This is a genomic window from uncultured Helcococcus sp., from assembly GCF_946998255.1.
Classification (GTDB): domain Bacteria; phylum Bacillota; class Clostridia; order Tissierellales; family Peptoniphilaceae; genus Helcococcus.
This window is the reverse complement of sequence record NZ_CAMPYN010000002.1, coordinates 1-43,367: the sequence shown is the minus strand read 5'-3', so window position 1 is coordinate 43,367 and position 43,367 is coordinate 1. Positions and strand designations below refer to the sequence as shown.

General features: G+C 31.9%; 56 protein-coding genes, 2 tRNA genes and 1 riboswitch. Of the genes, 55 read left to right on the top strand and 3 right to left on the bottom strand.

The annotated features are described in order from the left end of the window. Positions 1-385 precede the first annotated feature (385 nt). From Q0U66_RS00580 to Q0U66_RS00555, 6 genes are all read left to right on the top strand, one after another. The gene (locus Q0U66_RS00580) at positions 386-1,501 is read left to right on the top strand and encodes a BMP family ABC transporter substrate-binding protein (protein WP_297376369.1); all 1,116 of its coding nucleotides are present in this window, start codon (positions 386-388) and stop codon (positions 1,499-1,501) included. 62 nt (positions 1,502-1,563) lie between these two features. After that, positions 1,564-3,159 (top strand): ABC transporter ATP-binding protein, encoded by a 1,596-nt coding sequence (locus tag Q0U66_RS00575; RefSeq protein WP_297376367.1) that lies wholly within the window; start codon positions 1,564-1,566, stop codon positions 3,157-3,159. Beyond that, positions 3,152-4,246, top strand: a complete 1,095-nt coding sequence (locus tag Q0U66_RS00570) for an ABC transporter permease (RefSeq protein WP_297376365.1) — start codon at positions 3,152-3,154, stop codon at positions 4,244-4,246. The genes Q0U66_RS00575 and Q0U66_RS00570 overlap by 8 nt, the downstream gene beginning before the upstream one ends. A gap of 2 nt (positions 4,247-4,248) precedes the next feature. After that, the gene (locus Q0U66_RS00565) at positions 4,249-5,172 is read left to right on the top strand and encodes an ABC transporter permease (protein ID WP_297376363.1); all 924 of its coding nucleotides are present in this window, start codon (positions 4,249-4,251) and stop codon (positions 5,170-5,172) included. 3 nt (positions 5,173-5,175) lie between these two features. Further along, a complete protein-coding gene (locus Q0U66_RS00560) occupies positions 5,176-5,952 on the top strand; it encodes a nucleoside phosphorylase (RefSeq protein ID WP_297376361.1) in 777 nt (258 codons plus the stop codon). A gap of 10 nt (positions 5,953-5,962) precedes the next feature. After that, a complete protein-coding gene (locus Q0U66_RS00555) occupies positions 5,963-6,703 on the top strand; it encodes an IclR family transcriptional regulator (protein ID WP_297376359.1) in 741 nt (246 codons plus the stop codon). Positions 6,704-6,798: 95 nt separating this feature from the next. Here the strand turns inward: Q0U66_RS00555 and murJ are convergent, their stop codons facing one another. Further along, positions 6,799-8,316, bottom strand: coding sequence for a murein biosynthesis integral membrane protein MurJ (gene murJ / locus Q0U66_RS00550; RefSeq protein ID WP_297376357.1), 1,518 nt, complete (start codon positions 8,314-8,316; stop codon positions 6,799-6,801). Between the two features lie 98 nt (positions 8,317-8,414). Next, positions 8,415-8,526, top strand: a riboswitch (FMN riboswitch). Between the two features lie 101 nt (positions 8,527-8,627). Between murJ and Q0U66_RS00545 the strand changes: the two genes are divergently transcribed. The 6 genes from Q0U66_RS00545 (at position 8,628) to Q0U66_RS00520 (ending at position 11,915) form a co-directional block, all read left to right on the top strand. Then, complete coding sequence (locus tag Q0U66_RS00545; protein ID WP_297376355.1) at positions 8,628-9,236, top strand: ECF transporter S component; 609 nt, start codon at positions 8,628-8,630, stop codon at positions 9,234-9,236. 1 nt (position 9,237) lies between these two features. Continuing rightward, entirely contained in the window at positions 9,238-9,939 is a 702-nt protein-coding gene (locus tag Q0U66_RS00540) for a pseudouridine synthase (RefSeq protein ID WP_297376353.1), read from the top strand. Between the two features lie 8 nt (positions 9,940-9,947). After that, positions 9,948-10,580 carry a uridine kinase gene (gene udk / locus Q0U66_RS00535; protein ID WP_297376351.1) on the top strand — a complete coding sequence of 211 codons (633 nt, stop codon included), beginning with the start codon at positions 9,948-9,950 and terminating at the stop codon, positions 10,578-10,580. Between the two features lie 141 nt (positions 10,581-10,721). Continuing rightward, positions 10,722-11,588 carry a hypothetical protein gene (locus Q0U66_RS00530; RefSeq protein ID WP_297376349.1) on the top strand — a complete coding sequence of 289 codons (867 nt, stop codon included), beginning with the start codon at positions 10,722-10,724 and terminating at the stop codon, positions 11,586-11,588. Between the two features lie 166 nt (positions 11,589-11,754). After that, positions 11,755-11,829 (top strand) — tRNA-His (locus Q0U66_RS00525). 1 nt (position 11,830) lies between these two features. After that, a tRNA-Leu gene (locus Q0U66_RS00520) sits at positions 11,831-11,915 on the top strand. 340 nt (positions 11,916-12,255) lie between these two features. Here Q0U66_RS00520 and Q0U66_RS00515 read toward each other — a convergent pair. Then, the gene (locus Q0U66_RS00515) at positions 12,256-13,047 is read right to left on the bottom strand and encodes a hypothetical protein (RefSeq protein ID WP_297376347.1); all 792 of its coding nucleotides are present in this window, start codon (positions 13,045-13,047) and stop codon (positions 12,256-12,258) included. 824 nt (positions 13,048-13,871) lie between these two features. On the opposite strand from Q0U66_RS00515, the gene rpsJ reads away from it, so the two are divergent. The 38 genes from rpsJ (at position 13,872) to rpsI (ending at position 34,101) form a co-directional block, all read left to right on the top strand. Then, on the top strand, positions 13,872-14,183 hold the full coding sequence (gene rpsJ, locus Q0U66_RS00510; RefSeq protein ID WP_103981214.1) for a 30S ribosomal protein S10: 312 nt from the start codon (positions 13,872-13,874) through the stop codon (positions 14,181-14,183). A gap of 108 nt (positions 14,184-14,291) precedes the next feature. Next, on the top strand, positions 14,292-14,924 hold the full coding sequence (gene rplC, locus Q0U66_RS00505; RefSeq protein ID WP_297376344.1) for a 50S ribosomal protein L3: 633 nt from the start codon (positions 14,292-14,294) through the stop codon (positions 14,922-14,924). Between the two features lie 14 nt (positions 14,925-14,938). Next, positions 14,939-15,562 carry a 50S ribosomal protein L4 gene (rplD, locus tag Q0U66_RS00500; protein ID WP_297376342.1) on the top strand — a complete coding sequence of 208 codons (624 nt, stop codon included), beginning with the start codon at positions 14,939-14,941 and terminating at the stop codon, positions 15,560-15,562. Continuing rightward, complete coding sequence (rplW, locus tag Q0U66_RS00495) at positions 15,562-15,855, top strand: 50S ribosomal protein L23 (RefSeq protein ID WP_103981211.1); 294 nt, start codon at positions 15,562-15,564, stop codon at positions 15,853-15,855. Before rplD ends, rplW begins: the two co-directional genes overlap by 1 nt. 16 nt (positions 15,856-15,871) lie before the next feature. Continuing rightward, entirely contained in the window at positions 15,872-16,705 is an 834-nt protein-coding gene (gene rplB, locus Q0U66_RS00490) for a 50S ribosomal protein L2 (protein ID WP_103981210.1), read from the top strand. 16 nt (positions 16,706-16,721) lie between these two features. Further along, positions 16,722-17,009, top strand: coding sequence for a 30S ribosomal protein S19 (gene rpsS / locus Q0U66_RS00485; RefSeq protein ID WP_297376339.1), 288 nt, complete (start codon positions 16,722-16,724; stop codon positions 17,007-17,009). A gap of 12 nt (positions 17,010-17,021) precedes the next feature. Continuing rightward, positions 17,022-17,357, top strand: coding sequence for a 50S ribosomal protein L22 (rplV, locus tag Q0U66_RS00480; protein WP_297376337.1), 336 nt, complete (start codon positions 17,022-17,024; stop codon positions 17,355-17,357). A gap of 8 nt (positions 17,358-17,365) precedes the next feature. Beyond that, positions 17,366-18,091 carry a 30S ribosomal protein S3 gene (gene rpsC, locus Q0U66_RS00475; RefSeq protein ID WP_297376335.1) on the top strand — a complete coding sequence of 242 codons (726 nt, stop codon included), beginning with the start codon at positions 17,366-17,368 and terminating at the stop codon, positions 18,089-18,091. 46 nt (positions 18,092-18,137) lie between these two features. Further along, complete coding sequence (gene rplP / locus Q0U66_RS00470; protein ID WP_297376333.1) at positions 18,138-18,569, top strand: 50S ribosomal protein L16; 432 nt, start codon at positions 18,138-18,140, stop codon at positions 18,567-18,569. Beyond that, a complete protein-coding gene (rpmC, locus tag Q0U66_RS00465; protein WP_103981205.1) occupies positions 18,569-18,775 on the top strand; it encodes a 50S ribosomal protein L29 in 207 nt (68 codons plus the stop codon). The genes rplP and rpmC overlap by 1 nt, the downstream gene beginning before the upstream one ends. Positions 18,776-18,778: 3 nt before the next feature. After that, positions 18,779-19,033 (top strand): 30S ribosomal protein S17, encoded by a 255-nt coding sequence (gene rpsQ, locus Q0U66_RS00460; RefSeq protein ID WP_103981204.1) that lies wholly within the window; start codon positions 18,779-18,781, stop codon positions 19,031-19,033. A gap of 31 nt (positions 19,034-19,064) precedes the next feature. Further along, entirely contained in the window at positions 19,065-19,433 is a 369-nt protein-coding gene (rplN, locus tag Q0U66_RS00455) for a 50S ribosomal protein L14 (protein WP_103981203.1), read from the top strand. Between the two features lie 9 nt (positions 19,434-19,442). Then, on the top strand, positions 19,443-19,757 hold the full coding sequence (gene rplX / locus Q0U66_RS00450; protein ID WP_297376328.1) for a 50S ribosomal protein L24: 315 nt from the start codon (positions 19,443-19,445) through the stop codon (positions 19,755-19,757). A gap of 12 nt (positions 19,758-19,769) precedes the next feature. Beyond that, the gene (gene rplE, locus Q0U66_RS00445) at positions 19,770-20,312 is read left to right on the top strand and encodes a 50S ribosomal protein L5 (RefSeq protein ID WP_103981201.1); all 543 of its coding nucleotides are present in this window, start codon (positions 19,770-19,772) and stop codon (positions 20,310-20,312) included. A gap of 13 nt (positions 20,313-20,325) precedes the next feature. After that, complete coding sequence (locus Q0U66_RS00440) at positions 20,326-20,511, top strand: type Z 30S ribosomal protein S14 (protein ID WP_297376326.1); 186 nt, start codon at positions 20,326-20,328, stop codon at positions 20,509-20,511. A gap of 16 nt (positions 20,512-20,527) precedes the next feature. Further along, positions 20,528-20,920 carry a 30S ribosomal protein S8 gene (gene rpsH / locus Q0U66_RS00435; protein ID WP_103981199.1) on the top strand — a complete coding sequence of 131 codons (393 nt, stop codon included), beginning with the start codon at positions 20,528-20,530 and terminating at the stop codon, positions 20,918-20,920. A 21-nt stretch (positions 20,921-20,941) separates the two neighbouring features. Beyond that, entirely contained in the window at positions 20,942-21,478 is a 537-nt protein-coding gene (gene rplF / locus Q0U66_RS00430) for a 50S ribosomal protein L6 (RefSeq protein WP_297376322.1), read from the top strand. 14 nt (positions 21,479-21,492) lie between these two features. Continuing rightward, complete coding sequence (gene rplR, locus Q0U66_RS00425; RefSeq protein WP_297376320.1) at positions 21,493-21,855, top strand: 50S ribosomal protein L18; 363 nt, start codon at positions 21,493-21,495, stop codon at positions 21,853-21,855. Between the two features lie 12 nt (positions 21,856-21,867). After that, the gene (gene rpsE, locus Q0U66_RS00420) at positions 21,868-22,368 is read left to right on the top strand and encodes a 30S ribosomal protein S5 (protein ID WP_297376318.1); all 501 of its coding nucleotides are present in this window, start codon (positions 21,868-21,870) and stop codon (positions 22,366-22,368) included. A 9-nt stretch (positions 22,369-22,377) separates the two neighbouring features. After that, positions 22,378-22,560 (top strand): 50S ribosomal protein L30, encoded by a 183-nt coding sequence (gene rpmD / locus Q0U66_RS00415; protein ID WP_297376314.1) that lies wholly within the window; start codon positions 22,378-22,380, stop codon positions 22,558-22,560. 10 nt (positions 22,561-22,570) lie between these two features. Further along, positions 22,571-23,020, top strand: a complete 450-nt coding sequence (rplO, locus tag Q0U66_RS00410; RefSeq protein ID WP_297376311.1) for a 50S ribosomal protein L15 — start codon at positions 22,571-22,573, stop codon at positions 23,018-23,020. Continuing rightward, entirely contained in the window at positions 23,020-24,312 is a 1,293-nt protein-coding gene (secY, locus tag Q0U66_RS00405; protein ID WP_297376308.1) for a preprotein translocase subunit SecY, read from the top strand. Before rplO ends, secY begins: the two co-directional genes overlap by 1 nt. 12 nt (positions 24,313-24,324) lie before the next feature. Continuing rightward, on the top strand, positions 24,325-24,966 hold the full coding sequence (locus Q0U66_RS00400) for an adenylate kinase (protein WP_297376306.1): 642 nt from the start codon (positions 24,325-24,327) through the stop codon (positions 24,964-24,966). A 5-nt stretch (positions 24,967-24,971) separates the two neighbouring features. Continuing rightward, positions 24,972-25,283, top strand: coding sequence for a KOW domain-containing RNA-binding protein (locus Q0U66_RS00395; RefSeq protein ID WP_234994016.1), 312 nt, complete (start codon positions 24,972-24,974; stop codon positions 25,281-25,283). After that, a complete protein-coding gene (gene infA / locus Q0U66_RS00390) occupies positions 25,264-25,479 on the top strand; it encodes a translation initiation factor IF-1 (RefSeq protein ID WP_103981191.1) in 216 nt (71 codons plus the stop codon). Before Q0U66_RS00395 ends, infA begins: the two co-directional genes overlap by 20 nt. A gap of 9 nt (positions 25,480-25,488) precedes the next feature. Beyond that, positions 25,489-25,602, top strand: coding sequence for a 50S ribosomal protein L36 (gene rpmJ / locus Q0U66_RS00385; protein WP_071028065.1), 114 nt, complete (start codon positions 25,489-25,491; stop codon positions 25,600-25,602). 10 nt (positions 25,603-25,612) lie between these two features. After that, positions 25,613-25,957, top strand: coding sequence for a 30S ribosomal protein S13 (rpsM, locus tag Q0U66_RS00380; RefSeq protein ID WP_103981190.1), 345 nt, complete (start codon positions 25,613-25,615; stop codon positions 25,955-25,957). A 10-nt stretch (positions 25,958-25,967) separates the two neighbouring features. Next, positions 25,968-26,375 carry a 30S ribosomal protein S11 gene (rpsK, locus tag Q0U66_RS00375; protein WP_297376293.1) on the top strand — a complete coding sequence of 136 codons (408 nt, stop codon included), beginning with the start codon at positions 25,968-25,970 and terminating at the stop codon, positions 26,373-26,375. 14 nt (positions 26,376-26,389) lie between these two features. Further along, a complete protein-coding gene (rpsD, locus tag Q0U66_RS00370; RefSeq protein WP_297376290.1) occupies positions 26,390-26,977 on the top strand; it encodes a 30S ribosomal protein S4 in 588 nt (195 codons plus the stop codon). Between the two features lie 34 nt (positions 26,978-27,011). Then, the gene (locus Q0U66_RS00365) at positions 27,012-27,965 is read left to right on the top strand and encodes a DNA-directed RNA polymerase subunit alpha (protein ID WP_297376287.1); all 954 of its coding nucleotides are present in this window, start codon (positions 27,012-27,014) and stop codon (positions 27,963-27,965) included. A gap of 22 nt (positions 27,966-27,987) precedes the next feature. Beyond that, positions 27,988-28,329, top strand: coding sequence for a 50S ribosomal protein L17 (gene rplQ / locus Q0U66_RS00360; RefSeq protein ID WP_103981186.1), 342 nt, complete (start codon positions 27,988-27,990; stop codon positions 28,327-28,329). Between the two features lie 129 nt (positions 28,330-28,458). Further along, a complete protein-coding gene (locus tag Q0U66_RS00355; protein WP_297376282.1) occupies positions 28,459-29,886 on the top strand; it encodes a L,D-transpeptidase family protein in 1,428 nt (475 codons plus the stop codon). Beyond that, positions 29,886-30,692 carry an energy-coupling factor transporter ATPase gene (locus Q0U66_RS00350; RefSeq protein ID WP_297376277.1) on the top strand — a complete coding sequence of 269 codons (807 nt, stop codon included), beginning with the start codon at positions 29,886-29,888 and terminating at the stop codon, positions 30,690-30,692. Before Q0U66_RS00355 ends, Q0U66_RS00350 begins: the two co-directional genes overlap by 1 nt. Next, a complete protein-coding gene (locus Q0U66_RS00345; protein ID WP_297376274.1) occupies positions 30,689-31,549 on the top strand; it encodes an energy-coupling factor transporter ATPase in 861 nt (286 codons plus the stop codon). Before Q0U66_RS00350 ends, Q0U66_RS00345 begins: the two co-directional genes overlap by 4 nt. Further along, positions 31,542-32,339, top strand: coding sequence for an energy-coupling factor transporter transmembrane protein EcfT (locus Q0U66_RS00340; RefSeq protein ID WP_297376271.1), 798 nt, complete (start codon positions 31,542-31,544; stop codon positions 32,337-32,339). Before Q0U66_RS00345 ends, Q0U66_RS00340 begins: the two co-directional genes overlap by 8 nt. Beyond that, positions 32,336-33,070, top strand: coding sequence for a tRNA pseudouridine(38-40) synthase TruA (gene truA / locus Q0U66_RS00335; RefSeq protein WP_297376268.1), 735 nt, complete (start codon positions 32,336-32,338; stop codon positions 33,068-33,070). Before Q0U66_RS00340 ends, truA begins: the two co-directional genes overlap by 4 nt. 197 nt (positions 33,071-33,267) lie before the next feature. Further along, positions 33,268-33,696, top strand: coding sequence for a 50S ribosomal protein L13 (gene rplM / locus Q0U66_RS00330; RefSeq protein ID WP_297376265.1), 429 nt, complete (start codon positions 33,268-33,270; stop codon positions 33,694-33,696). Between the two features lie 15 nt (positions 33,697-33,711). Continuing rightward, positions 33,712-34,101 (top strand): 30S ribosomal protein S9, encoded by a 390-nt coding sequence (rpsI, locus tag Q0U66_RS00325; protein ID WP_103981179.1) that lies wholly within the window; start codon positions 33,712-33,714, stop codon positions 34,099-34,101. Between the two features lie 627 nt (positions 34,102-34,728). Here rpsI and Q0U66_RS00320 read toward each other — a convergent pair. Then, a complete protein-coding gene (locus tag Q0U66_RS00320; protein WP_297376259.1) occupies positions 34,729-35,169 on the bottom strand; it encodes a hypothetical protein in 441 nt (146 codons plus the stop codon). Positions 35,170-35,478: 309 nt separating this feature from the next. On the opposite strand from Q0U66_RS00320, the gene Q0U66_RS00315 reads away from it, so the two are divergent. From Q0U66_RS00315 to Q0U66_RS00295, 5 genes are all read left to right on the top strand, one after another. Continuing rightward, complete coding sequence (locus Q0U66_RS00315) at positions 35,479-37,314, top strand: heavy metal translocating P-type ATPase (RefSeq protein WP_297376256.1); 1,836 nt, start codon at positions 35,479-35,481, stop codon at positions 37,312-37,314. A 79-nt stretch (positions 37,315-37,393) separates the two neighbouring features. Further along, positions 37,394-38,725: a CoA-disulfide reductase gene (locus Q0U66_RS00310; RefSeq protein ID WP_297376253.1), complete on the top strand. Its 1,332-nt coding sequence runs from the start codon at positions 37,394-37,396 to the stop codon at positions 38,723-38,725. Positions 38,726-38,733: 8 nt separating this feature from the next. Then, a complete protein-coding gene (locus Q0U66_RS00305; protein ID WP_297376250.1) occupies positions 38,734-40,047 on the top strand; it encodes a M18 family aminopeptidase in 1,314 nt (437 codons plus the stop codon). A 134-nt stretch (positions 40,048-40,181) separates the two neighbouring features. Next, on the top strand, positions 40,182-40,895 hold the full coding sequence (deoD, locus tag Q0U66_RS00300; protein ID WP_297376248.1) for a purine-nucleoside phosphorylase: 714 nt from the start codon (positions 40,182-40,184) through the stop codon (positions 40,893-40,895). Positions 40,896-41,017: 122 nt separating this feature from the next. Then, positions 41,018-43,243: a 5'-nucleotidase C-terminal domain-containing protein gene (locus tag Q0U66_RS00295; protein WP_297376245.1), complete on the top strand. Its 2,226-nt coding sequence runs from the start codon at positions 41,018-41,020 to the stop codon at positions 43,241-43,243. Positions 43,244-43,367: the final 124 nt, after the last annotated feature.

Sequence of the window (43,367 nt, the reverse complement as noted above, 5' to 3'; positions counted from 1 at the left end):
ATCCTGATATGAAGGATATGGATTATATAGAAATGTATGATAATTTGTAAAAAAATATAATAATGGTGTATGAATAATAATAGACCTTATCAAAGTTTAGTTTAACAGCTACTTTGATAAGGTTTTTTTGTAAATAAATACTTATGTGTTTAGTTTGTAAGTTTTAAATTTTAAAACTTATTGCAATTATTAAAATTAGCTTCTCCATAAGTAAAGTGGCAAAAATTGTTAATAACGGAAATATACAGGCAATAAACTTGTTATAAAAATAACATGAAAACATTTGACTAATTATATTTAGTGTGTTACGATTACATCGTAATCCGTAGAGCAGAACGTTTTACCGCTGTACGGAAAATATAAAAAAAGAGGATGGAGGAGTCTCATGAAAACGAAATACAAAATTTCAGCATTGTTACTGGCTTTAACTATGTTTTTAGTTGGCTGTAGTGGAGGATCTGTTGATAAAAGCAATACTGATTCAAATGCTAAAGGATTTAAAAACATAATGTTTGTTGTTACAGGTAGTTTAGGTGGTGGTACCAACAATGATGATGTTTATGAAACATTAACAGAATATGCTAAAACTGTTGATGGTAAAGTAGATACCTTTGAAGCAAATATGGATACATCTTTATTTGAGTCAACATTAATGAAAGCTTCAGAATCAGGTCAATATGACTTAATTGTTACAGGGTTTGGTACTATGATCGAAGCTTTATCAAATACTGCTAAAGCATATCCTGATCAAAAATATTTTATTTTTGATACTGAAATGGATTATAAAGATGGAAAAAATGCAAATGTAATATCTGCACAAGCGTTACAAAATCAAGGTGGATTTTTAGCTGGGGTTATGGCAGCTTTAGTAACTACTAGTGATGCTGAGTTTGCGAATGATCAAAAGAAAGTTGGATTTGTTGGAGCTATAGAATCAACATCTATTCAAGATTTCTTAGTATCATATATTGAAGGCGTTAAATACATAGATCCTTCAGTAGAGGTAATATACTCTTTTGTAGGAAATCATAAAGATACAGCATTAGCTAAAGAAATAGCTTTAACGCAATACCAACAAGGTGCTGACGTTGTTTTTGCTGTAGGTGGAAATGGATTAGGTGTTGCTGAAGCTTCAAAAGATGCTAATAGATATGTAATTGGTGTTGATTTTGATTATTCGGAAAGAGTAGACGAAGATACAAAAAATCATGTTTTAACATCTGTTATAAAAGATTATAAAAAAATGGTAAATCCTATATTAGAAGGAATTAATAATGATACTATTAAATGGGGAACCCATGAATATATTTCTTATGATAAAGGTGGAGTGTATTTAGTTAATAATGAGTATACAAAGAAAGCGTTAAGTAAAGAAGTTTTAGATAAATATTCAGAAGTTGAAGAAAAAATTAAAAACAATGAAATAGAGGTAAGTACAGCATTTGGAGCAACTAAAGAAGAAATAGATGCAATATTAAATAAATCCAAAGCAACTAACTAGTAGAGTATGAAAAAGCTTCATTTTTTATGAAGCTTTTTCATAATATAATTTTGAGGGGCAGAATGGAAAAATATTTAGAATTAATAGAGAAAGCTGATAAAGGACAAGAAATATTATCGTTAAAAAATATTACTAAAATTTATTCTAATGGTTTTGTAGCTAACAATGATGTTAATTTTAGTTTAAGAAAATCTGAAATACATGGATTAGTTGGTGAAAATGGAGCAGGTAAAACAACTTTAATGAAGGTTTTATTTGGTATAGAGACTCCAGAAGAAGGAACAATTGAAATTGCTGGAAATTCAGTTAAAATAAATAACCCAATTGAAGCCTTAGATTATGGTATTGGGATGGTTCACCAGCATTTCATGTTAGTTGATTCGTTAACAGTTGCTGAAAATATGGCGTTAGGAAAAGAGCCTATAAAAAATAAAATAGTTTTTGATAGAAAAAAAGCTAAAGAAAATGTATCATACATTAGTCAAAAATTTGGACTTCCAGTTGATCCTGAAGAAAAGATTAGAGATTTATCAGTAGGATATAAGCAAAGGGTAGAGATCTTGAAGATGTTGTTAAACGGAGCGAAAATTTTACTGTTGGATGAACCTACCGCTTTACTAACACCTCAAGAAACAGAAGAGCTTTTTGAACAATTAATTATGCTTAAAAATGAAGGTTATTCTATTGTATTTATATCTCATAAGTTAAATGAAGTAAAACAAATATGTGATAGGATAACTGTTTTAAGAGATGGGAAATCTATTGCCACTAGAAATATAGACGAAGTATCTGAACAAGATATTTCTAGTTTAATGGTTGGTAGAGATGTTAGCATAAATATTGATAAAACAAAAGCTAAACCAAATAATACAGTTTTAAGAGTGAGAGAATTGACTGATTATAATGTTTTTGGACAAAAAGTATTAAATAATATTTCATTTGATGTAAGAAGTGGAGAAATTGTAGGGGTTGCAGCTATAGAAGGAAATGGCCAATCTCAATTAGCAGATAAAATCTCAGGAATAAGTAAAATAAACCACGGTGAAATAGAGATACTAGGTAAAAAAATAAATGATTTAAGTATTAAGGAAATTAGAGATTTAAATGTTTCAATCATTCATGAGGATAGAATGTCAACAAGTGCATCTTTGTATCAAAGTGTAGAAGAGAATTTAGTTTCTGATAGATTTGATTCTAAAGAATTCTCTAAAAAAGGATTTCTTAATACTAAAAAGATAACAAAAGAATCTAATGAACTTATTAGAGATTTTGGAATAAAAACTAATAATTCTAAATCCTTAATAAAAACTTTGTCTGGCGGAAACATACAAAAAGTTGTAGCTGCAAGAGAGTTTAGCTCAAATCCGGATTTGTTGATAGTTGAGCAACCTACAAGAGGGATTGATATAGGAGCTGCGGACTTAATTCGAAGAAAAATAGTTTCATTGAGAGATGAATTAGATTCTGCAATACTACTATTTTCAGCGGATTTAACAGAATTGATTTCTATAAGTGATAGTATCATGGTTATGTATGAAGGAGAAATTGTAGCATACTTTAAAGATACCAGCGATATTACTGAGATAGAATTAGGGGAATTCATGCTAGGAATAAAAAGACAAAGTGAAGAACAAATTAGAGAGGTGATTCATGATTAAAAAATCTAAGAGGATAAATACTGCTGAAAAAATAGAATCAAAATTTAATATAATTAGAACTGTACTTTCTATTTTTATTGCGTTAGTATTGGCTTTTTTATTAATACTCATAGTGAGTGATAAACCGATGGATGATTTTTCTACTCTTTTATTTGGGCCTATACGTAATTCAAGAAGTATAATTACAGTTCTTTCTAAAATGGCCCCTCTATTATTTACTGCTGTGGCTATAAGTTTAGTCTATCAAACAGGGCAAATGAACATTGGTGCTGAAGGTGCTTTCTTTGCGGGAAGCGTTGCAGCTACTGCTGTAGCTATTATACCAGGAATACCTAAAGGGTTACATGCTATCCTTTCAATATTAGCAGGTGGATTAGCCGGAGCGGTAATAATGGGAATACCAGGTATATTATATACAAAGTTTAAATCTGTAACTATAGTTACTTCTTTAATGATGAATTATGTTGCACTTAATATAGGTTTGTATTTCATACTTAACCCACTAAGAGATCCGGCTGCTGGTTTTGAAGGTTCGTATGCTTTCATGGATTCAGCAATATTGCCTAAGTTATTTAACACAAGGTTAAGCTCTGGAATAATAATTGGTGTTATAATAGTTTTATTTGCGGTTATTATATTAAACAAGACTACATTTGGCTATAAAATGAAGGCTGTAGGTAATAATCCTAAATTTGCTAACTATTCAGGTATAAATGTTAAACGTACAATAATTTTAGTTTCACTACTAGCTGGATGTATCGCTGGGATAGGTGGATCTGTTGAAATATTAGGTAATTATAATAGATTTATGTATTCTGAATTTACAAATCATGGTTGGGATGGAATGATGATTTCTGTACTATGTAGAAATAATCCTAAATTAATACCAGTTGGTGCATTCTTCCTAGCGTATTTACAAACTTCAGCAGATACATTAAACTTAACTTCAAATATTCCACCAGAGTTAATTTCAATTGTTCAAGCTATAATAATAATATTTATTGCAGCAAAACAATTCTTAAAATCTTGGGAACACCGTAGCATTATTGAAAACTCTAAAATTAATGTTACAGAAGAGGAGGAATAAAAATGTTAGAACATATTTTTACACTAGAATTTTTAGCTTCTATCATAAGAATGTCTACTCCTATATTGTTTGTAGCTATGGCGGCTGTAGTAGGAGCTAAAGCCAATATTTTATGTATTGGATATGAAGCGATGATGCTGTTTGCTGCTTTAGGAGGAGTTATTGGTTCAGCTTATACAAATAGTTTATTAATTGGAACAATTGTTGGTGTTATATCAGGGGTGTTAATAGCTTTAATTTTTGGATATTTTGTATTATATCTAGATACCACACCGTTATTAGCAGGACTAGCATTAAATACATTCGGGATTGCAGGAACAGTATTTATAGTCTTCTTACTTACAGGTAGAAAACTTGATACATCAGTTTTAGCTAGTTTGAGATTTCCTAATGTTAATATTCCTATTATAAAAGATATACCAGTAATTGGTGAAATATTATCAGGTCACAATTTACTTTCATATTTAGCAGTTTTAACTGTATTTTTAGTTTATTACTTGATATTTAAAACGAAATTAGGGTTACAAATTCGAGCAGTAGGTGAAAATCCTGAAGCGGCTTCTTCAGCTGGTATAGATGTAAAAAGAATAAAATTGATTGCCATTTTAATAAGTGGAGTTATAGCTTCATTTGGTGGTATGTATCTTTCAATGGCTCATTTGCCATACTTTGTAACTAACATTACTGCTGGTAGAGGATTTATAGGTATTGCGGCACAAAACTTAAGTGGAGGAAGTCCTATAGGTACTACTATAGCAACATTAATTTTTGGTGCTTCAATGGCTTTGGGGAATTTAGCTCAATCATTCCGCTTACCTTCACAATTTGCATCTGCATTACCGTATATAATGACAATACTAGGTTCTGTTATAGTAGGTATAAAACAAAATGTAGATAAAAAGAAGAAAAGAAAAATTAAGGAGTAGATTATGAAAGTATCAGCGAGTAATCCTATTGTTAATGGAAAAATGCCCCATTTAAAACTAAAAAAAGGAGATATTACTCCCATAGTTTTATTGCCTGGGGATCCTTCCAGAGTAGAATATTTTAAGGATTTATGTGATGATTATAAAATTATTTCTAAAAACAGAGAATATGTAGTTGGAGTAGGAAAATATAAAGGTATACCTATTACAGTTTGCTCAACTGGTATAGGTGCCGCTTCAACAGAAATTGCTGTAATAGAATTAATTCAACTTGGAGCTAAAGCGTTAATTAGAATTGGTGGAACTGGATCAATAAAAGAAAATATTAATCCTGGAGAGATGATAATAACTACAGGATCAATGCGTAGGGGTGGATCTAGTAGTTTTTATGCACCATTGGAGTATCCAGCTGTAGCATCATATAATATTGTTAATGCCTTAGTTGATACATGTAAAGATAAAAATATAAATTGTTATACAGGTATTGGAGCATCTGTTGGCTCATATTACGCAGGACAGGGAAGGGAATCCTTTGGTAAAAAATTTTACGAGGAAGATTTAATTAAGCGATATCAAAATATGAATATTATTAATTTAGAAATGGAAACAGAAACGATTTTAACTTTATCAAATATCTTCGGTGTAGATGCTGGTTCGATATGCGTTGTTCATGGTAATAGAGTAACAGATGAATGGATTGAAGATTTTAAGCCGTACCAAGTTAAAATGCTTGAAATAGCTTTAGATACTGTAGTAAAATTAAATAAAATATATTCATAAAGAGGTTAAAATGCAATTAGTTGAAAGAACTATTGAGGTTCTGGAGTTACTATCTAAAGATGTTAATGGATTGAGATTAACAGAGATTTCTGATTTGTTAAATTTACCTAGAAGCTCAACACATAGACTATTAAATAGTTTAAAGAAACATTATTTTGTAACTCAAATGAAAGATACAAAAAAATATACGCTTGGTTATAAAGTGATTTCGATAGGTGATAACTTTATAAAGGAGGATAGTTTAATTAAAAACTCTCATCCTATAATGGAGAAATTATCAAAAAATGTTAATAAAACTGTTGCATTAAGTACACTTGAAGGAAGTTATATATCTACAATCGATTATGTAGAAAGTAATCATTTTATGCAGTTATTAGTAAGGAAAGATGTTAAAGTACCAGCGTTAGTAACATCGGCAGGTAAAGTGCTTTTGTCTTATTCATCAAAAGATGAGATAAAAAATGTTTATATTGAGAATAAAAAAAGTGACTTACCTTTGAAATCAATAGAATATTATATTGATCAGTTACATATTACTAGGGAGAGAGGATATTCGCTTATAGATGAAGAACTCCAAAAAGGAGTGTTTGGAATAGCAGCTCCAATATATGACTTTAATAATAAGTTAATAGCAGCTTTATCAATAACATCTATTAAAGAGGAAGATAAAATATCAGAAGAATTAATAAAGGATTTAATTAATTCTGCTAATGAAATTTCTATAAGTTTAGGTTTTGAAAAAGATCAATAAAAATTTAATTTGATAAAAATAGAAAAAAATCAGAGATAAACTCGTCTCTGATTTTTTTGTTTCTATATTAAATTATCATTAATTTTTTGATTTTTTCACCTTCTTCTAAACCTGTGATAAGAACTATTCAACAAGTGCATAACTTGAGGTATCTTCATAAACAAGATAATTAAAAGATATACCACAATGGATACCAATACAGATCCAGCTAAAGCTAGTAAATAGTGGATTCCAGCAAGTGCCTTGTAAATATTGTATGTTACAAATCCCATTATTAAACTAGCAAATAAGATTTTCATAAAATTAACTACTAATACTTTTATGTGTATGGTTTTATATTCTCTCTTATATAAAATTACTGACATTATCCCGCCAAGCATAGCAGAAATAGATGTGGCTAAGGCTAAACCAAACAATCCCATAATCTTATATAAGGCATAGTTTAAGCTAACATTTGTCACTACTTCAACTATAGTAACTATAATTGGAGTCCTTGTGTTTGACTTAGCATAAAAAGCTTTCTTAAACAAGAAACTTATAGATTGGCCAACAATGGTTGGCATATAAAAGACCAAAGTTTCTGATGTCAACATAGTTGACTTTGCGTCAAAATTTCCTCTCTGGAAAAGTAGTCTGACAAAGGGTTCAGATAGTATCATTATCCCAATCATAGCTGGAACTATCAATATAAATGATAATATGTTTGATCTTAGCAGAGTATCTTCAAATCTTTTTTCATTATTATCACTTGCATATACTGATAAACTTGGATATGTAGAAGTTGAAATTGATACAACCACTACTCCTGAAACTAATTGCAAGATTAAAGCTGAGTATCTCATTATAGAAACACCACCATTTACAATGGTTGATGCAAATGCTTGGTCAGATATCGTTGAAATATCTACAGCAGCAATTGATAAGATTACAGGTATAGAATTTGTAATCATTGTTTTTATATGTGGGTCTTTGAAGTCTACTATCCATTTATGTGTATAGCCTTCTGTCCTCAATGTTTTTGGGAAGAATGAGTATTTTAGTAATTCAGAAATTACATAACCTATAGCTAATATATAAATATTTGCCAATTGAACTGCTAAAACCAAGAAGAAAACATTTAAAAAGTTCATTATTATTCCTGGAGTTTCAGCGGCGATAAATCTGTTGTTTAATTGCAAGTAACCTATTAAAACTGATGATAGAGCAGATATATATATAGACAAGGATATGATTCTTGTGAATTGTATACTCAATTCTCTCTTGGCACCTGTATATCCCGGAGCGAATAAGCTAACTAGTGTAGGGGCAAATAAAAACACTAATAAAATAATTATCGTTGAAATAAAAATCAAGATATTTACTAAATTTGAAGTGAATTCATCAGCATGAATCTTGCCCTTCTCTTTTTTTATCTTTGAATATATAGGAATAAAGGTTGCAACTACCCCCGAAATTATAAAAGAAAAAACTGTATACGGGATAGAAGTAGCTGTGTTATAGACGTCGATAATCTGACCAGTTCCTAAAAAGTAAGCGAAAAATTGCTCCCTTACTAGGCCCGTTACCTTAGAAATTAAAGTTATAATCATTAATGTAAAAGCTGTTTTTCCCATAATCACCTCTCGAATTAAATTATAACACAATAATTAATCTAATAGCTATATAGATAACGATACTTTTTTGACATAGTCCTCCAATAGTGATACCATTAAAGTATCTTCAGGGCAGGGTGTAATTCCCGACCGGCGGTAAAGTCCGCGAGCGCAAGCTGAATTGGTGAAATTCCAATACCGACAGTAAAGTCTGGATGAGAGAAGGTATTGTTAAACGTTTTTGACGTACAATAATGATTTTCAAACATGCCCCGAAGTATCGGGGCTTTTAATTTTTAAAAAGCCCAAAAAAAGATATTTGGGAGGAAGAAATGGAAAGAAATATTAGTAGAAGTAATTTGTTGTCAATAGATAATATGGCTAAGATGGCTATATTTGCAGCTATATCAGGGGTTTTAATGTTGTTTAAATTCCCTTTACCTTTTGCACCGTCATTTATGACAGTTGACTTTGCGGATATAGGTACGCTCATGTCAGGTTTTATACTTGGACCAGTATCAGGGGTATTGACTGTGATATTGAAAAATCTTATAAACCTTATGCTAAATGGAACTACAACAGCCTATGTTGGAGAATTATCAAATACTATCATAGGAATTAGCTTTGTTTTAGTTTCATCCCTTGTGTATAATAGAAAAAAGACCATGAAAGGTGCTTTATTAGGCCTTGGTCTTGGTATTTTAGTTATGACAGCAATAGCTACATTATCAAATTATTTCATAATATTTCCAATGTATGGAAAGATAATGGGCAAGAACTTAGATGAATTTGCTCAATTTGTACCTTTAGAAAGTGTGAAAAACTTCAAGGACATGTTGGTAATATCTATAATACCGTTCAACTTAGTGAAAGGATTTTTAAATGCTCTTGTAACATTCTTAACCTACAAGAAGGTTTCAAGACTTATGAAAAAATACTAATATGCGAATAGACAAATACTTATCCAATATGGGGATAGGATCAAGGAAAGAAGTAAAAGACTACATTAAAAAAGGCTATGTGCTTGTAAATAATCAGGTGGTTACAAAGCCTACATATCAAGTAAAGAAAAATGAAGATGTAGTCAAATTTAATAATGAAGAAATTATATATAAAGAATATACTTATATAATGATGAATAAGCCTCAAGGTGTGATTTCTGCAACTAGAGATAGGGAAGATACAGTAATAGACTTGCTTGATGAAAAATATCACAACAAGGATATCTTCCCAGCTGGAAGATTAGATAAAGATACAGAAGGGTTAGTGTTACTTACAAATGATGGTAGACTCGCCCATGACCTTTTATCACCTAAAAAAAATGTAGTCAAGAAATATTATGCAAAAGTCGATAACAAGCTTGAAAAAACTGATATAGATTCATTTAGACAAGGTATATATTTAGAGAATGAAAAATATTTGACCTTGCCTGCAGATTTAGAAATCATATCTGACTATGAAGCTTATGTTTATATTAAAGAAGGAAAGTACCATCAAGTAAAAAGGATGCTATCTTCTTTAGGGAAAAATGTAGTATACTTAAAAAGAGAAAGTATTGGTCCTTTAGTTTTGGATGAAAGTCTATCTTTAGGACAATATAGAGAGTTAACAGAAGAGGAAGTTAGCAATTTAGAAGATGCATAGGAGTTTTTATGGATAGAGTACTTATAATAGGAGTTTGTGGTGGTACAGCTTCAGGTAAAACTACAATAGTAAATGAGATTAAAAAGAAATTTGATAACGACATAGTAGTATTGGCGCATGATGATTATTATAAATCACATGATGACCTTACTTATGAAGAAAGAACAGAGCTTAACTATGACCATCCAAATGCTTTTGATACAGAACTTTTGATAAAACATGTTAAAAAGCTTAAAAATGGTCATGCCATAAAAAGGCCAGTGTATGACTATACAGTCCACAATAGATCTGATGAAGTAGTTACTGTGCAACCAAAACCAGTTATAGTTATCGAAGGTATTTTGATATTAGAAAATAAAGAGCTTCGAGATGCTATGGATATAAAGATTTATGTACAGACAGATTCTGATGAAAGGATCTTGAGAAGAATTCAAAGAGATGTAATCCAAAGAGGTAGGACTCTAGAATCCGTAATTTCTCAATACAGGGAAACGGTAAAACCTATGCATGAACTTTTTGTTGAACCATATAAAAAATATTCAGACATCATCATCCCATATGGAGGTCAAAACCATATAGCCATAGAGATGTTGATGAATAATATATCTAGATTAGTAAGAGAAGATGACAAAGAAGAATAATGTTTTCAAATTGTTAAAAAAAATAAATATACTAAAACGTATTTAATAAAATAACAATAAATAATTAACATTATTCATAAAATGTAGTATATTAATATTAACTAGAAGAATGTTGAGAGTATAAAATACTAGGGAGGAATAATGAAAAACACATTAAAAAGAGCATTAGCTTTAGCATTAGCTGCAGCATTTGTAGCTGGTCCAGTAGCACACGCTCAAGAATTATTAACAGAAAAACAATACACAGAATTAAAAGAAAAAGTTGACAAAGCTGGCGGTAGAGGTACAATCGATGAACTTGCAGCTTTAGAAGCTTACGAAAAAGCACAATTAGAAAAAGATGAAGCTTACCAAGCTAAAAAAGCTTTAATCGCTAAAGTAAATGATTCAAAATACTTATTAGACGCTGAAAAAGCAAACATAGTTGCTAGAATCAACGCTGGTACATTATACGATGTATTAGAAGTAGAACCAGCTAAAGTAGAAAAAGAATTAGCAAATGCTAAAGCAAGATTCATGGCTGAATTAGACAAGACAAAAGAACCTGTAAGAAAAGAAATTTACGAATCAAAATTATCAGAAGAAGTTAAAAACACATTATTCTCAAAATTAGCTAAAGCTGAAACATTAAAAGCTGTTGAAGCAGTAGAAAAAGAATTCAAAGCATTAGTTAAAGGTGAAATAAGTGTTCCAACTCCAGCTGAACCAGGTAAAACAGACAAAGAACCAGGTAAAACAGATAAAGAACCAGGTAAAACAGATAAAGAACCAGGTAAAACAGACAAAGAACCAGGTAAAACAGACAAAGAACCAGGTAAAACAGACAAAGAACCAGGTAAAACAACAAAACCAGTTGACACAGATAAAGCAACAACACCAGCTAAAACAACAGAAACTGTTAAAGGTGGATCACCACAAACAGCTGACGCTGGTATTGCAATGTCAGTAATTTCATTTGCAGTAGCAGGTGGAGCAGCATTATTAGCTGACAAGAAAAAAAGAAAATAATTAAATAAATCTTTAGAGATATAAATATTTATTTCTTCTAGTAAAAAGAGAGAGTTGATTTTTCAGCTCTCTTTTTCTTTAATTAATAAAAAGCTTGACAAAGCAAATAAAAAGCTTGACAAAGCAAATAAAATTTTGTATATTATATAAGTACGATTAATGTATGGTGGATATAGCCAAGGGGTAAGGCACTGGATTGTGGTTCCAGGTATCGTGGGTTCAAATCCCATTATCCACCCCATGCGGATGTGGCGGAACTGGCAGACGCGCTAGACTTAGGATCTAGTATCGCAAGATGTGGGGGTTCGATTCCTCTCATCCGCACCAAGAAAAAGCTTGACTATTTAGTCAAGCTTTTTTTATATGTTTATTAGCTCGTGAATGGCATGTACACTTAGATACAGATGATTAAGTGCTTGTATCATTTTGTATAAAAAATAATACAAAATGAATAAAAAGAGTAGAGTACAGGAAAAATTAAGTGGTTTGTAGCTAATTTGTAGCTGGTTTATACTTATACATTATATTAATAAAGCCTTAAAAATGATTAAAAGACTAGATTAAATTTCTAGTCTTTTCATTTTTTCTTGTAGTATATAAAAATATACATTTATTGAATTTGAGTTTTTGAATTTTTGTAACAGAATCATTCATTATATAATTATCCTTACTTTTTAAGTAAATAAAAATCAATATTACTCTCTATCCATTCCAAATCCAAACCAGAATTAGCAGATTCCAAACTTATGATTAAATTCTTTCCAAGCTTTATGCCATTCATCTCATATAAGCTTAATTTTTTTATCATACTGGCAGCATAATTTTCATTAGCAATCATTCCGAAATGTTCCCAATATATTTCTTCCATACTATATGGACTTATAAAAGTGAAGTCTGGATATATGGTGAAGTTGTTGATCTGTAGGGGAGCTTCGTATTTATACAAGATTCCTTTGCTAGAAAATAAGTCGGCTAGAATCTTTTCGCTTTTAGATCTGACTTTTTCTCCTTTATTAGTTAAGTAATGTTTATTTTCATTGTTGAAATCAAGTTTATTATAATTTGTTTTGTACCATTCTTGAACAGTCTTATCGTAATTTGGAAGCACTGGGTCGATTAGGTCTTTTCTGTAATCTGGTAGTTTTTCGTATTCATCAACATCATTAAAACTCTTAATTAATTTGTCTAACAAATTGTATCTTTTATTTAACTTTGAAGCGATTCTTTTAGAATATTGCTTTTGAGTTAAATTTTTTATTAAATCAATTTCCTGGTGTTTAATATATTCTCTAATTAATTTTTCATCTTTATAATAATTATGATAGAAGTAAACACTATCATTCTTTTTATTTATAGTTATATAACCTTCAACATCAAGCTTGAGGTATTTATCGTTTTTCTCGATAAGTGATTTATATAATTTTCTTAAATTTTTTAATTCATGTTTTATATTAGTCATAATATCTCCTAAAAAAAGTATAAAACATAATCGAAAAAATAAACTGTCAACATTATTAAGAATAATTAATATAACTTATATACAATTATGTAATTAAAATTATGTTTGATGAATTGTTGTGAAGAAATCATGACAGGAGTAGCTAGGTTAAATACACACATGACGTGTAGGATGTGTAAATCATGACAGTGGAAGAAAAGTGTTGAATACACATGAAACGTAAGTTTGAGAAATCATGACAGTGGAAGAAAAGTGTTGAATACACATGAAACGTAAGTTTGAGAAATCATGACAGTAGAAGTAAAGTGTTTAATACTCATGAAGCGTTAGCTAGAGATATCATGACAGTAGAAGCAAAGTGTTGAATACACATGAAACGTAAACTTGAGATATCATGACAGTGAAAGAAAAGTCTAGAATTCGCATGAAATACAATCTTAATATGTCGTGATCGGAGAAGTGAAACTTAAAATTGGACCCAAACTCCAGCCGCAAGCAGCCGATACAAAAAAACAAAACCGCCAAAAACAGCTACACCTAACGACCTCAAAAACTAATTATTACAAAAACTTAACACATTCAACAATAAACAAAAAAACAACCAATAAATTTGCATTTATCCAAGAAATTTAGTAATATAATCAAGTACTAATTTTAGCGACGATGTGAGAGGTTGCTTAGAAAGCTTACTTCTACGGGTTTTTTAAGGGTAATTCGCACGGAGTTAGTTCAAGAAAAATTTTGAGCGAGGTAGCATCGCTTTTTTTAATGATTGGGTTTAGTACACCCGGATAAGAGTACGGCTACCAAACATAGGAGGAAAAATGGCAAAACAACAAAAAATCAGAATAAGATTGAGAGCTTATGATCACGAAGTAATTGATTCATCAGCAGAGAAAATCGTAGATGCATGTAAGAGAAGTGGTGCGGAAGTTTCAGGTCCAATTCCACTACCTACAGAAATAGAAAAAGTTACTATTATAAGAGCGGTTCACAAGTACAAAGATTCAAGAGAACAATTTGAACAAAGAACACACAAGAGATTAATAGACATTGTTAATCCAAATGCTAAGACATTAGATGCTCTTAAAAAATTAAATCTACCAGCTGGTGTAGATATCGAGATCAAGCTTTAAGCTTAGAATGATTGCTAAAGGCGTTTATCGCAGCAAGTTAAAATAAGTTTCCTTATATATAGCTTGTCCAAAAAGTAATTAGCAATCCGCTATAAGAAAGGGGAAAATATGAAAGGTATTTTAGGAAAAAAATTGGGAATGACTCAATTGTTTGATGAAAATGGTGTAGTAACACCTGTTACAGTAGTTGAAGCTGGCCCAATTGTTGTTACGCAAATAAAGACATTAGAAAATGATGGCTACAATGCTATCCAAGTTGGTTATTTAGAAAGAAAAGAAAAACATTCTAACCAACCAATGAGAGGACACTTTGAAAAAGCTGGGATTGAATTAAAGAAACATTTAAGAGAATTCCTAGTTAAAGATCCAAGCCAATATGAAATCGGACAAGAGATAAAAGTGGATGCATTTGAAGAAAATGACATCGTTGATGTAGTTGGTACATCAAAAGGTAAGGGTACACAAGGTGCTATTAAGAGACATAATTATGGAAGAGGACCAGAATCACACGGTTCAAAATCACACAGAGTAGCTGGTGCTAGATCTGCTGGTTCATATCCTGCTAGAGTATTTAAAGGTAGAAAAGGCTCAGGTAAGATGGGTCATGATAGAGTTACAGTACAAAACCTACAAATAGTTAAAATTTACGAAGATAAGAATCTATTACTTATCAAGGGTGCTATCCCAGGACCTAAGGGCGGACTAGTAACTGTAAAAGAAGCTAGAAAGGCTTCTAAATAGGAAGGAGATAGTAAATGCCTAACGTTAATGTATTAGATATTAAAGGAAACAAAGTTAGTTCATTAGATTTACCAGAATCACTATTCGCGGTAGAAGTTAACGAACATACAGTTTACGAAGTAGTTAAAAATCATTTAGCAAACAAAAGACAAGGTACACAATCAGCTAAAACTCGTGGAGAAGTTAGAGGTGGTGGTAAAAAACCTTGGAGACAAAAAGGAACAGGTAGAGCTAGACAAGGTTCAATCAGATCTCCACAATGGAGAGGTGGTGGTGTAGTATTTGCTCCAAAACCAAGAGATTATTCATACACATTACCAAAGAAAGTTAAGAGACTAGCATTAAAATCAGTTCTTACAACAAAAGTATTAGATGAAGAATTAATCGTATTAAATGACTTAAACTTAGATAGCATCAGTACAAAAGAAGCTAAAAATGTTTTACAAGCAATCAATGCTAAAAACAAGGCTTACTTAGTAGTTGCTGAAGCTAATGAAAATGTATATAAATCATTTAGAAATATACCAAACGTAGAAGTAGTTGTTGTAAACAATATGAACGTATACGACTTAGTAAAACACGATTCATTAGTTATGACAGAAGCTGCAATCAATAAGGCAGAGGAGGTATTCGCATAATGAAATCACCTTACGATATAATCATCGCACCTGTTGTATCAGAAAGATCAATGGAGTTGACTGATGAAAACAAATATGTATTTAAAGTAGATAGAAAAGCTAACAAGTCAGAAATCAAAGAAGCTGTAGAAGCAATCTTTGAAAATGTAAAAGTTAAAAAAGTAAATACCATCAATATGAAGGGTAAATCAACAAGACACGGAATGATTACAGGAAAGAAATCTGACTGGAAAAAAGCAATAGTTACATTAACAGATGATTCAAAAGAAATTGAATTATTTGGTGAACTATAAGAGTTAGGGGGATCAAATGGCTATAAAAAAATATAAACCAACTTCTGCTGGGCTTCGTTCAATGTCAGTTTTATCTTTTGAAGAAATCACAAAGACAAAACCAGAAAAATCATTAACAGCTCCATTGAAAAGATCAGGTGGTAGAAACAACCATGGTAGAACTACAACCAGATTCAGAGGTGGTGGAAACAAGAGAAAATATAGAATAATTGATTTTAAGAGAAATAAAGACGGCGTACCAGGAAAAGTAGCATCTATAGAATATGATCCAAACAGAACAGCTAATATAGCTCTAATCCACTATGTAGATGGTGAGAAGAGATATATCATAGCTCCAAGAGGATTAAAAGTTGGTGCAACAGTTGAATCTGGTCAAGATGCAGATATCCAAGTAGGTAACGCATTACAATTAAAAGATATACCAGTAGGTACAACAATTCACAATATAGAATTAAAACCAGGTAAGGGTGCACAACTAGTTAGAACAGCTGGTGCTGAAGCGCAATTATCAGGTAAAGAAGGTAAATTCGGTATCGTTAGATTACCATCCGGTGAAATAAGAAGAATAGATATCAGATGTAAAGCTACAATCGGTCAAGTAGGTAATACAGAACACGAATTAGTTACTTTAGGTAAGGCTGGTAAGTCAAGATATCTAGGAAGAAGACCTCACGTAAGAGGTTCAGCAATGAACCCTGTAGATCACCCTCACGGTGGTGGTGAAGGTAGAGCTCCTGTTGGTAGACCTCAACCTATGACTCCATGGGGTAAGAAATCTCGTGGTGTTAAGACTAGAGATAGTAAGAAGAAATCAAATCAATACATTATAAGAAGAAGAAAAGGTAAATAGATCCGGGAGGTAATAAATGGGTAGATCTCTGAAAAAGGGACCATTTGCAGACGAACATTTAATGAAAAAAGTTGAAGCTTTAAATGAAGCAAATGATAAAAAAGTTATCAAAACATGGTCAAGAAGATCAACAATATTTCCACAATTCGTAGGACACACAATAGCTGTTCACGATGGTAGAAAACATGTTCCAGTTTATATCACAGAAGATATGGTAGGTCATAAATTAGGAGAATTTGTTCCAACAAGAACCTACAGAGGACATGCTAAATCAGACAAAACAAGTGCAGTGAAGAAGGGTTAATAGGAGGATAGAATGGAAGTAAGAGCAGAAGCAAAATACGTGCGTATTTCTCCGTTAAAAGTTCATTTTATCTGTAGAGAAATAGTAGGAAAGAACGTGGATGAAGCATTAAACATTTTAAGATTCACTCCTAAAAAAGGTGCTAAAATTCTTGCAGATGTATTGACATCAGCTATAGCAAACGCTGAAAACAATCACAATCTTGACAGAGAAAATTTAGTAGTAGCAAAAGCCTGGGCAAATGATGGTCCAACAATGAAAAGAATTAGACCTAAAGCTAAAGGCTCAGCATATCCAATACTTAAGAGAACATCACACATCGGTGTGACTGTTGCAGAAGAGAACTAGGAGGAATAATGGGTCAAAAAGTTAATCCACACGGAATGAGAGTTGGAGTTATCAAAGACTGGGATTCAAAATGGTTCGCAGACAAGAAAGATTTTCCACAGTTATTAGCTGAAGATAACAAGATCAGAACAGTTGTTAAAAAAGATCAATACGATGCAGGAATTTCTAAAATTGATATAGAAAGAACTCCAAATAGAATTAAAGTTTCAGTTTATACAGCTAAACCAGGTATGATCATCGGTAAAGGTGGTGCTGGTGTAGAAGAAATCAAAAATAAACTAGAAAAAATGACTGGTAAACAAGTTATCGTTAATGTTGAAGAAGTATTAGACACTGCAGTAAGTGCTCAATTACAAGCAGAACAAATAGCTGCAGATTTAGAAAGAAGAATTACTTTTAGAAGAGCTATGAAACAAGCTATCCAAAGAACGATGAAAGCAGGAGCTGAAGGTATCAAAACACAAGTTTCTGGTAGATTAAATGGTGCTGACATGGCTAGAACAGAAGGTTATTCAGAAGGTAGAATTCCTCTACAAACACTTAGAGCTGACATAGACTACGGATTTGCAGAAGCAGATACAACATATGGTAAGTTAGGTGTTAAGGTATGGATTTACAGAGGTGAAGTATTACCAGGAGATAAAGCTGTAGATAATCCAAAACCAAAATTCTCAAGAAATAGAAGAAACAACAATAGAGGAAGAAATAGAAGAAATAGAAATAACGATAGATAATAGAGATTATCACCAATTTTCTTAATTGGTTGAAGGAGGATATAATATGCTAATGCCTAAAAGAGTTAAGCGTAGAAGAGTTCATAGAGGCAGAATGAAAGGAAACGCTCAAAGAGGTAATACAATCACTTATGGTGAATATGGCTTACAAGCATTAGAACCACACTGGATAACATCAAATCAAATCGAAGCTGCCAGAAGAGCGATGACAAGATACATCAAAAGAGGTGGTAATGTTTGGATAAAGATTTTCCCAGATAAACCAGTATCTAAAAAACCTGCAGAGGTAAGAATGGGTTCTGGTAAGGGTGCACCTGAATATTGGGTTGCAGTAGTTAGACCAGGTAGAATTATGTTTGAAATGGCTGGAGTTTCAGAAGAAATTGCTAGAGAAGCATTTAGACTAGCAGCAGCTAAATTACCAATCAAAACAAAATTCGTTAGCCGTACAGGTCCAGAAAGCGAGGGCGCAAATTAATGAAAGCTAAAGAAATAAGAAAATTATCAGACCAAGAACTTGATAGTAAATTAGTTAGCCTAAAAGAAGAATTATTTAACTTAAGATTCCAACAAGCTACAGGACAAATTGAAAATATAAGTTCTATCGGTCAAGTTAAAAGAGATATTGCAAGAGTTAAGACTATAATTACAGAAAGAAAGTTAAACTTAAATAGGGAGGCTTAATAAATGGAAAGAAATACAAGAAGAACTGTAATTGGTTTAGTTGTTTCTGACAAAATGGATAAAACAATTTCTGTTGAAATAACAAACAAAATTAAGCATCCAGTTTATAAGAAATATTTAAATAGAAGTAAGAAGATAAAAGCTCACGATGAAAATAATTCCGCAAAAGTGGGTGACAAAGTTTTAGTAATGGAAACAAGACCTTTATCAAAAACAAAGAGATACAGACTTGTTGAAATTCTAGAAGAAGCTAAGTAATAAACTTTTATTTCTGGAAAGGGAGGATCAAATGATTCAACAAGAAACACGTATGAGAGTTGCAGACAATTCAGGTGCAAAAGAACTACTAGTTATAAAAGTTTTAGGCGGATCAAAGAGAAAATACGCAAATATCGGAGACGTAGTAGTTTGCTCAGTTAAGAGTGCAACACCAGGTGGAGTAGTTAAAAAAGGTTCTGTTGTAAAAGCTGTTATAGTTAGATCTAAATCTGGTATATCTAGAAAAGATGGATCATACATCAAGTTTGATGACAATGCAGCAGTAATTATCAAAGAAGACAAGAACCCAGCTGGTACACGTATTTTTGGACCTGTAACAAGAGAGCTTAGAGCAGATGGATTTATGAAAATCATATCATTAGCTCCAGAAGTATTATAGGAGGAAAATATGCATATAAAAACTGGTGATAAAGTTCAAGTTATAAAAGGAAAAGATAAGGGTAAAGTAGGTAAAGTTTTAGTTGCTTTCCCAAAAGAAAACAGAGTTATAGTTGAAGGTGTAAACGTACAAGTTAAACACCAAAAACCAAGATCAGCTACACAACCAGGTGGTATAGTAGAATCAGAAGGTGCAATCCACGCATCAAATGTTCTATTATATGATGAAAAGCTAGGTAGAGGTGTAAGAACAAGAACAGCAGTTACAAATGATGGTAAGAAAGTTCGTGTTTCTACAAAATCTGGCGAAAAATTAGATAAGTAGAAGGGAGATCAAATGGCTTCTAGATTAAAGACATTATATAAAGAAGAAGTTTTACCTGCATTAGTAAAAGAGTTTGACTACAAAAATGTTATGCAGGCTCCAAAACTAGAAAAAATAGTTATTAACATTGGATTAGGTGAAGCTAAAGACAATGCTAAACTATTAGAATCAGCTGTAGAAGAGTTAAGAAAAATTACAGGTCAACAACCTGTTATAGCTAAAGCTAAAAAATCTGTATCTAACTTCAAGTTAAGAGAAGGTCAACCAATCGGTACAAAAGTTACACTAAGAGGACAAAAAATGGAAGACTTCTTTGATAAATTAGTAAACATTGCTTTACCAAGAGTTAGAGACTTTAGAGGAGTTTCTCCAAAGTCATTTGACGGTAGAGGTAACTATGCTTTAGGTATCAAGGAACAATTGATTTTCCCTGAAATTGTATTTGATGAAGTTGAACAAATTAGAGGTATGGATATCATAATTGTTACAACAGCTGAAACTGACGAAGAAGGAAGAGCATTACTAGCAAAACTAGGTATGCCATTCGCAAAATAAGTTAGGAGTTAATATGGCAAAAAAATCAATGATTGCAAAGCAAAAAAGAGAACCAAAGTTTTCTACAAGAAAATACAGTAGGTGCTCTATCTGTGGTAGACCACATTCTGTATTAAAGAAATACGGAATTTGTCGTATATGTTTTAGAGAACTAGCTTACAAGGGTGAAATACCTGGTGTAAAGAAAGCTAGCTGGTAAGAGGAGGTAACTAAGTATGATGACTGATCCAATAGCAGATATGCTATCAAGAATTAGAAATGCGAACTTGGCTAAACATAAGTCAGTAGAAGTTCCAGCTTCTAATATGAAAAAAGACCTTGCACAAATCTTACTAGACGAAGGTTACATCAAAGGTTTTAATGTAACTGAAGACGACAAACAAGGTATGATCACAATAGATTTAAAATATGTAGATGACCAAAGAGTTATCTCAGGATTAAAAAGAATTTCAAAACCAGGCCGTAGAGTTTACGTTGGTTCACAAGATGTACCAAGCGTATTAAACGGACTAGGAACAGCTATTATCTCAACATCAAAAGGTGTTATGACAGATAAATCAGCTAGAAAAGAAACTGTTGGCGGCGAAGTGATTTGCTACGTTTGGTAGTATTTCAACAAGGAGGAGAATATGTCAAGAATTGGATATAAACCAATCGAAATCCCTGCTGGAGTTGAAATTAAATTTAACGATGGTCTAGTAGAAGTTAAAGGACCAAAAGGAAATTTAAGTCAAGAAGTTGGCAGTGGTTTCAATGTTAAAATTGAAGATAAAGAATTAGTTGTAGAAAGACCTTCAGACTCAAAAAATGATAGAGCTTTACATGGTTTATACAGAACTTTAGTATACAACATGGTAGTTGGAGTTACAGAAGGATACAAAAAACAATTAGAAATAGTAGGTACAGGATACAGAGCTCAAAAACAAGGTAACAAGCTAAACCTATCATTAGGGCACTCACATCCTATTTTATTAGAGGATCCAGAAGGTATTCTTACAGAAGTTCCAAATGAAAGAACAATCGTTGTATCTGGTATAGACAAGCAATTAGTTGGTGACTATACAGCAAAGATTAGAGGATTTAGACCACCAGAACCATATAAAGGTAAGGGTGTAAAATACTCAGACGAATATGTAAGAAGAAAAGTTGGTAAGACTGGTAAATAAGAAAGGAGTAAGTAATGGCAAGATTTAATAAAAGTATAAGTAGAAAAGCTAGACACTCAAGAGTTAGAAAAAACTTAAGTGGTACTCCTGAAAGACCAAGATTAAATGTATACAAGAGTAATGCAAACATCTACGCACAAATTATCGATGATGTTAACGGAGTTACTTTAGCAAGTGCTTCAACTTTAGATAAAGAATTATCTGGAGAAAACTTATCAGCTAATGTAGAATCAGCTAAAAAAGTTGGTGAATTAGTTGCTAAAAGAGCTTTAGATAAGGGTGTAGAAGAAGTAGTATTCGATAGATCAGGTTATATTTATCACGGCAAAGTTAAAGAACTAGCGGAATCAGCAAGAGAAGCTGGTTTGAAATTCTAGTCGGGAGGATACATGGCAAATAATAAGAGAAATCAATCAGAATTTGAAGAAAAAGTTGTTGATATAGCCAGAGTTACAAAAGTAGCTAAGGGTGGTAGAACAATGAGATTTTCTGCACTAGTGGTTGTTGGTAACAAAAAAGGAACAGTTGGTGTAGGAATCGGAAAAGCTAATGAAGTTCCTGAAGCTATTAGAAAAGGTGTAGAAGACGCAAAGAAAAATGCAATAGATATCGATATAGTAAACGGTACAATTCCTCACGAAATTTATGGTGAAAAAGGAGCAGGTTTAGTATTATTAAAACCAGCTAAAGAAGGTACAGGTATCATCGCAGGTGGTGCAGTTCGTGCTGTATGTGAACTTGCAGGTATACAAAATATCCGTGCTAAGTCTTTAGGATCTGCTAATGCTAAGAGTGTTGTTAACGCAACATTACAAGGTTTAGCAAGTGTTAAAACTGTTGAAGAAGTAGCAAGACTTCGTGGTAAAAGTGTTGAAGAAATACTAAACTAGGAGGTTGACATGGCTAAAATAGAAATTAAACTTGTTAAGTCTACAATTGGTAGAATTGAAAAACATAGAAAAACTGTTCAAGCTTTAGGATTAAAGAAGATTGGACAAACTGTTGTTAGAGAAGCTACACCAGCTACCTTAGGTATGGTGAAAGCAGTTGACTTCATGTTAGAAGTTAAAGAAGTTGAATAGGAGGTGCATAGTGAAATTACATGATTTAAAACCAGCACCAGGTGGAAAAGTTAAAGAAAGAAAAAGAATTGGTCGTGGACACGCTTCAGGATGGGGTAAAACATCAGGACGTGGTCACAAGGGTCTAAAACAAAGATCAGGTGGATCAGTAAGACCAGGCTTTGAAGGTGGACAAATGCCACTATTCCAAAGACTACCAAAGAGAGGTTTTACAAACAGATTTGCAAAATCTTACGGTATAATTAACTTAGATCAATTAAATAACTTTGAAGACGGTACAGAAGTAACACCAGAATTATTATTCGAAACTGGCTTAGTTAAAAAAGCTAAAGCAAAAGACGGTGTTAAAGTATTAGGTTCAGGTGAATTAGACAAGAAGTTAATAGTTAAAGCCCAAAAATTCTCTAAATCTGCAGAAGAGAAAATTAATGCTCTAGGGGGAAGGGCAGAGGTGATCTAATGTTAAAGACATTCGCTAATGCTTGGAAAATTAAAGATTTAAGAGAGAAAATGCTATTTACATTAATGATGTTGGCAGTATTTAGATTAGGTAATATATTGCCACTTCCTTTTGTAAATGTACAGGTTGTTAAATCAATCTATGAAGGAACAGCTGGATCCCTATTAGGTATAGTTAATACCATTACTGGTGGTGGTTTAGAATCACTTTCAGTATTTGCTTTAGGGGTTGGCCCATATATTACTTCATCTATCGTTGTGCAATTACTTACATTTGCTATACCAGCACTTGAAGAATTGTCAAAACAAGGTGAAGCAGGTAGAAAAAAAATACAAAACATTACAAAATATGTAGCTTTAGCTTTGGCTATATTACAAGCAATTGGTATTGTATTAGGGATATTTAATGATGCTATTGGTATTTTCAATGGTTCAGGAACCCTACCAAAGTTAATAGTTATACTTTCCTTAGTTGCAGGTTCACAATTCTTAATTTGGATTGGTGAATTAATAACAGAAAAAGGTATTGGTAATGGTGTTTCAATGATTATCTTCATCGGAATTATATCAAGAATTCCAAATGTTATAATTGGATGGATAAATGGTATGTCAAATGGAGTAGTTGGTTATGAATGGTATAAATTCCTATTCACACTAGTACTTTCATTGATATCAATAATATTCGTACTATACTTAACAAATGGTGAAAGAAGAATACCAGTACAATACGCAAAAAGAGTTGTTGGTAGAAAAATGTACGGTGGACAATCTACTCATATACCTCTAAAGGTAAACATGAGTGGTGTTATGCCTGTAATTTTCTCATCAGCTATAATGGCATTACCACAAACTTTAGCCTTGATGATAGGTGGTGGATTTGCTGATTTCGTAAATAAATATTTAGTTCCAACAACAGCATTAGGAACAATATTTTATGTAATAGTATTGTTTGCATTAGTTATCTTATTTGCATACTTCTACAATACTATTCAATTTAACCCATACGAATATTCAAAGAACTTACAACAAAATGGTGGTTTTATCCCAGGTATTAGACCAGGAAAACCAACCACAGATTATTTAGGAAGCATAGTAAGTAGAATTACTTTAATAGGTGCTATAGGATTAGGCTTAGTTGCAGCCCTACCTAGATTATTATCCTACTTCTTAAATATCAATATGACACTAGGTGGAACTTCAATCATCATCGCAGTTGGTGTTATAATTGAAACACAAAAACAATTAGAAGCAATGATGCAATTGAGACACTACAAAGGTTTCTTAAACAAATAAAAGGGGAAATGAATGATATTAATATTATTAGGACCTCCAGGAGCTGGTAAAGGATCACAAGCTAAGCTTATAGTAGATGAGTTTAAGGTAAATCACATTTCTACTGGAGATATATTTAGAAAAAATATTAAAGAAGAAACAGATTTAGGCTTGAAGGTTAAAGACATAATAGCTAAAGGCGAATTAGTTTCAGATGAGCTAACAAATGAGTTGGTATTTGAAACCTTATCAAAAGAGAATACACCAGCAGGATTTATGCTGGATGGTTATCCAAGAAATATTAATCAAGCAAAAGCTTTGGACAAGTGGCTTGAAGAAAATAATAAAGAAGTCACAGAAGTTATCCTAGTTGATGCAGATGTTGATGTATTAATCGAAAGAATTTCAGGTAGAAGAGTATGTAAAAACTGTGGAGCAACATACCATGTAAAAAATCTTCCTCCAAAAGTGGAAGGAATATGTGATGTATGCGGTAACGAGCTAGTCCAAAGACCTGACGATAATGAAGAAACCGCTAGAGATAGAATTGAAGTTTATAATGAACAAACTTCACCACTCATTGATTATTACGAAAAATCTGGTAGACTTGCTAGATTTGACGGTAATGAAGATATCGATGTAGTGTATGAACATGTAAGAAATTCTCTGAAGTAATTCATATGAGATTTAATAAAGAAAGTAAAACTGATTTGTATCTTGGACAGTTTTGTAGATCAAAACAAGGAAGGGATAAAGATAAGCTTTATATCGTATATGAACTTGTAGATGAGGATTACCTATTGGTGGTAGATGGAAAGTATAAAACACTTTCTAAACCTAAGAAAAAGAATAAAAAACATTTACAAAAAATAAATGATATTATAGACGACTTTGAAAAAGATAAACTGGAAAATACTCTTACTAATGAATATATTAAGAGAAAGATAAAGCTTAAAGAGGAGGCGCTTATCAATGTCGAAAGATGTTATTGAGGTTACAGGTAAAGTAGTAGAAGCATTACCAAATACAATATTTACCGTAGAATTAGAAAATGGACATCAAATCCAAGCTCACATTTCAGGTAAATTAAGAATGAATTATATTAGAATTCTTCCAGGTGATACAGTAACAGTAGAAATGTCACCTTACGACCTAAGTAAAGGAAGAATTACTTGGAGAAAGAAATAGGGGGATTATATGAAAGTAAGACCATCAGTTAAAAAAATGTGTGAAAAATGCAAAATTATCAGACGTAAAGGTAAAGTAATGGTAATTTGCGATAATCCAAAACACAAACAAAAACAAGGTTAGGGGGCGCAATTTGGCAAGAATAGCTGGAATTGACCTACCAAGAGAAAAAAGAGTTGAAATTGGATTGACTTATATTTATGGAATTGGTAGATCAAGATCAAATGAAATATTAGAAAAAGCTGGTGTTAATCCTGATACAAGAGTAAAAGATTTAACAGAAAGCGAATTACAAACAATAAGAGACGTTGTTGACGGTTATACTCTAGAAGGTGATTTAAGAAGAGACGTTAGCATGAATATTAAGAGACTACGTGAAATCAACTCATATAGAGGACGTAGACATAAAGCTAACCTACCTGTTAGAGGACAAAACACAAAGAACAACTCAAGAACTCGTAAAGGTAAGAAAAAATAGGGGGTAGAATTTGGCAAAAGCAAAAAATGCACGTGGTAAACAAACTCGTGTAAGAAGAAGAAATCGTAAGCAAATCGAAAGTGGCCAAGCATATATTAATTCTACATTTAACAATACTATGGTAATGTTGACTGACATGAATGGTAATGCTATTTCATGGTCATCAGCTGGTCAATTAGGTTTCAAAGGATCTAGAAAATCTACTCCATTTGCAGCACAAGAAGCAGCTGAAGAAGCAGCAAGAAAAGCTATGGAACATGGTTTAAAATCAGTTGAAGTGTTTGTTAAAGGACCTGGTTCAGGAAGAGAATCTGCAATCAGAGCTTTAACAACAGCAGGTTTGCAAATTACAAAGATTAAAGACGTTACTCCAATACCTCACAATGGTACAAGACCACCAAAGAAAAGAAGAGTATAGGGAGGATATTGATAATGGCAAGATATAAAGGACCAGTACTTAAGAGAGCAAAAACTTTGGGTGTTGCACCACAAGTACTAGGATATAATAAAAAAACAAATAGAAATCCTAAACAAAGAGCTGGTAAATTAAGTGAATACGGCTTACAATTACAAGAAAAACAAAAAGCTAAATTTGTTTACGGTATTCTAGAAAAACAATTTAGAAGATTATATGCTAAGGCTGAAAAAATGTCAGGCATTACTGGTGAAAACTTACTACAATTATTAGAATTAAGATTAGATAATGTTGTTTATAGAATGGGCTTTGCTAAAACAAGAAGCCAAGCAAAACAATTAGTATCACACGGTCATTTCTTAGTAAATGGTAAAAAGGTTGACGTACCTTCATACCAAGTAAGTGCTGGTGATGTAATCACAGTTAGAGAAAAATCTAGAAACAACGGAGTATTTAAAGAAACTGAAGACAAAGTTTGGAATCAAGCACAATGGGTTTCAGTAGATGTTGAAAAATTAGAAGGTAAAGTAAACTCTTTACCAACTAGAGAAGATATCGACTTTGAAATAGATGAACAATTAATCGTTGAGTTGTATTCAAAATAATAGCATAATAGCGTAAAGCACAGGAGGCTAATCCGTGATAGAAAAGCTAAATACTAAAATAGAAATATTAGAATTCGATGAAACAAATAACAAGGGTCGTTTTGTAATCTCTCCATTAGAAAGAGGTTACGGAACAACTCTAGGAAACAGTATGAGAAGGGTACTTCTGTCATCATTACCAGGTAGCGCTATTTCTAGTATAAAATTCGACGAAGGTGTACTTCATGAATTTACTAGTGTAAAAGGAGTTATCGAAGATGTTCCTGAAATTATATTAAATCTTAAGGGTGTAGCTATAAAGAAACTAGTTGAAGATTCAGAACCTATCAACTTGAGGCTTGATGTTAAGGGACCAAAGATTGTTACAGCTGCTGATATAAGTGGTGATGCAAATCTTGAAATAGTTAACAAAGACCACTATATAGCAACTGTTAATGAAGAAGGATCAATTAATCTTGACTTAAAAGTGATAGATGGTACAGGTTACTCTGTAGCTGATCAAAATAAGGAAGAAGATGCTCCAATCGGAGTTATTGCGATAGACTCATCATTTACTCCTGTAAGTAAAGTTAACTACATTGTTGAAAATACAAGAGTAGGCCAAGTCATTGATTATGATAAATTAATTTTAGAAGTTACCACAAATGGTACTTTAACACCTCAAGAAGCAGTAGCTAAGGGTGCTAAAATATTAATTAATTACTTAGACTTCTTTACTGAACTACCAAACTTAGAAGAAGTAGTAGAAGTTGAAGAAGATGAAGAAGAAGAAATTAATGAAGAAGAAGAATTACTTTCACTTACACTTGAAGAGCTAGATTTAAGTCTAAGAGCATTCAATTGTCTAAAGAGAGCAGAAATTAACACAGTAGGTGAAATTGTTGCTACTCCACTAGATGAACTTAAGAAGATCAAAAACTTTGGTAAGAAATCTTTTACTGAAGTTGTAGAAAAAATTGAAAGCTTAGGATTAGAACTACAATCTTAATGAGATAATTATAGGAGGCAGTATGTCAAATTTAAGAAAATTAGGTAGAAGAACTGACCATCGTACTGCAATGCTAAGAAACCTTGTACAATCAGTATTAGAAAATGGTAGCATCAAAACAACAGTAACAAGAGCTAAAGAAGCTCAAAGAATGACTGACAAGATGATAACATTAGCTAAAAAAGGTGACTTACATTCAAGACGTCAAGCGTTAGCTTACCTATACAATGAAGAAACAGTAGAAAAACTATTTTCTGAATATGGCCCAGAATACAAGGATAGAAATGGTGGATACACCAGAGTTCTAAAACTTGGACCAAGAAGAGGCGATGCCAGTGAAATGGCAATTTTAGAATTAGTTTAATTTGAATTCTTTTTTAAATATTTAAAAGAAGAGATCAAAGGTCTAGAAACTTACTTTCTAGATCTTTTTTATTACTTAAAAACTAGGGCATGTGGTATAATTGTAAAGAGTCTTTAATAAGGAGATATTATGAATAAAACATTAAAAAAGATTTTATTGACAATTATAATAATATTAGGAGTTGTTTATTTATCAGGCTTAGGATATTTCTATTTATATAGTTATCCTAAAGCACATGTTAATGGACAAGCAAAGGGTTTAGAATTAAAAAACACATTGTTTGATGTTAAACCTGAAAATAGTAAGATAAGTATAATAGCTAAAGATAAAGATAATTTAGAAATTTCTGGATCTGATATTGATTTAGATATAAGCATCAAAGAAAAACCTGAAATTAATAACATACCATTCTTATGGCCTGTTGAAGTTTTTGAAAATCATGACTACCAAGTAAAATATGATGCTAAAATGAATGATGACAAACTCAAAGATATTTTATTTAAGTCAGATTTATTTAAAAATGTTCAAGAGCCTCAAGATGCAAAATTTGAATTTGTAAATGATGAGTTAGTTATTAAGGATGAGGTTACCGGAAATCTTTTAGACAAAGATAAGTTATTTAATAATGTTAAATCAGCTATTTCTAATAATGTAGATGAAATAGAACTAGAAGAAGAATATGTACAACCTAAAGTATCAAAAGATGATAAAGACTTATTAGATAGGTATGAAAAACTTAAAAAGATAACCCAAAACTCTTATAAATTTGACTTCGAGGATAGGGATTGGGTATTAAAAGGTGAAGACCTAATAGCCATGTACGATGAAGATGGTGGTAAACTAAATAAAGTTAAATTAAGAAAGTATATAGCAGATATAGCCCATGCTACAGATACCTATGCAAAAGAAAGAAAATTTAATGCAACAGATATAGGTGAAATTACTGTAGCAGGAGGTATTTATGGTTGGCAAATGAATGTTGATAAAACCATGGATAATCTAATTGCTATGATGGATAAGGGTGAATCTGGTAATGTAGAAATAGTTTATAACCATGAAGGAAATATCAGAAAAAAAGACGATATTGGTGATACTTATATAGAAATAGATATATCAAGACAAACCTTATGGTTATATAAAGAAGGTAAATTAGTAACAAAAGTACCTGTTGTAACTGGTAGAGCTTATGAAAGAGAATACTCAACACCAGTTGGAGTAAATAAGGTATGGTCAAGAGAGAAAGACCGCTATCTAAGAGGTACAAGTCCAAGTGGTAATAAATATGCTACCTATGTTAACTACTTTATGCCGATTGGTTGGACCGGATCAGGTATACACGATTTAGAAAAAAGGACTGAATTTGGTGGAGATGTGTTTAAATATAATGGTACTTATTCATGTATAGCTATGAGCTTAAAAGACATGAAAGTTGTATTTGAAAACACACCTTATCTAACACCAGTTGTTACTTACGAATCATCAACAAACTATTCACCTACAGAATTTGAGAAACAAAAGATGATACGAGAAGGTGAAGCTACAATGGATGCACAATAATGATTGAATTAAAAGATGTAAGATTTAAATATGAAGAAGAAGGTGAAGATGTACTAAAAGGTATAAACCTTCGAATTAATGATGGAGAATTCATTTCTATACTAGGTAAAAATGGTTCGGGAAAATCGACTATTGCTAAACTTTTAAATGCTCAAATATATCCTGTTAGTGGTCAAGTACTTATAGATGGTAAAGACAGTAAGGATGTAGATGTTTGGGAATTGAGAAGAAAAGTAGGTATGGTCTTTCAAAATCCTGACAACCAAATTGTAGCAACAGTTGTAGAAGAAGATGTTGCCTTTGGTCCAGAAAATCTAGGAATAGAAAATCCAGAATTAAGACAAAGAGTTGACAAGGCTCTAGAAACAGTAGGAATGGAAAATTTTAAATTACATGCACCCCATATGCTTTCGGGTGGGCAAAAGCAAAGAGTTGCTATAGCTGGAGTCCTAGCTATGGATCCAGACCTTATAGTTTTCGATGAGCCTACCTCTATGCTTGATCCAACAGGTAGGAAAGAAGTCATAGACCACGCTTTGAAACTGAACAAAGAAGATAAAAAGACAGTTATAAATATAACTCATTTCATGAATGAAGCGGTTCTATCCGATAGAGTTGTAGTAATAAATGAAGGACAACTTGTTTTAGATGGGACTCCTAAAGAGGTGTTTTCACAAGTAGACAAGATAAAAGAATATGGCTTAGATGTGCCTCAAGTAAGTGAATTAGCATTTATGTTAAAAAACAAGGGTATAGATTTGCCGGATGGAATATTAACTATAGAAGAATTGGTAGATAGTTTATGAGTATTGAATTAAAAAATGTAAGATATGACTATGGGCAGGGAAATAAAAGACCTGCCCTAGACAATGTTAACTTAAAAATTGGTAAAAATGAATTTGTAGGGATTATAGGTCATACTGGATCGGGTAAGTCTACCCTTACTCAACTTTTTAATGGTTTACTTTATGCAAGTAGTGGACAAGTAACTGTCGATGGTCAAGAGATATCAGAAGAACATAAAAGTAAATTAAAAGAAATAAGACAGAAAGTTGGCTTGGTATTTCAATATCCAGAATATCAATTGTTTGAAGAAACTATAGCCTTGGACATTGCCTTTGGCCCTAAAAACCTTGGACTTTCTGAGGAAGAAATCGATAAAAGAGTAAAAGAATCTATGGAAAAAGTTGGTCTTTCTTACGAACAGTTTAAGGATGAATCTCCTTTTGAACTTTCTGGTGGTCAAAAAAGAAGAGTAGCCATAGCTTCTATACTTGCTATGAAACCCAAGTATTTAATCTTAGATGAACCAACTGCTGGTTTAGACCCAGAAGGTCGTGATGAAATCTTAAGAGAAATTAAAAATATCTATGATTCTGAAGAAGATATGACGGTTATTATTGTTTCACATTCTATGGAAGATATAGCTAAAGTAGCAAATAGAGTTATAGTTATGAATCAAGGTAAAATATTTGCTGATGATAAACCTGAAATAATTTATTCAATGGCTGAAGAATTAGACGAAATAGGTTTAGATGTGCCACAAATTACTAGGGCTACAAAGTTGTTAGAAGAGAAAGGTTATAAATTTTCTAAAACAATTATTACAGTTGAAGAAGCCTACCAAGAGTTGATTGCTCAGTTAGGAGACAAGTATGAATAATATGACTTTAGGACAATATATACCTGGTGATAGTTTAGTTCATAAGCTTGATCCAAGAGTTAAAATATTACTTGTTATATTCTATATGATATTCCTATTTTTAATTCAGGACTTATTATTCTTCATACCTATGTTTGCTTTTGTACTATTGGTAGTAAAAGTAGCGAATCTAAACTTTTTTAAGATATTAAAATCCTTAAAATCGATTATATTTATACTAGCTTTTACTACTATCATACATTTATTTGCAACACCAGGTAGGGAATTGTATAGCTTTTGGGGCTTAACAATAACTTATGAAGGGGTAGAAAGAGCTGTATTTATAGGAGTTAGATTGATTCTATTAATCATCGGAACTTCCTATTTAACCCTTACTACTTCAACAACAAAACTTACAGATGGTTTAGAATCTCTATTTAGTCCATTAAAAATAATAAAATTCCCAGCCCATGAACTTGCTATGATGATTTCAATAGCCTTAAGATTTATCCCAACCTTGTTTGATGAAGCTAACAAAATAAGGAAAGCTCAATTGGCTAGGGGAGCTGATTTTGATTCTGGAAATATATTTAAGAAAGCTCAGTCCATGATTCCACTTTTGGTGCCTTTATTTATAAACTCTTTTAGGAGGGCATCAGAATTAGCCATAGCTATGGAAGCAAGAGGATATAGAGGATCTGAAGGCAGGACCAGGTTAAATCCTTTAGTTTTAACAAAAAAAGATATTATCATATTTATTTCAGTAATGGCCTTTTATGTAGCTGTAGCTCTTGGAAGTAGATACCTATGAAAAATATAAAACTTACAATTTCTTTTGATGGTACCGACTTTCATGGATTTCAAAGACAAATTGACAAAAGAACTGTCCAAGAAGAATTGGAAAAAGGTATATACAAAGTTACTAAGGAAAAGGTAAATATAATACCATGTGGTAGGACAGATGCAGGGGTCCATGCTTACAAACATATAGTCAATTTTAGGATTGAAACTTCTTTACCAGGTCAGGCTTTCAAATATAAGCTAAGAAAGTATATAGCAGCTGATATAAAAATTCTTGAAGCTGAAGAAGTTGATTATGACTTTCATGCTAGATTTGATGCTAAAAGTAAGACCTATAGGTATGTAATAAGTAGGGAAGACTACCCATTCTACAGAAATTATAAAACTTATGTAAAATATGATTTAGATATAAATAAAATAAAAGAAGCTGCTAAAAAACTTGAGGGTGTCCATGATTATAGGGCATTTATGAAGTGGTCTGATTATAAGAAGGAAGAAGTCAATAGTGTAAGGTCTATAGATAAGATTGTAATTGTTGAAAATCTAGATGATATATATTTTGAATTCACAGGACAAAGCTTCTTGCATAATCAAATTAGGATTACGTCAGGCTTATTGATTGATATAGGCAGAGGATTTAGAGATATTTCTTATATAGATGAAATATTTGAAGGTAAAGTAAAAAGAGCTGCTAAAACTTATGGTCCCCAAGGACTGTATTTAATGGATGTAAGCTACTAAAATACTTGACTTTAAAGCTTTATTTTTATATACTATATAAGTATTTGAAAAGAATCTTAATTCTTTTTAAATATCTACGATCCAAATTCGCAGCGTCGATGTGCGAAACAGAAATCGTCGAAGAAACAAGACCGCTACCTCTACAGCGGAGTCTAAATATAGAGGCTAGATATAAAGAAAGAATTAGGAGGAGAAAAATGAGTACATTTTTTGCAAAACACAATGAAGTTGAGCGTAAATGGTATGTAGTTGATGCTACAGATTTAGTCTTAGGTGACGTTGCTACAAGAGTAGCTGCAATCTTAAGAGGTAAACATAAAGCAATCTACACACCACACGTAGACACAGGCGATTACGTAATTATAGTAAACGCAGAAAAAATTAGAGTAACAGGTAATAAGGCAAACCAAAAGGTTTACAAACACTATACAGGTTATGCTGGTGGGTTAAAAGAAATCCCTTATGCAGAACTTCTTGAAAAACACCCAGAAAGAATCTTAGAACGTGCTATCAAAGGTATGTTACCAAAGAATTCTTTAGGTAGACAAATGTTCAAGAAATTAAACGTATATGCTGGTCCAGACCACCCACACGCTGGTCAAAATCCAGAAGTACTAGAGTTTTAATAAGGAGGGATTTAGATGAGTAATCAATATAATGGTACAGGAAGAAGAAAAACTTCAGTAGCAAGAGTTAGATTATTACCAGGCTCAGGTGAATTTTTAGTAAATGGTAAACCACTAAATGAATACTTCAATTATGAAACATTAATTGAATTAGCAAAATCTCCATTAGAATTAGTAGAAAAAGCTGGAGACTTTGACGTAAGAGTTAATGTTAAAGGTGGTGGATTTACAGGACAAGCTGGCGCTGTTAGACACGGTGTAGCTAGAGCCTTAGTAGACTTTGATGAAGAATTAAAGCCAGTTCTAAAAAGAGCAGGTTTCTTAACAAGAGATTCAAGAAAGAAAGAAAGAAAGAAACCAGGTCTAAAGAAGGCAAGGAAATCTTCACAATTCAGCAAGAGATAGAATATTGCAAGATACAAACCATTGGAATTTTGGGTTTATACCCATTCCAGTGGTTTTTTGTTTTTGAGTTTTTATTATATGGTGATGGTTTCGGTGATTTGATCAAAACCATCATGATATTTAGGCAAGGTATATGGTGATGGTTTCGGTGATTTGATCAAAACCATCATGACATTTAAGCGATATATATGATGATGGTTTTAAGGATTTGAGCAAAACCTACATGATATTTAGGTGTCATATATGGTGATGGTTTTGGTGATTTATGTAAAAACATCATGACATATAGTCGATGTAGATGGTGATGGTTTCAGAGAATTAGTCAAAACCAGCATGACTTTAAGTTATGCTAGTTCATATTAGTAGTAAATTTCGCTTATCACTCAATCCAAACCTTACTTTTCATGTGGATTTCAGATTTTTGTCAATCTTTCATCATTTCTAATTAAAACTTGTCATGTGTATATTGGGACTTTCTTATTCTTTAATCATTTTCACTTCCTAAATGATTATGGGGGCTTAAGACTTTGAAAAACTCTTGTTTCTACGCTTATAAAAACGAAAATTGACCCCAATTATCTTGTCTTAACCAAGCTTTGGGGTCAATTATTATATTAAAAAATATTTTTAATCAAATTCGTATCCATACGATTCGTAGATTTTTATAGCTTCATTTAATGTCAATTTATCATTTACTTTAACAAATTCAGGAAGTTCTTTTAATTCAACTAATCCAACAATATATTCTTTATTAGACATATCTAAATATGTACTGTCTGTTACTACATTATTTTCAATTTTTTGCTCCAAATGAATATATTTTTTATCTTTAAGAATATCTGTATATTTATTGTACACCTCTTTGAGTTTCATTATTTGTTCATCGCTCAAATTAGAACGAGTTTCTGTAATAACTACTTTAGTTACTATATCATCATGTCCATAAATTTCTAATACTTCCTTAGAATTACTATATAACTCAGTAGAAGTTTTTAATAATTCTTCTTTCTTCTGGCAACCTACCAATACCAAACATAAAGCTAATATAATTAACAAATATTTTTTCATTTCTTCTCCTTTTAATATATTCTTTAATTCAAGATAGCATATATATATATATTACAAGTATTAACAAAATCCAAATCTCCATTTGCATTATTCTATTTTTTATGTTATATTAATAATAACTTAATAGTTATCTAATTATTAGATACAAATCTGAACAAGCGGTGGGTGACCATGCAGCCGGGCTATAAAAGACTTAGCAGCAGATTGTGATTATGAATTTAATCGCACTGTGAGACAGTAACAACTGTCTTGTGGTGCGATTTTTTATATAATTAGATAAATTTAAGTAATAATATAAAGGAGGAAAGTATGCTTAAATATTTATTAAGTAAAAGGCAGTCAAGATTTCTTCTTATAGGTATAGTTTTTACCGTCATAGGCTTCATTTTGCAAGCTTCAGGTAATGACTTATCTACCTGGATGTTTTATATAGCTATAATATTTCTAGGATTTTATGCTACTAAAAATGCTATAGTTGACACATTCAAAGAGAAGAAACCGAACGTAGACTTGTTGATGATATTATCAGCTTTAGGTTCTATAATAATTAACTACGAATCAGAAGGTGCTATGTTACTAATCATTTTTGCAGCAGCAGAAAACTTAGAAGATTATGTAATGTCTAAATCATCAAAGTCTATAGAAGAACTCATGAAGCAAGTTCCAGAAAATGCAAAAATAATTTTGGATAATGGAACTATAGAACATGTACCTACTTCTAGCCTAAAAATAGGAGATAAGGTTATGGTATCTAAAGGGGACCAGATTCCGATTGATGGTTATCTTGACAGGGAAGCTGTTATAAATGAGGCTTCATTGACAGGAGAATCATTAGCTGTAACAAAAAAAGTAGGAGAAGAAGTATTCGCAGGAACTATAAATGAAGGTGATTCATTTATAATTGAAGTAAGTAAGCTAGACAAAGATACTGTATTTTCAAACATAATTAAGATGGTTGACCAAGCTCAAAATAGACCATCAAAAAAACAAAGTATTATTGATAGAATAGAATCAAAATACGTAATTGGTGTACTTATAGCAGTGCCACTATTTATCCTAGGATTAATGTACATACGTGGCTACTCATTTAATGAATCTTTTTACAGAGGAATCGTACTACTTACAGTTGCTTCACCTTGTGCCTTGATAGCTTCAGCTACTCCAGCAAGTTTATCAGCGATTTCAAATGGGGCTAAAAATGGTATCCTATTTAAGGATGGTAGAGCCATGGAAATATTTGAAGAAGTAGATATTATTGCTACCGATAAGACTGGTACTTTGACCCATGGGGATTTTGAAGTTGTAGAATATGATATTCCAGAAGAATATATAAAAGACCTAGTAATCATGGAACAAAGTTCAAACCACCCAATAGCCCAAGGGATTGTAAGATATTTTGACCAAGTCGATGTTTCTGGAAAAAACCATGAAGAAATAGAAGAGATCCCAGGTGTTGGTTTAAAAATGGGAGAATTGATAGTTGGAAATATCAAGAAAAATATGAATTACTCAGATCCAAAAAACTTCTTAAATATTGAAAATGATGGTAATACTATATCTCATGTAGCTCATGGAAAAGAAATAGTCGGATATATAGCTCTTGCTGATAAGCTAAGAAACTCAGCTATACCAGCTATAAAATCATTTAGAGATGAAGGTGTTATAGTTGAGATGCTTACTGGTGACAATGACAATGTAGCGGCTAAGATAGCTGATAAGCTAGGTTTAGAAGCCTACCAAGCTTCAATGTTACCAGAAGATAAGATGAAATTTATTACTGAAGAACAAGATAAAAATAAAACGGTTGCTATGATAGGTGATGGTATAAATGATGCTCCAGCTTTAGCTAATGCCGATATTGGTATATCTATGGGATCTGGTACTTCAATAGCCATGGAATCTTCAGATTTAGTAATAGTTCAAAATGATTTAAATAAGTTATTCCACTCATTTAAATTAAGTCAAAAATTAAATAAAATAATTTATCAAAATATTATATTTTCAATAGGAGTAATTATTATACTAATCACATTAAACCTATTGGGATTATTAGATTTACCTACTGGGGTTGTCTTCCACGAAGGATCTACTATTTTAGTAATCTTAAATGGTTTAAGGCTTTTAAATTTCAAGTGGCAAAAATAATGGGGTATAATATAAGTGATAAGTTGTTTATTACTGGTAAGAGACAGGTTATCCTGTCTCTTTTTTATAAGGAGGCTAAATGGATATATTAGTAATCGGTGGTATTGCAGCAGGTGCTTCAGTTGCCAATAAGGCAAAGAGGACAAATCCAGATGCAAACATTACTATAATTGAAAAAGAAAATTATGTATCTTTTGGAGCTTGTGGTCTTCCATATTATGTAGGAAGGCAATTTACAGATTCATCAATTATGTATGCAAGATCAGTTGAAGAAACTGAATCAAAAGGCATAAATGTGTTGTTAAACCATGAAGCAAAAGATATTGATTTTAGTAAGAACGAAGTAAAAGTTTACGACCTCAAAAATGAAGAAGAAAAAACACTTAAGTATGATAAATTAGCTATTTGTACAGGAGCTACTCCAAATATTTTTGGTGATGGATCTGATGCTAAAAATGTATTTAAAATGACCAAGGAAAGAGATGCAAACAAGCTATTAGAAAAACTAGATGATTATAAAGATGTGGTAATAGTTGGAGCTGGTTTCATTGGTTTAGAAATGGCTGATCAATTGGCTGAACTTGGTAAAAAAGTAAAAGTAATCCATAGAGATAAAAGTGTAATGGAAAATGTATTCGATGAAGAAATTAGACAAATGCTTATCAAGGCAGCTGAAGATAAAGGTGTTGAATTCTTATTTGAACATTCTTACGAATCCTTTGTGACTGAAGATGGTATAGCCAAAGAAATTGTTACTGATAAAGGTAATATAAAATTAGACTGTGCTATATTAGCCCTAGGATTTAAGCCTAATACAGCATTTATCAAAGATGAAAGTCTAAAGAAACTTAAAAATGGAGCTATCATAATAGATAAAACTGGTAAAACTTCAATAGATAATGTCTATGCAGCAGGAGACTGTGCTAGTGTCTACCATCAAATATTAGGTGAAGAATTTTATTCAGCCCTAGCTACCTATGCAAATAAAATGGGAAGATTAGTTGGGGAGAATATTGTATCTGATAATCAAAAAGAATATATTGGAGCCTTGGGTGCATCATCTATAAAGATAGGAGACTACGGCGCAGCCTCAGTTGGATTGACTGAAGGCAAGGCTAAAGATATGGATTTAGCATATAAGACAAGCTTTATTAAATCAAAAAACCAAAGTGGATATATTAAAGGTCAAGAAGATATTTATATTAAATTAGTATATTTAGAAGATTCCAAAAAAATCATTGGTGGACAAATATTTGGTAAAAAAGGAGCTGTGGAAAGGTCTACTGCACTTGTAGTAGCTATCCATAAGGAAGTTACTGTAGAAGAATTGGCCTTCATGGACTTCCCTTATTCACCAGGCTTTGCACCAACATGGGATCCATTAAATATAGCAGGAAGCGCATCAAAATAGGAGGAATTATGGAAAAAGAATATTTAGAAGAGATTGAATTAAGCGAAGATGATGAAATTATATTAGATTTATTAGATTATTTGGATGAATCTGTATCTATGTATCATTCAACATTAGCTACAAAAGAAAGATTAGAAGAAAGTGGATTTAAAGAATTAAAATTAGAAGAAAACTGGAAATTAAAATCTGGAGATAAATATTATTTAATAATAAATAATTCAACAATTATAGCCTTTGTAGTAGGAAAAGATAAAAAATCTGGCTTTAGAATTGTTGGTGCCCACACCGATTCTCCTACTTTTAAAATTAAAGAAAATCCTACTATAAAAAAGGAAGGATACCTACAATTAAATACAGAAGTTTATGGTGGTCCCTTATTAAATACCTGGTATGATAGACCTCTTTCAATTGCAGGAAGAGTCTTTATAAAAGGCGAAAGTGCTCATAAACCAAGAGTTGAGCTATTAAATGTTGATGAAGATTTATTGACCATACCTTCATTAGCTATCCATATGCAATCTATGGAAGAAAGAAAGGGACAAGCACCAAACCCACAAAATCACTTGCTCCCAATTTTAGGCTTGGGTGATGATTTTGATATAAATGAGTTAATTACAGAATATTTAGATATCAATAAAGAAGATATTTTATGTCATGATTTATTCCTATACAATAGGGAACCAGCAAATATATTTGGTAACAATGCTGAATTTTTCCAATCTGGAAAGATTGATAACCTAGGTATGATGCATGCAGGTTTAACAGCCTTACTACAAGCAGAGGAAACTGAAAATACACAAATTTTTGTTGGTTTTGACAATGAAGAAATAGGTTCTTCAACCCTTCAAGGGGCAGCTTCAGCAATGTTTAGAGATGTATTGAAGAAAATCTCATTAACTTTAGGAAATGAGGAAGTAGATTTTATTAATCAAATATATGAATCATTCATGATATCTGCTGACCAAGCTCATGCTATACATCCAAACTATTTAGAAAAATCAGATCCTACTAATAAGCCAAAAATAAACCAAGGACCAGTAATAAAAGATTCTGCAAGAAAATCTTATGCGACAGATGGATTTGGTAGGGCAGTCTTGGAAAACATAGCTAAAGAAAATAATATATCATTACAATATTTTCATAATAGGTCAGACATGCGTGGTGGATCAACTATTGGTGCCATTATAGAAACAAATACAGGTATAAGAAATATCGATATAGGTAATCCAATGTTGGCTATGCATTCAGCTAGAGAAATGGCAGGGATTCAAGATCAAATCGATATGATTAAATTAATGAGAGTTTTTTTTGAAACTAAATAATTAAACTAAAAATATTTACCATATTTAATAATTATTTTTAATATGCTATACTGAAATTGATAACGTGATAACAATATCATAATATATTTCTATAAATTTTAATGTAGAATTTATGGAAAAGAAAAGGAGAATATATGATACCAACACCACATATTGGGGCAACCAGCAAGGACCAAATAGCAAATACAGTGCTTATGCCAGGAGACCCAAAAAGAGCTAAATTTATAGCAGATACCTTCCTTACAGATGTTGAACAATTCAACGATGTTAGAGGTATGTTAGGATTTACAGGATACTATAAAGGTAAAAGAGTTTCTGTAATGGGATCAGGTATGGGTATACCATCCGCAATGATTTATTACCATGAACTATACAACTTTTATGATGTTAAAACAATCATAAGAGTAGGTACAGCAGGTGGATTAAATCCAAACTTAAAAGTTAGAGATATAATTGTTGCTACATCAGCAAATACACCAGCATCTGTAGTGCATGGAAAGTTTGATATTATAAACTTTGCACCTACAGCAACATTTGATTTACTATTAAAATCTGCAAAATATGCAGAAGAAAATCCAGATATTAATGTGAACTTTGGTTCAGTATTATCATCTGACGAATTCTATAGAAAATGGGATCAAAAAGTTTTAGACAATCTAATAAAATATGATTGTTTAGGAATAGAAATGGAAGCTGCAGGCCTATACATGGAAGCTTTAGAAAGTGGAAAACAAGCCCTATGTATATGTACTGTTTCTGACAACTCTGAAGAAGCTGAATCTGCAGAAGTTAGAGAAAAAGCCTATACTGAAATGATGGAAATGGCTTTAGAAATAGCTCCAGAATAATAAAAAAGCAATAATCATTATTGCTAATATAAATTTAGGTTATTAAGGTCTAGTCACTGCTAGGCCTCTATAATAAAATATTAAGATAACGTTATCTTGGTAAAATAAAAGGAGGATCTTGAATGAATTCAAGTAAAAAATTCAATGCATTACTAAGTCTTCTACTAGTATTTGCTCTAGTATTAGGACCAGTACATGGAGTATTTGCTCAAAATGAAACAGGAGCAGATGACAAAAAGGATGACAACAAGGTAGAAATAAAAGTTCTATATATGAATGACGTTCATGGTAGAATTTCTTATGGTAATAAAAGAACATCTCAAATAGGTTATGGCAAGATGAAAACTTATTATGACAGTGTAGAAGGTAATAAGTTATTATTAGATAACGGTGACTCAAGTCAAGGTACAATAGAAATTAACTTGAAAAAAGGTGCACCTTCATTTGCTCTAATGGGATTAATTGGAGTAGATGCTTCAGTTTTAGGTAACCATGAGTTTGACTTTTCTTATGATGTATTGAAAAGCAATATTGAATTAGCAGGTGGAAAATATCCAATTTTAGGTTCAAATATTATTGAAAAAAAGGATGGTAAAGAAGTAAGACCATTTGACAACCACCTAATCAAAGAATTTGATGGTGTTAAGGTAGGTATTTTTGGTATAGATACACCAGAAACAAAGTATAAGGCTAACCCGCTAAACACAAAGGAATTAGACTTTGAAGCGCCAGTAGTAACAGCAAAAAGAAAAGTTGCAGAATTGAAAAAATTAGGTGCAGATATAATTATTTGTATGACTCACTTAGGAATTGATGGGTCAACAAAACTTGAAGAAAGAGGTACTTACGTACTTGAACAAGTAGATGGTATAGACCTATTACTTGACGGTCACAGTCATACTATTGGTTCAAAGAAAATAGGAAATGGATACTATGCACAAGCTGCTAAATATTCAGAATTGTTAGGTGAAGCTACCCTTACTTTTGATAAAACAACAAAAGAAGTATCTGTAGAAAACCAATTCCACCACACATATACAAAAGAAATGTTAGAAAAAAACAAAAATAATTCTTACTATGCTGACTTTTATACACATATAGGTAAAGATTTGACAGATGTTGAGCCGGATGCAGAAGTTGAAGCTTATATAGCTCAATTAAAAGAAGAAGTAGAACCAATTAAAAAAGAAGTTGTTGGTGAATCAACAGTTCACTTAGAAGGTGATAGAGAACAAGTAAGAAGAAGACAAACCAACCTTTCAACAATCATTGCTGATGCTATGAGAAAAGTAGGGGATGCTGATGTAGCATTGACAAATGGTGGTGGTATCAGAGATTCTATTTCAGCTGGTAAAATTACAAAGGGAGATGTATTAACAGTTCTACCATTTGGAAATACTGTTACAGTTATAGAAACAACTGGACAAAAGATCTATGAAGCTTTGAAACATGGTACTGATTCATATCCAGCACCTAAAGGAGCTTATTCACAAGTATCAAATATAACCTTTGATATCTTAACTGACAAAGATGGAAAACCAATTGATGTTGTAAATATCAAAATTGGTGGAGAAGATATAGATCTAAAGAAGACATATACACTAGCAACAAATGACTTTATGGCAGTTGGTGGTGACGGATATACAATGTTTGAAGGTGCTTACCAAGTTGGTGTATACGAAGGTATGGCAGAAATTGTAATGGACTATATTAAAGAGTTATCTCCAATTACATTGAAAGATGAAGATGTAAAGATTACAAATATATTAGTTAAAGATGAGCCAGGTGAACCAAAACCAGAGCCAGGTGAACCAAAACCAGAGCCAGGTGAACCAACACCAAAGCCAGGTGAACCAACACCAAATAATAAAATAGATTTAAATATTATAGATGAAAATGACAAAGTATTAGAAAATGTTGAATTTAAATGGACAGAAGGAAAAGCTAAAGACGTTCAAATAAGAGTGAATGCTGATTTTGGAACAGAATATTCTGTTAAATTAGACGGAAAACCTTTAGCTGTGAAGGCAACAGAAGGTTCAACAATAATTCATATAGTAAAAGAAGACTTAGCTAAACTAGAAGTTGGAGAACATAAACTAGAATTAGCTTTTGAAGAAGGTGAAACAACAAAAGAAGGAACACTAGAAGTTGCTTTAGTTGTAGAAAAATCAAAAGCAACAAACGAAACTTCATTAGAAATGACAGCAAAACCTAAAGACAAAGGTTCAAAGGCATCACCAAAAACAGGTGATATAAGCTTATTAGCACCTATAGCTTTACTAGCTGTATCAGCAGGTGGATTCATTGTATTAAATAGAAGAAAAAAGGAAAATAAAGTAAACTAACCATATAATAAGTAAAGCCGTAAAATTAAATAGTAAATTTGCGGCTTTACTATTTTTTATTTATTATTTTTAAGACTAACTATATGAAGTCAAGTAAAAAATAAATAACTTTATGAAAGATATA

What these genes read in the sequence shown, in the direction of transcription:
- Q0U66_RS00345 (WP_297376274.1), top strand. Translation starts at nt 30,689, where the DNA reads ATGAGTATTGAATTAAAAAATGTAAGATATGACTATGGGCAGGGAAAT.
- Q0U66_RS00530 (WP_297376349.1), top strand. Translation starts at nt 10,722, where the DNA reads ATGAAAAACACATTAAAAAGAGCATTAGCTTTAGCATTAGCTGCAGCA.
- rplM (WP_297376265.1), top strand. Translation starts at nt 33,268, where the DNA reads ATGAGTACATTTTTTGCAAAACACAATGAAGTTGAGCGTAAATGGTAT.
- rplD (WP_297376342.1), top strand. Translation starts at nt 14,939, where the DNA reads ATGCCTAACGTTAATGTATTAGATATTAAAGGAAACAAAGTTAGTTCA.
- Q0U66_RS00580 (WP_297376369.1), top strand. Translation starts at nt 386, where the DNA reads ATGAAAACGAAATACAAAATTTCAGCATTGTTACTGGCTTTAACTATG.
- Q0U66_RS00350 (WP_297376277.1), top strand. Translation starts at nt 29,886, where the DNA reads ATGATTGAATTAAAAGATGTAAGATTTAAATATGAAGAAGAAGGTGAA.
- rpsJ (WP_103981214.1), top strand. Translation starts at nt 13,872, where the DNA reads ATGGCAAAACAACAAAAAATCAGAATAAGATTGAGAGCTTATGATCAC.
- rplB (WP_103981210.1), top strand. Translation starts at nt 15,872, where the DNA reads ATGGCTATAAAAAAATATAAACCAACTTCTGCTGGGCTTCGTTCAATG.
- rpmC (WP_103981205.1), top strand. Translation starts at nt 18,569, where the DNA reads ATGAAAGCTAAAGAAATAAGAAAATTATCAGACCAAGAACTTGATAGT.
- udk (WP_297376351.1), top strand. Translation starts at nt 9,948, where the DNA reads ATGGATAGAGTACTTATAATAGGAGTTTGTGGTGGTACAGCTTCAGGT.
- secY (WP_297376308.1), top strand. Translation starts at nt 23,020, where the DNA reads ATGTTAAAGACATTCGCTAATGCTTGGAAAATTAAAGATTTAAGAGAG.
- deoD (WP_297376248.1), top strand. Translation starts at nt 40,182, where the DNA reads ATGATACCAACACCACATATTGGGGCAACCAGCAAGGACCAAATAGCA.
- truA (WP_297376268.1), top strand. Translation starts at nt 32,336, where the DNA reads ATGAAAAATATAAAACTTACAATTTCTTTTGATGGTACCGACTTTCAT.
- Q0U66_RS00570 (WP_297376365.1), top strand. Translation starts at nt 3,152, where the DNA reads ATGATTAAAAAATCTAAGAGGATAAATACTGCTGAAAAAATAGAATCA.
- Q0U66_RS00315 (WP_297376256.1), top strand. Translation starts at nt 35,479, where the DNA reads ATGCTTAAATATTTATTAAGTAAAAGGCAGTCAAGATTTCTTCTTATA.
- Q0U66_RS00310 (WP_297376253.1), top strand. Translation starts at nt 37,394, where the DNA reads ATGGATATATTAGTAATCGGTGGTATTGCAGCAGGTGCTTCAGTTGCC.
- rplW (WP_103981211.1), top strand. Translation starts at nt 15,562, where the DNA reads ATGAAATCACCTTACGATATAATCATCGCACCTGTTGTATCAGAAAGA.
- rpsH (WP_103981199.1), top strand. Translation starts at nt 20,528, where the DNA reads ATGATGACTGATCCAATAGCAGATATGCTATCAAGAATTAGAAATGCG.
- rplC (WP_297376344.1), top strand. Translation starts at nt 14,292, where the DNA reads ATGAAAGGTATTTTAGGAAAAAAATTGGGAATGACTCAATTGTTTGAT.
- Q0U66_RS00305 (WP_297376250.1), top strand. Translation starts at nt 38,734, where the DNA reads ATGGAAAAAGAATATTTAGAAGAGATTGAATTAAGCGAAGATGATGAA.
- rplV (WP_297376337.1), top strand. Translation starts at nt 17,022, where the DNA reads ATGGAAGTAAGAGCAGAAGCAAAATACGTGCGTATTTCTCCGTTAAAA.
- rpmD (WP_297376314.1), top strand. Translation starts at nt 22,378, where the DNA reads ATGGCTAAAATAGAAATTAAACTTGTTAAGTCTACAATTGGTAGAATT.
- Q0U66_RS00560 (WP_297376361.1), top strand. Translation starts at nt 5,176, where the DNA reads ATGAAAGTATCAGCGAGTAATCCTATTGTTAATGGAAAAATGCCCCAT.
- rplF (WP_297376322.1), top strand. Translation starts at nt 20,942, where the DNA reads ATGTCAAGAATTGGATATAAACCAATCGAAATCCCTGCTGGAGTTGAA.
- murJ (WP_297376357.1), bottom strand. Translation starts at nt 8,316, where the DNA reads ATGGGAAAAACAGCTTTTACATTAATGATTATAACTTTAATTTCTAAG.
- rplX (WP_297376328.1), top strand. Translation starts at nt 19,443, where the DNA reads ATGCATATAAAAACTGGTGATAAAGTTCAAGTTATAAAAGGAAAAGAT.
- rplR (WP_297376320.1), top strand. Translation starts at nt 21,493, where the DNA reads ATGGCAAGATTTAATAAAAGTATAAGTAGAAAAGCTAGACACTCAAGA.
- Q0U66_RS00545 (WP_297376355.1), top strand. Translation starts at nt 8,628, where the DNA reads ATGGAAAGAAATATTAGTAGAAGTAATTTGTTGTCAATAGATAATATG.
- Q0U66_RS00295 (WP_297376245.1), top strand. Translation starts at nt 41,018, where the DNA reads ATGAATTCAAGTAAAAAATTCAATGCATTACTAAGTCTTCTACTAGTA.
- rpsD (WP_297376290.1), top strand. Translation starts at nt 26,390, where the DNA reads ATGGCAAGATATAAAGGACCAGTACTTAAGAGAGCAAAAACTTTGGGT.
- rplQ (WP_103981186.1), top strand. Translation starts at nt 27,988, where the DNA reads ATGTCAAATTTAAGAAAATTAGGTAGAAGAACTGACCATCGTACTGCA.
- Q0U66_RS00575 (WP_297376367.1), top strand. Translation starts at nt 1,564, where the DNA reads ATGGAAAAATATTTAGAATTAATAGAGAAAGCTGATAAAGGACAAGAA.
- Q0U66_RS00340 (WP_297376271.1), top strand. Translation starts at nt 31,542, where the DNA reads ATGAATAATATGACTTTAGGACAATATATACCTGGTGATAGTTTAGTT.
- Q0U66_RS00320 (WP_297376259.1), bottom strand. Translation starts at nt 35,169, where the DNA reads ATGAAAAAATATTTGTTAATTATATTAGCTTTATGTTTGGTATTGGTA.
- rpsQ (WP_103981204.1), top strand. Translation starts at nt 18,779, where the DNA reads ATGGAAAGAAATACAAGAAGAACTGTAATTGGTTTAGTTGTTTCTGAC.
- Q0U66_RS00400 (WP_297376306.1), top strand. Translation starts at nt 24,325, where the DNA reads ATGATATTAATATTATTAGGACCTCCAGGAGCTGGTAAAGGATCACAA.
- Q0U66_RS00440 (WP_297376326.1), top strand. Translation starts at nt 20,326, where the DNA reads ATGGCAAAAAAATCAATGATTGCAAAGCAAAAAAGAGAACCAAAGTTT.
- infA (WP_103981191.1), top strand. Translation starts at nt 25,264, where the DNA reads ATGTCGAAAGATGTTATTGAGGTTACAGGTAAAGTAGTAGAAGCATTA.
- rpsI (WP_103981179.1), top strand. Translation starts at nt 33,712, where the DNA reads ATGAGTAATCAATATAATGGTACAGGAAGAAGAAAAACTTCAGTAGCA.
- rpmJ (WP_071028065.1), top strand. Translation starts at nt 25,489, where the DNA reads ATGAAAGTAAGACCATCAGTTAAAAAAATGTGTGAAAAATGCAAAATT.
- rplN (WP_103981203.1), top strand. Translation starts at nt 19,065, where the DNA reads ATGATTCAACAAGAAACACGTATGAGAGTTGCAGACAATTCAGGTGCA.
- Q0U66_RS00515 (WP_297376347.1), bottom strand. Translation starts at nt 13,047, where the DNA reads ATGACTAATATAAAACATGAATTAAAAAATTTAAGAAAATTATATAAA.
- Q0U66_RS00565 (WP_297376363.1), top strand. Translation starts at nt 4,249, where the DNA reads ATGTTAGAACATATTTTTACACTAGAATTTTTAGCTTCTATCATAAGA.
- rplE (WP_103981201.1), top strand. Translation starts at nt 19,770, where the DNA reads ATGGCTTCTAGATTAAAGACATTATATAAAGAAGAAGTTTTACCTGCA.
- rpsE (WP_297376318.1), top strand. Translation starts at nt 21,868, where the DNA reads ATGGCAAATAATAAGAGAAATCAATCAGAATTTGAAGAAAAAGTTGTT.
- Q0U66_RS00395 (WP_234994016.1), top strand. Translation starts at nt 24,972, where the DNA reads ATGAGATTTAATAAAGAAAGTAAAACTGATTTGTATCTTGGACAGTTT.
- Q0U66_RS00355 (WP_297376282.1), top strand. Translation starts at nt 28,459, where the DNA reads ATGAATAAAACATTAAAAAAGATTTTATTGACAATTATAATAATATTA.
- Q0U66_RS00540 (WP_297376353.1), top strand. Translation starts at nt 9,238, where the DNA reads ATGCGAATAGACAAATACTTATCCAATATGGGGATAGGATCAAGGAAA.
- rplP (WP_297376333.1), top strand. Translation starts at nt 18,138, where the DNA reads ATGCTAATGCCTAAAAGAGTTAAGCGTAGAAGAGTTCATAGAGGCAGA.
- rpsC (WP_297376335.1), top strand. Translation starts at nt 17,366, where the DNA reads ATGGGTCAAAAAGTTAATCCACACGGAATGAGAGTTGGAGTTATCAAA.
- rpsS (WP_297376339.1), top strand. Translation starts at nt 16,722, where the DNA reads ATGGGTAGATCTCTGAAAAAGGGACCATTTGCAGACGAACATTTAATG.
- Q0U66_RS00555 (WP_297376359.1), top strand. Translation starts at nt 5,963, where the DNA reads ATGCAATTAGTTGAAAGAACTATTGAGGTTCTGGAGTTACTATCTAAA.